Origin of the sequence: Dolichospermum heterosporum TAC447, from assembly GCF_024584745.1 — a bacterium.
GTDB lineage: Bacteria > Cyanobacteriota > Cyanobacteriia > Cyanobacteriales > Nostocaceae > Dolichospermum > Dolichospermum heterosporum.
In genome coordinates this window covers 3,087,742-3,145,412 of the sequence record NZ_CP099464.1, presented here as the reverse complement: position 1 = coordinate 3,145,412, position 57,671 = coordinate 3,087,742, and the positions used below count along the sequence as shown (strand labels likewise).

45 protein-coding genes and 1 pseudogene (2 of these 46 only partly in view) are annotated in these 57,671 nt (G+C 38.4%); 37 read left to right on the top strand and 9 right to left on the bottom strand.

The window, feature by feature from the left end:
- Positions 1-627, top strand: partial view of an alpha/beta fold hydrolase gene (locus NG743_RS14210; protein WP_193962355.1) — the 3' portion only. Its footprint begins 276 nt before the window's first position; 627 of the gene's 903 nt are visible here — the last part of the coding sequence; the start codon falls outside the window, past its left edge; the stop codon is at positions 625-627.
- A 51-nt stretch (positions 628-678) separates the two neighbouring features.
- Here the strand turns inward: NG743_RS14210 and NG743_RS14205 are convergent, their stop codons facing one another.
- A complete protein-coding gene (locus NG743_RS14205) occupies positions 679-1,017 on the bottom strand; it encodes a BON domain-containing protein (RefSeq protein WP_193962356.1) in 339 nt (112 codons plus the stop codon).
- 362 nt (positions 1,018-1,379) lie between these two features.
- On the opposite strand from NG743_RS14205, the gene ilvN reads away from it, so the two are divergent.
- The 28 genes from ilvN (at position 1,380) to NG743_RS14065 (ending at position 43,173) form a co-directional block, all read left to right on the top strand.
- Positions 1,380-1,898, top strand: coding sequence for an acetolactate synthase small subunit (ilvN, locus tag NG743_RS14200; RefSeq protein WP_027403392.1), 519 nt, complete (start codon positions 1,380-1,382; stop codon positions 1,896-1,898).
- Between the two features lie 560 nt (positions 1,899-2,458).
- A complete protein-coding gene (locus NG743_RS14195; RefSeq protein ID WP_257120304.1) occupies positions 2,459-4,504 on the top strand; it encodes a polysaccharide biosynthesis protein in 2,046 nt (681 codons plus the stop codon).
- A gap of 219 nt (positions 4,505-4,723) precedes the next feature.
- Positions 4,724-6,304: an AGE family epimerase/isomerase gene (locus tag NG743_RS14190; RefSeq protein WP_257120303.1), complete on the top strand. Its 1,581-nt coding sequence runs from the start codon at positions 4,724-4,726 to the stop codon at positions 6,302-6,304.
- 206 nt (positions 6,305-6,510) lie between these two features.
- Positions 6,511-7,428 (top strand): glucosamine inositolphosphorylceramide transferase family protein, encoded by a 918-nt coding sequence (locus NG743_RS14185; protein ID WP_257120302.1) that lies wholly within the window; start codon positions 6,511-6,513, stop codon positions 7,426-7,428.
- 42 nt (positions 7,429-7,470) lie between these two features.
- Positions 7,471-8,838: a flippase gene (locus tag NG743_RS14180; RefSeq protein WP_257120301.1), complete on the top strand. Its 1,368-nt coding sequence runs from the start codon at positions 7,471-7,473 to the stop codon at positions 8,836-8,838.
- A 26-nt stretch (positions 8,839-8,864) separates the two neighbouring features.
- Positions 8,865-10,097 carry a glycosyltransferase family 4 protein gene (locus tag NG743_RS14175; protein ID WP_257120300.1) on the top strand — a complete coding sequence of 411 codons (1,233 nt, stop codon included), beginning with the start codon at positions 8,865-8,867 and terminating at the stop codon, positions 10,095-10,097.
- On the top strand, positions 10,094-11,548 hold the full coding sequence (locus tag NG743_RS14170; protein WP_257120299.1) for a hypothetical protein: 1,455 nt from the start codon (positions 10,094-10,096) through the stop codon (positions 11,546-11,548). Before NG743_RS14175 ends, NG743_RS14170 begins: the two co-directional genes overlap by 4 nt.
- Positions 11,549-11,553: 5 nt before the next feature.
- Positions 11,554-12,744, top strand: a complete 1,191-nt coding sequence (locus NG743_RS14165; protein WP_257120298.1) for a glycosyltransferase — start codon at positions 11,554-11,556, stop codon at positions 12,742-12,744.
- 433 nt (positions 12,745-13,177) lie between these two features.
- Positions 13,178-14,377 carry a glycosyltransferase family 4 protein gene (locus NG743_RS14160; RefSeq protein WP_257120297.1) on the top strand — a complete coding sequence of 400 codons (1,200 nt, stop codon included), beginning with the start codon at positions 13,178-13,180 and terminating at the stop codon, positions 14,375-14,377.
- Positions 14,378-14,401: 24 nt separating this feature from the next.
- Positions 14,402-16,351, top strand: a complete 1,950-nt coding sequence (gene asnB, locus NG743_RS14155; protein WP_257120296.1) for an asparagine synthase (glutamine-hydrolyzing) — start codon at positions 14,402-14,404, stop codon at positions 16,349-16,351.
- Positions 16,352-16,422: 71 nt separating this feature from the next.
- Complete coding sequence (locus NG743_RS14150; RefSeq protein WP_257120295.1) at positions 16,423-17,700, top strand: nucleotide sugar dehydrogenase; 1,278 nt, start codon at positions 16,423-16,425, stop codon at positions 17,698-17,700.
- 11 nt (positions 17,701-17,711) lie between these two features.
- Complete coding sequence (locus NG743_RS14145) at positions 17,712-18,722, top strand: NAD-dependent epimerase (protein WP_306459778.1); 1,011 nt, start codon at positions 17,712-17,714, stop codon at positions 18,720-18,722.
- A gap of 53 nt (positions 18,723-18,775) precedes the next feature.
- The gene (locus NG743_RS14140) at positions 18,776-19,933 is read left to right on the top strand and encodes a glycosyltransferase family 4 protein (protein ID WP_257120294.1); all 1,158 of its coding nucleotides are present in this window, start codon (positions 18,776-18,778) and stop codon (positions 19,931-19,933) included.
- Positions 19,934-20,456: 523 nt separating this feature from the next.
- Positions 20,457-21,023, top strand: a complete 567-nt coding sequence (locus NG743_RS14135) for a sugar transferase (protein WP_306459777.1) — start codon at positions 20,457-20,459, stop codon at positions 21,021-21,023.
- A gap of 139 nt (positions 21,024-21,162) precedes the next feature.
- A complete protein-coding gene (locus NG743_RS14130; protein ID WP_257120293.1) occupies positions 21,163-21,819 on the top strand; it encodes an acetyltransferase in 657 nt (218 codons plus the stop codon).
- Positions 21,820-22,018: 199 nt separating this feature from the next.
- Positions 22,019-26,785, top strand: a complete 4,767-nt coding sequence (locus NG743_RS14125) for a MupA/Atu3671 family FMN-dependent luciferase-like monooxygenase (protein ID WP_257120292.1) — start codon at positions 22,019-22,021, stop codon at positions 26,783-26,785.
- An 803-nt stretch (positions 26,786-27,588) separates the two neighbouring features.
- Positions 27,589-27,897: a hypothetical protein gene (locus tag NG743_RS14120; protein ID WP_257120291.1), complete on the top strand. Its 309-nt coding sequence runs from the start codon at positions 27,589-27,591 to the stop codon at positions 27,895-27,897.
- Positions 27,898-27,920: 23 nt separating this feature from the next.
- Complete coding sequence (locus NG743_RS14115; protein WP_052149996.1) at positions 27,921-28,220, top strand: hypothetical protein; 300 nt, start codon at positions 27,921-27,923, stop codon at positions 28,218-28,220.
- Positions 28,217-28,942 carry an SDR family NAD(P)-dependent oxidoreductase gene (locus NG743_RS14110; RefSeq protein ID WP_257120290.1) on the top strand — a complete coding sequence of 242 codons (726 nt, stop codon included), beginning with the start codon at positions 28,217-28,219 and terminating at the stop codon, positions 28,940-28,942. The genes NG743_RS14115 and NG743_RS14110 overlap by 4 nt, the downstream gene beginning before the upstream one ends.
- Positions 28,939-30,300, top strand: coding sequence for a long-chain fatty acid--CoA ligase (locus NG743_RS14105; protein WP_257120289.1), 1,362 nt, complete (start codon positions 28,939-28,941; stop codon positions 30,298-30,300). Before NG743_RS14110 ends, NG743_RS14105 begins: the two co-directional genes overlap by 4 nt.
- A complete protein-coding gene (locus tag NG743_RS14100) occupies positions 30,297-31,349 on the top strand; it encodes a 3-oxoacyl-ACP synthase III family protein (RefSeq protein ID WP_257120288.1) in 1,053 nt (350 codons plus the stop codon). The genes NG743_RS14105 and NG743_RS14100 overlap by 4 nt, the downstream gene beginning before the upstream one ends.
- A 338-nt stretch (positions 31,350-31,687) precedes the next feature.
- On the top strand, positions 31,688-32,350 hold the full coding sequence (locus NG743_RS14095) for an acetyltransferase (protein ID WP_257120287.1): 663 nt from the start codon (positions 31,688-31,690) through the stop codon (positions 32,348-32,350).
- Between the two features lie 154 nt (positions 32,351-32,504).
- The gene (locus tag NG743_RS14090; protein ID WP_306459776.1) at positions 32,505-33,581 is read left to right on the top strand and encodes a GNAT family N-acetyltransferase; all 1,077 of its coding nucleotides are present in this window, start codon (positions 32,505-32,507) and stop codon (positions 33,579-33,581) included.
- 156 nt (positions 33,582-33,737) lie between these two features.
- Positions 33,738-35,276 carry an MBL fold metallo-hydrolase gene (locus NG743_RS14085; protein WP_257120286.1) on the top strand — a complete coding sequence of 513 codons (1,539 nt, stop codon included), beginning with the start codon at positions 33,738-33,740 and terminating at the stop codon, positions 35,274-35,276.
- Positions 35,277-35,285: 9 nt separating this feature from the next.
- Positions 35,286-36,419, top strand: a complete 1,134-nt coding sequence (locus NG743_RS14080) for an aminotransferase class I/II-fold pyridoxal phosphate-dependent enzyme (RefSeq protein WP_257120285.1) — start codon at positions 35,286-35,288, stop codon at positions 36,417-36,419.
- Positions 36,420-36,447: 28 nt separating this feature from the next.
- Positions 36,448-38,634, top strand: coding sequence for a GumC family protein (locus NG743_RS14075; protein ID WP_257120284.1), 2,187 nt, complete (start codon positions 36,448-36,450; stop codon positions 38,632-38,634).
- Between the two features lie 296 nt (positions 38,635-38,930).
- The gene (locus NG743_RS14070) at positions 38,931-40,967 is read left to right on the top strand and encodes a DUF4347 domain-containing protein (protein WP_257120283.1); all 2,037 of its coding nucleotides are present in this window, start codon (positions 38,931-38,933) and stop codon (positions 40,965-40,967) included.
- Complete coding sequence (locus NG743_RS14065; RefSeq protein ID WP_371316540.1) at positions 40,927-43,173, top strand: putative Ig domain-containing protein; 2,247 nt, start codon at positions 40,927-40,929, stop codon at positions 43,171-43,173. Before NG743_RS14070 ends, NG743_RS14065 begins: the two co-directional genes overlap by 41 nt.
- A gap of 33 nt (positions 43,174-43,206) precedes the next feature.
- Here the strand turns inward: NG743_RS14065 and NG743_RS14060 are convergent, their stop codons facing one another.
- Both NG743_RS14060 and NG743_RS14055 read right to left on the bottom strand, forming a co-directional pair.
- Positions 43,207-43,353 carry a hypothetical protein gene (locus tag NG743_RS14060; protein WP_257120281.1) on the bottom strand — a complete coding sequence of 49 codons (147 nt, stop codon included), beginning with the start codon at positions 43,351-43,353 and terminating at the stop codon, positions 43,207-43,209.
- Between the two features lie 5 nt (positions 43,354-43,358).
- Positions 43,359-44,057 (bottom strand): annotated as a pseudogene (locus NG743_RS14055) (IS4 family transposase); the annotation flags it as partial.
- Positions 44,058-44,348: 291 nt separating this feature from the next.
- On the opposite strand from NG743_RS14055, the gene NG743_RS14050 reads away from it, so the two are divergent.
- Positions 44,349-44,546: a hypothetical protein gene (locus tag NG743_RS14050; RefSeq protein WP_257120280.1), complete on the top strand. Its 198-nt coding sequence runs from the start codon at positions 44,349-44,351 to the stop codon at positions 44,544-44,546.
- A gap of 64 nt (positions 44,547-44,610) precedes the next feature.
- Here NG743_RS14050 and NG743_RS14045 read toward each other — a convergent pair whose 3' ends face one another.
- From NG743_RS14045 to aroA, 3 genes are all read right to left on the bottom strand, one after another.
- Positions 44,611-44,901 carry a helix-turn-helix domain-containing transcriptional regulator gene (locus tag NG743_RS14045; protein ID WP_027403371.1) on the bottom strand — a complete coding sequence of 97 codons (291 nt, stop codon included), beginning with the start codon at positions 44,899-44,901 and terminating at the stop codon, positions 44,611-44,613.
- On the bottom strand, positions 44,894-45,232 hold the full coding sequence (locus NG743_RS14040) for a type II toxin-antitoxin system RelE/ParE family toxin (protein WP_257122156.1): 339 nt from the start codon (positions 45,230-45,232) through the stop codon (positions 44,894-44,896). The genes NG743_RS14045 and NG743_RS14040 overlap by 8 nt, the downstream gene beginning before the upstream one ends.
- A 291-nt stretch (positions 45,233-45,523) precedes the next feature.
- On the bottom strand, positions 45,524-46,873 hold the full coding sequence (gene aroA, locus NG743_RS14035) for a 3-phosphoshikimate 1-carboxyvinyltransferase (protein ID WP_257120279.1): 1,350 nt from the start codon (positions 46,871-46,873) through the stop codon (positions 45,524-45,526).
- 343 nt (positions 46,874-47,216) lie between these two features.
- Here aroA and NG743_RS14030 point away from each other — a divergent pair, with 343 nt between their 5' ends.
- Positions 47,217-47,729, top strand: coding sequence for a hypothetical protein (locus tag NG743_RS14030; RefSeq protein ID WP_027403368.1), 513 nt, complete (start codon positions 47,217-47,219; stop codon positions 47,727-47,729).
- Between the two features lie 95 nt (positions 47,730-47,824).
- On the opposite strand, the gene NG743_RS14025 is transcribed toward NG743_RS14030, so the two are convergent.
- A complete protein-coding gene (locus tag NG743_RS14025) occupies positions 47,825-48,400 on the bottom strand; it encodes a thioredoxin family protein (RefSeq protein ID WP_027403367.1) in 576 nt (191 codons plus the stop codon).
- Between the two features lie 232 nt (positions 48,401-48,632).
- Between NG743_RS14025 and NG743_RS14020 the strand changes: the two genes are divergently transcribed.
- The 3 genes from NG743_RS14020 to NG743_RS14010 all read left to right on the top strand — a co-directional run bounded on the left by NG743_RS14020 (position 48,633) and on the right by NG743_RS14010 (position 52,582).
- Positions 48,633-50,264: an ABC transporter substrate-binding protein gene (locus tag NG743_RS14020; protein ID WP_035082574.1), complete on the top strand. Its 1,632-nt coding sequence runs from the start codon at positions 48,633-48,635 to the stop codon at positions 50,262-50,264.
- 243 nt (positions 50,265-50,507) lie between these two features.
- Positions 50,508-51,533: an ABC transporter permease gene (locus NG743_RS14015; protein WP_027403365.1), complete on the top strand. Its 1,026-nt coding sequence runs from the start codon at positions 50,508-50,510 to the stop codon at positions 51,531-51,533.
- Positions 51,534-51,670: 137 nt separating this feature from the next.
- Positions 51,671-52,582: an Rpn family recombination-promoting nuclease/putative transposase gene (locus NG743_RS14010; RefSeq protein ID WP_257120278.1), complete on the top strand. Its 912-nt coding sequence runs from the start codon at positions 51,671-51,673 to the stop codon at positions 52,580-52,582.
- A gap of 228 nt (positions 52,583-52,810) precedes the next feature.
- Here the strand turns inward: NG743_RS14010 and NG743_RS14005 are convergent, their stop codons facing one another.
- The gene (locus tag NG743_RS14005) at positions 52,811-53,926 is read right to left on the bottom strand and encodes an ABC transporter permease (RefSeq protein WP_257120277.1); all 1,116 of its coding nucleotides are present in this window, start codon (positions 53,924-53,926) and stop codon (positions 52,811-52,813) included.
- Positions 53,927-54,011: 85 nt separating this feature from the next.
- On the opposite strand from NG743_RS14005, the gene NG743_RS14000 reads away from it, so the two are divergent.
- From NG743_RS14000 to NG743_RS13990, 3 genes are all read left to right on the top strand, one after another.
- The gene (locus NG743_RS14000) at positions 54,012-55,163 is read left to right on the top strand and encodes an aminotransferase class V-fold PLP-dependent enzyme (RefSeq protein WP_257120276.1); all 1,152 of its coding nucleotides are present in this window, start codon (positions 54,012-54,014) and stop codon (positions 55,161-55,163) included.
- A gap of 226 nt (positions 55,164-55,389) precedes the next feature.
- Positions 55,390-56,487 (top strand): glycosyltransferase family protein, encoded by a 1,098-nt coding sequence (locus NG743_RS13995; RefSeq protein ID WP_257120275.1) that lies wholly within the window; start codon positions 55,390-55,392, stop codon positions 56,485-56,487.
- Positions 56,488-56,614: 127 nt separating this feature from the next.
- Positions 56,615-57,028, top strand: a complete 414-nt coding sequence (locus tag NG743_RS13990; protein ID WP_027403361.1) for a secondary thiamine-phosphate synthase enzyme YjbQ — start codon at positions 56,615-56,617, stop codon at positions 57,026-57,028.
- A 92-nt stretch (positions 57,029-57,120) separates the two neighbouring features.
- On the opposite strand, the gene rppA is transcribed toward NG743_RS13990, so the two are convergent.
- On the bottom strand, positions 57,121-57,671 hold the 3' portion of the coding sequence (rppA, locus tag NG743_RS13985; protein ID WP_257120274.1) for a two-component system response regulator RppA. It continues 196 nt past the right edge of the window; only the last 551 of its 747 coding nucleotides appear in the window; its start codon lies beyond the right edge, outside the window; it ends in the stop codon at positions 57,121-57,123.

Sequence of the window (57,671 nt, the reverse complement as noted above, 5' to 3'; positions counted from 1 at the left end):
CAGGTTTACGATTTTTGGAAAACTTTTATCCGTCAACCAGTGGTTTTGGTGGGTAATTCCATCGGTTCACTGATTTCCCTAGTCGCAGCCGCTAACCATCCTGACATGATCCAGGGGATAGTGATGATCAGTTTACCTGATCCTAATTTGGAACAAGAAATGATTCCGACTGCTTTGCAACCTCTTGTCAGCGGGATTAAAAGTATATTTACTTCCAGATTAATATTAAAACCGATATTTTATTTTGTGCGTCGTCCTAGTGTGCTGCGCCCTTGGGCTAGTTTAGCTTATGCCAATCCCGAAGCGATTACTGATGAACTTATAGATATTTTAGCAGGACCACCCCAGGATAGGGGATCTGCTCGTGCCTTTAGAGCCTTGTTCAAAGCCACAACAGGGATTAATTTTAGTCCTAGTGTCAAGAAAATTTTACCAAACTTAACAATTCCTATGCTGTTAATTTGGGGAACAAAAGACCGATTTGTGCCGCCAAAACTAGCAAATCAATTTGTGGGCTACAATGAGAGACTGCAATTGCTATATCTGGAAGATGTCGGTCATTGTCCCCATGACGAATCACCAGAACAAGTTAACCAGGCGATTTTAGATTGGATTAGTAATGGGTAATGGGTAATTGCCTGTCCTCATCAACAACTTATTTAGCAAACTCTAATTAATCTAATTTAAATTAACTTGTGTAGTATCAACATCTGTAGTGCCATCAACAGTGTAAGCTACGGCAACTAGTTGATTAAGAATATCCTGAGTGGGAACTTGACCTTTTAGTACCACAATGCTACCTGTTTGAGCAACCCAGAGAGTATCAATATCATTAAGGTCAGGATCTTGATCAAATGCTAATGCTACTCGCTTGGCTAAACCACTTTGATCATATTCTCCATTTAGTCCTATACGCTCTGGTTCTATGGTTTGTGTATTAGCATCATAGCTAGAATTTGGATTAACTTGGGTGCTTTCCGATTTTTCTAAGCCAAACATTCTTTGCAACCAACCCATAAATACTTTGTTCCTGTCAATTTTCACTGCTGATGACAATATATGGCGTTAAGTTAAAGGCTGCATCTACCTTTAAAAATAGATATATCTAAATTAGTAATATTCCTGCTAAGAGTTAGATATTTATGATCATGGTGTATTACTCTGTCGCCAACACATCTTACGGATATTTATGGCTGATACCTCCCGTAAGGGATACAAAAATTAAATATTATTCTTATGGATAACTTTTCCACAGGAACGGAATGATTGCAATTATTAAGTATAAAATAAAAATTCAGACCGACAATGCAGCGTAGTAGAAACTCGCTTTGCAGTCATGAGTGCCGGTCTGCGTTCATGTCATGCTCCTTTAGTCGCCGATGAAACATACGCTGTCAGTTATTGTGGAAGATGAAGCGGGGGTTCTATCCCGCATTGCTAGTTTATTTGCTCGTCGGGGTTTTAATATTGAAAGCCTGGCTGTGGGACCTGCGGAACAGAATGGAGTATCCCGAATTACGATGGTTGTCCCTGGCGATGATCGCATTATTGAGCAACTTACTAAACAACTATATAAGTTGGTTAATGTTCTCAAAGTGCAGGATATTACAGAAATTCCTTGTGTAGAAAGAGAATTGATGCTTCTCAAGGTTAATGCTACTAGCATTAATCGTTCGGAGATTATTGAATTGTCTCAGATTTTCCGAGCGCGAATTGTAGATGTGGCTGAAGATTCTTTAACCTTGGAAGTTGTTGGTGATCCTGGTAAAATGGTGGCGATTGTGCAAGTGCTACAGAAATTTGGATTGAGAGAAATTGCTCGCACAGGTAAAATTTCTCTGACTCGTGAATCGGGTGTGAATACTGAATTACTGAAGTCGTTACAAGCAAAAGTCTAGTACCGCAAAACAGAATTAAACATTAGTAATTAAAAATTCACACAGCAAATTCAACAGGCTGTTTATGGATTTTTAATAGTTGGATTAAAAGTCAACAATCGGAGTTTTCGCTCCAATTAAGCAGCAGATATGGTGTAAACACTATACTTGCTGCTATTATTTTTATTTAATAGGGAATTTGTGTCAAACTGGCATGACTTAAGCAGTGGAAATTTGATAAAACCTCTATAAGTTCAAGATAAAAAATAATAACCCATACATTAATGTTTATGTTTAGTTGATATTTATCAACGCTATGGCATTTTCATTTAATTGGTGAAGATTTATTTTTGTAAATCACCACATAATTAATTAAGAGGGTGATTGGAAGGGAGCAGATTGCAGATTAATGAGGTACAGAATCTAAATTTGAAGCCGGACAGTAAGCCAGTTTTACTTCTGAATCCTTACTGCTGCTGCCAGACGGTGATTTGAATATGTCATGTCTTTGAGATTATCAATTAGAATCTCAGGTGTTTATCTAGTGAAAAGATTTCATATATTTTCCTGGAGATGTTGATGTGAATATCCTATTTTTCGTCTCTCATTTTACTGTTCAGAAAACAATTAAAACCTTATCCAATCAATTAAGTAAACTTAGAAATAGACATTGGTTTATTTTTGATATTACTATTTTTGCAATGACACCATTGCTAGCATTATCCTTGCATTTTGATGGTGATCTGAATTTGCAAGAATATATTTCACAGTTAGCAGTTGCTACAATTTTATTTTTAGTAGTTAAACTAATTGTTTTTTGGGGATGTGGTTTTTATAAACGCTATTGGCGATATGCAAGTATTGAGGAAGTAATCTACATAGTCATGTTGATGATGGGTGTGATAGTCATCCAAACAACGCTATTTAATATATTGGATAAAACATTCAATATGCTATTAGGTAATCTTCCGCAATCACTACCAATTTTGGAGGGAATACTTTCTGGTATTTGTGTGATTGCACTACGGTTTAGTGTGCGGGTTGTAGAAAGGGTAAATCATAGACAGAAAATATCTAAGCATAGGGAGAGAGTGCTGATTATTGGTGCGGGTAATGCGGGGGTTTCTCTTGTGGAAGATATGCAAAGAAATCCCCAGTTTGGGGTTTATCCTGTAGGCTTTATTGATGACGATATCAAAAAACAGCATATACATTTACGGGGAATTCCGGTATTGGGCGATCGCTATAAAATTTCCGAGGTAATCAAAACATTAAAAATTCAGAAAATTATTATTGCCATGCCTACAGTTTCTGGACAAATTATTCGAGAAATTGTTGATATTTGTCAAGCCAATGGAGTCCAACCTAGTACTTTACCAGGAATACATGAAATCCTCAATGGTCGTGTCCGAGTAGATAGTATTAGAGATATCAAAATTGAAGACTTACTCAGGCGAGAACCTATTCATATAGACATTAAAAAGGTGTCTAAATTTATTAAAGATAAAACAGTTTTAATTACAGGTTCAGGAGGATCAATTGGGAGCGAACTATGTCGGCAAATTTTCCGTTGTCACCCAGCAAAAATTATCCTGATTGGACATGGAGAAAATTCGGTTTTTAATATCCAACAAGAACTAGAACAACTAATCCAAATTCTCAAAAATAATGGTCAATCAGTCATCAATATACCGCAGATTTATACATTCATTGCTGATATTCGAGTGCGATCGAGATTAGAACACGCTTTTGAGAGATTTAAACCAGATGTAATTTTTCATGCTGCTGCTCATAAACACGTCCCTTTGATGGAATTAAATCCCGCAGAAGCAATTACTAATAATGTCATTGGCACCAGAAATTTACTACAGGTAGCACTGCAATATAATGTCGAACATTTTGTCATGATTTCCACAGACAAAGCAGTTAATCCGACCAATGTAATGGGTGCGAGTAAGAGAGTAGCTGAAATGCTAGTTTTACAAGCAGCAAAACAAAGCGGTAAATCCTATGTAGCTGTAAGGTTTGGGAATGTTTTAGGGAGTCGAGGTAGTGTAGTTCCTACTTTCCAAAAACAGATATTAGCCGGTGGACCAATTACAGTTACTCATCCCGATATTTGTCGTTACTTCATGACTATACCGGAGGCTGTACAACTAGTTTTACAAGCATCTGTTCTGGGTCGTGGTGGTGAAGTTTTAATGTTAAATATGGGTGAACCTGTAAAAATTGTGGATTTGGCGAAGGAATTAATCCATCTTTCGGGATATGAGGTTAACAAAGATATTGACATAGTATTTACGGGTTTAAGACCAGGAGAAAAGTTATTTGAAGAGTTGTTTATTGAGGGAGAAGAGTATGAAAAGACGGAGCATGAAAAACTGTTAGTTGTGAAAAATGCGAGCCAGATTCTTCCTAGTTATTTGGATATTACAGTAGAAAGATTGCTAGGAGTAGCAGCTAAGAATGATGCTGATTCGATTATGGCATTGCTGTCACAATTGGTAGCTGGTTACGAGCCTAAATATTTAGAAAAAAATGGCTTAGGAGATACTGAAATAAATACTGTTTTCATCCCAATTGCCAATAGTAATATCTTGGCAAGTACTGAGCCACAAGGGGTGTAATTAATAATAAATAATTCAGATATAAACACCACAAAGTTCAAGGATATAAGTAGGTGAACACAATAAAACCAAACTATGTAAAGAAGCGTAAAATCGCCCAAACCCTCTTGCCTTTTGCCTCTTGCCTCTTGCCTTTTGCCTTGCCATAACGACAATTTTCAACGCCAACCTACTTAGTCAAAGACCAGAAAGAATTATCCCTATCCAAGGCAATTGAAAATGAAGCAAAGTTCCCAAAAATTTATTGTGACTTTATTGTTAGCTACTGTGATGATTTTGTGGTACTACCCAAAGAGTTTAGAAGGATATGCTCTAGACCTAACTCATATCAAACTTGCAGGCGGCAAAGAAGAGGCTTACTATATCGCCGGGGATAAGTTTCTCATAGCTGGCTTTGACATCATGGATAGATACTGGAGTGAGATTGCTAAAACAGGTAAGCATCTTCTCCGGGGTCACTTAGACAATTACTTGCCGATCGCACTTAAGTCACTAGATTATCAGCCTGCCGAAGCAATGATGGGTTTATTTGCTGAATCTTTCTTTTCTAATCGCAATCATAATACAGGACTAATTCCCTTCTCCTATGACTCGCCAGATCAGTTCACCAAAATGAGTACAGGGAACAAGCAACCTGTGGCGTTAGTAAGTAAAGGAGTTGAAATTTGCCAGTGGTTTCCTAACGACTTAAATCTACTGAAAAAGTGTGTAGCCTTGGCGGAGGCAACTATCAAGTACTTTGACTTTAACCTGGAGTCGGGAAAGAAGGGTGGGATGTGGGGCTGGGTAGAGGTGAAAGATGGTCAGCCAAAGAGTAAGCTGACCCTAACACAGGATTACGGTGCAATAGCTAATGGGTTAGCCTATTTGTCCCAGAAAACCGGTGATCCTAAGTTTATAAAATGGGCAAACCAGAAATTAGAGTTTGTTTGGGATAACCGAATGAACCAGCATCTGGCTTTACTAGAAGAGCAATTCACCCCTACTAAAGCCTTCATTCGTCCAGAGGAAAGGTCTAGCGATACAGACACCCTATACTACGTGCGGCAACTGTTTGATCTCCACGAACTGACGGGTGAAAAGAAATATCTAGATAGGGCAATGGAAGTAACGAATGTATGGTACGACAAGGCATGGGTCGAGCAGTGGGGTCACTTTATCCGCAAGCTTAATCCCGATGGGAAGCCCGCTGTGAATCAGCTTTATGGTGACGGTAAATACAATACTCTCTATATCCTGGTTCAAGCCTATCGTGCCACCAAAGACGCTAAGTACATTCAGCGGTTCAAGCAAGCGTGGGATAATTTGCTGAATATGGGAAAGGATGGATTCGTACCGGAATATATTGAGCAAGGAAAGATGGTCAATAAGTATGACTTAGATCAACAGCAGACTATCTTTCTCGACATCCTTGTGGCAGCCTATGAAGCCAGTGGAGATAAAGAAATCCTAGAGGCAGCAGAAAACTTGGGGAATCGGATCTTGCAACGGGGCGAAAAGGTCATGCGGATGGAAGGGGGTCAAGCAGGACAAGCATTTTTGCGCCTGGCATTAGCACGGCAAAAAATCAGCCGTTTACAGGTGGCAGTAGGTAAAGCTGGTACGCCAATGAAGGTGACGCAGAACGGAAATAGGGTTCTAGAGGTTATTGTTCCCGCCGAGGTGGCAGTAGTTTATCTACCAGAAGGTATGTATAACTTAGAAGTTGGCAAGCATGGATTCAGTCGGAAAAAGAATATTCGGTTGGGTGGTAACAACAATGAGAAATTTTCTATTGTTTCCTGTGATTTATCTAAGTAGGGTTTGCTGATAGCGTGGCGTTAGCCATACTCCTGAATGGGCGCAGGCCCTGCGCCCCTACCTCCTGAAACAGTAGTTATTCACTCCCCCCCTCTAAAATTATCGAAACCCTTGATCTCTCGTTAAAGATAGGGGGGGTGTGAACAGTTACCTGAAACAACTTCTTAGAATTAGAAACTGCATTAAATATTCGGAGATTAATAGATATGAATTTTGCCAAAAAATTTATCAAACAATTTGTAAAAAAGCAAGAAAATTGGTCAATTGGAATTTATGTAGGCACATCTCTTGTAGATTTTGTTGCTCCTGAAAATATCAACAACCCAGTTTTGACTGCTAAAGATGTAAAAGATGTGCTAGCCGAATTCGTCGCAGACCCATTTATGATCAATGAAAATGGGATTTGGTATATGTTTTTTGAAGTCATGAATGCCGATGATCAGAAGGGTGATATCGCCCTAGCAACTAGCACTGATGGTTTTAGTTGGACTTATCAACAAATTGTAATTGATGAATATTTTCACTTATCTTATCCATATGTTTTCAAGTGGAATAATCAGTATTATCTGATTCCAGAAAGCAATGAAGTCAACTCTATTCGCCTCTATAAAGCAGTTGATTTTCCTACGAAATGGACTTTTGTTCAAGATTTAATGTCTGGTGATAAATATTCTGATGCTTCTGTTTTTTACTTTCAGGATTATTGGTGGCTTTTGACTTCAGTAAAAAGTAGCGATGTTTTATATTTGTACTATGCAAATGATCTTTTGGCAACTTGGATTGAACATCCTAAAAGTCCGGTCATCAAGGGCAACAAAAATATTGCTAGACCAGGAGGTAGAGTCATAGTATCGGATGGCAAAATCGTTAGATATACTCAAGATGATGAACATTTATATGGTAATCAAGTTCGAGCATTTGAAATAACCGATCTAACAACTGAAAATTACGAAGAGAAACAAATCAGCAAAGATTCAATTATTAAAGGAAGCGGCAGGGGCTGGAATAAAATAGGAATGCATAATATAGATCCTCATAAAATTGATGAAAATAAATGGATAGCCTGTGTAGATGGTTATCAAACATCTTGGAACTTTCGTAGTCGCAAGCATAATTCTTTGTGAATCACATAATTTATAAAAAATTATCAAAAATGAGTAAAGCAAATGATGAAGATAAAAAAAATATTAGTGTGTAATTACTTGCTCAAATTCAGGAAAATCGTCAAAGATTTTCATCCAGAAAATCGTCAAATTATCGGTAATACAGGTTGGCTTTTCGTGGGAAAAGTTTTTAGATTATTTATAAGTCTTTGCATGGGAACATTAGTAGCACGTTATCTGGGACCGGAAAAGTTTGGTACACTTCAATATGCTTTGGCTTTTTCCAGTTTCTTTCTGCCACTATCCACTTCACAAATGGGCAAAATTGTAACCAGAGATTTAGTCCAAAAACCAGTATCTAAGGATAAGATATTAGGCACAGCTTTTATTGTTCAAATTATTGGTGGAATCCTGGCAGCCACATTGTCAATAATGTTTATTAAGATAATATATCCCCAATCTTCTTATATTCATCTATTAGTTGCAATTGTAGCTATTAAATTTATATTTAATTCTTTCCAGCCAATTGAAAATTGGTTTGAATCTCAAGTTAAATCTAAATTTCAAGTGTTAGCTAGTAATTTAGCTTTTTTAATAATAACGGTTATAAAAATTTTCCTCATTGTATTTAAAGCACCTTTGTTTTTATTCGCTAGTATTATTAGTCTAGAAGCAATAATTTATGCAACTGGATTAATATTTTATTATCAACTAGATCATCAAAATATTAGAACGTGGACAACGGATTTCCAGTCAATTAAATATTTGATCCGAGAGTCATATCCTCAATTTCTATCAACCACAGCTATTTTAATTTATGCCTCACTTGATCAGGTGATGTTAGGAAGTATGGTTGGTCATAGTTCAATTGGAATTTATTCTAGCGCAGTGATTCTCTGCGAATCCTTGTCTTTTTTACCCCTTATAATTAGTTCTTCATTATATCCAAGTATGATTAAGGCTCAAAGCCTTAGCAAATCTACATACAGAAATAAGCTACAGAAAATTTATGATTTCACTAGTCTTCTCGCCTATGCTATTATAATTTTAATCGTTCCCTTGTCAGGCTTTTTAATAAATCTCCTGTATGGAGATAATTATCAACTAGCTAGTCCTATTCTTTCTATTTATATATTTACTTCTCTATTTACATTTCAAGGAGAAGTGATGAGCAATTGGATAGTTACAGAGGGACTGCAACATTTTAATTTATACGCGAAACTAGTAGGATTAGCGGCAAATATTATGCTCAATCTATTACTTATACCTCTTTACCAAGGAATTGGAGCAGCAATTGCAACTCTGGTATCTGCTTCGCTTGCTAACTATTTCTGCTTTCTTTTTTGGAAAAAAACTAGAACAAATGCAATACTTACAACCAAGGCTTTATTATTACCATTTAGATTACTAAAGTTGTTAAAGCGTAGTTAAATAATAAATTAAGAGGTTTCATGAAAATGAAGATATTATTAGTTTCTGGTGTATATCCTCCTAAAATAGGCGGTCCATCAGCACAAACCCAACATATTGCACGTAACTTGATATCTAGAAATATTGATGTACATATTATTACTTATGGTGATCCAAATTCTAGTGGAATAATTGATGGAATACCCATAACCTTTATTGATGAAACTTCACGTCAGGGTTGGCTAGATAAAATAGTGCGTAATACACGAATTTATTATGAGATAAATCATATTATTGGCGAGTTTAAACCGACTGTTTTACATATGCAAACTATGAGTTTCAATTTAACGATAATGGCTGGTATTATTGCTCGGTTTCATCGAATTCCATCAATTGTAAAGTATAGTTCAGACTTAGTTTGGGATATAATTAATCAAGATAAAATGATTAATATTTCTGCTAAGAATCCACCTCAACAGTTATATACTTTTGTACTGGAGTTACTCCAAGGGTTTTTATTCTCAGTTTATGATTGCATTTGGGCGACTACACCACTTTATCAAAACCGCCTTGTGCAGCATTTTTCTATTTCTAATAATAAGATATTACTCCTGCCAAATTTTACTAAATTGCAACCTTTTGAAGCAATTGCCGCAGCCCGTAAATCTGCGGATTATCAACAAGGAGTCATTGAATCATTCCCTCACCTAAAACCAATTGTCTTACTCACAGTTGCTCGTTTAATTCCCTTGAAAGGAATTGAAATTTGCCTTGAGGCAATTTCTCATCTGCTCGATCTTCCAGTTAGTCTTCGCATTATTGGTAGTGGATCTCCTGATTATGAGTTGTTTTTACGAGATATGGCAGAACGGCTTGGTGTTAGTAACCGGGTTGAGTTTGCTGGTGCAGTATCACCCACTCATATTCCTGGAGAATACCAGAGTGCAGATATATTTATCTTAGCCAGTTATTACGAAGCTTTTGCTACTGTTCTGATAGAAGCTATGGCTGCTGGTCTTCCTATCATTGCTTCTAATGTGGGTGGAATCCCAACTATTGTGGAAAATGAAGTTTCTGGTAAACTCGTACCTGCTGGAGATGCACTCAGTCTGGCAATGGCAATACGTTTTCTGGTTGTCAATGAGGAAGAACGCCATGCTATGGCAATTGCAGCTAGGACACGAGCAAAGGCATTTGATTGGGATATGGGTGTAGATAAACTCATTGAAACTTACAAACAGCTTTGTCCTGAGCAGAAAATAAATGAGTTAGAAAAATGAATAATTCCGAACTAGCAAAATTAAAAACTGACAGTCATAGATACAATAATGAATCACCCTTTGTTCCTATGCACTGGCTTCACCGAATTCTACTAATTGCCATCATTGTTATTTATTTACTCTTTGTAGTTATTCAAGTATATTTTAACCCAAAGTCTACAGTTGCCTTACAATGGGTCAATTTAGGATTGGTAGTAAATTTTTTACTTCTACTCATACCTATTATTTTTTATCAACCTTCCTATGGATGGTTTCATCCTTTAATATTCAATATTGTTCTAACTCTGATCCATGAAATACGTAAGACTCCTATTTATATAAATGGACTTGAATCACATATAGCTCTACCGAATTGGAATAGCGAAAGTTTGACTTTCTTATTAGCTGATAGTGTATTTCTTAGTATAGTTGGTCTAGTTAGTTACTATTGTGGTTTCTTCTTCTCTCTGAGATTTGGTAATTTACAATTAACCTTTTTGCCACCTCGTCATCTAAAACTGAAAGTTTTGTGTGTAGTAATTTTCTCTATCGTAGCCTGTGCAGCTTATATGCAAATTCAAGGTGGAATTGCTGCACACATCCTCTCCTGGGGACAAGGACGAAGGGCAACACTGGCGGGTCAATTCTACTGGCAATTTTTGATTCAATTTGGTGCTATTGCCTGCCTAATATGGTTAGCAAAAGATCCTAAAGCCCATTTTCAAGGACTATTCTGGATATGTTCATTAAGTTCACTTGTTATTAATTTTTTAAGTGGAGGCTCTCGTTCAAGTGTTATTTATTTTATCATTTTTGGGTTGCTAGTATCTATGATCCGCGATCGCAAAGTTGCCTTCACTCAAATCCTAACTTTTGCTTTAATCGGATTGTTTCTAATAGGTATATTAGGAGATTTTAGAAACAGTACATGGAGTGGAGAAATCAACTGGGATAAATTAAATCAACCCTCTTCAACAGAATCTATTTTCGGCTTGGCAACAGATGAATTAGGATCACGAAGTGGAGATGGCAGCGGTGAAATTCCCATTTTAGCTTTAGTACCTAATCAGGTTGATTTTCTCTATGGTAGATCTTATTTAGCTGCCCTAACAATTCTGATTCCCCGGGGATTTTGGACAGGGAAGCCTGGATTGGTAGATGGTGTTGTTGGCAATACATTTTTTGATTTAGATATAGGTATTCCCATTGAACCTACTCTTGAAGCCTATTGGAATTTTGGTGTTCCTGGTGTATTTATAGTTTTCTTTGCATTTGGCCTTTTCCATAAATGGCTAGTTTGGACTTTCCGCAATTATGCCACTCAAACTTCAATGATAGTTCCCTATGTAATCACCCTCTATCTAATCGAACCATCGGGTCCGGGAATAATCCGTGGGATGATTTCCGTCACTTCATCTGTAGTACTTCTCCGTGTATTTGGACTGTTGTCATTTCGAGTAAAAAGTCAATAAAAACCATGAACAAACCACAAAGTAAATTTGATCATCGAATACATATACTATTCTTTGTTCCCACCCTTGGTGGTGGTGGTGCAGAGATGCATTTATTACGAATCATCAATCACCTTGATCCTCAAAAGTTTCGTTTTTCTCTAGCTTTATCCCGGTCTGGAGGTTCTTATGAATCTGACTTACCTAAGGATGTTAAATTGCATTTTTTAAATACAGGAAAAACTAATTCCAGTGTTATCCGCAATATTCGCTCAATAGCTCCACTTCGCCAACTTATCCAGGACCAAAAGCCTAATATTCTCTGCTCAATCATGGATCACGCCAATGTCGTCGCAGTTTTAGCTGCTAGTGATCTGCCGACTCGTCCAAAAGTTATTCTCTGTGTTCAGAATCCTCCCACTGTTGAGCATCAACCCTATTGGCATATCACTAACTTGCTGACGTTATCACTAATTCCCAGACTTTATCCACAAGCTGATCAGATAATTGCGCTTTCTCAGGGTGTAGCAGAGGATTTAATGACGCTGTGTCCTCATATTAGCAATCAATTAGATGTAATTTATAACGCTGGCTGGGATAGTAGGGTCTTGAGTGGTGCGGAAGAGTCTATCCATCAGGAAGATTTACCCGCAAATGTACCGCTAATTGTCGCCTGTGGACGACTGACTGATCAAAAAGGTTTTCCCTATTTGATTGATGCTTTAGCACAGGTGCGGCAAGTCATCCCAGTACATTTGTGGATTATTGGGGAAGGGAAACAGCGCGAGATGCTAGAAAAACAGATTCAACAACTAGGATTAAATGATTGTGTCCGGTTACTAGGCTTTCAAAGTAACCCATACAAATATATGGCAGCGGCAGATATTTTTGTGCTGTCATCTCTCTATGAAGGTTTTGGAAATGTGATTGTAGAAGCTATGGCCTGTGGCACTCCTGTGATTGCGACAGATTGTCCCTATGGTCCAGGGGAAATTATTGAAAATGGTGTCAATGGTATTCTTGTACCTCCGGCAAATGTGGAAGCTATAGCAGAAGCTGTTATTAGACTGCTAACAACAGATTCAGAATTAAAGCTGAAATTGTCTGAAAACGGAAAAAGCCGCTCTCAACAGTTTCATGCTCAGGTGATTGCATCTATTTACGAAAAAATGTTTTTACGTAATTCTTGTATTAATTCAATACCTTGTCCAAATTGAAAAAAGTCTTGATTTGTAGGTTGGGTTGTGGAACGTGAACGTATCCCTGCGGGACACTGCGTGAACGCGGAGCAATGGCACGTTCACGTATCCCTGCCGGGAGGCGTTAGCCATAGTGTGGCTATAGCTTGCGTGGCGACGTAGGAGCCATAGCCATAACCCAACAAATGCGTCGGGTTGCGCTGTCGCTTAACCCGACCTACAAAAAATGGACAAGGTATTGTTAATTAAGAATTGGGCGTTGCTGAATCGAGGTATGAAATTTCCAAATTGAACCTTTAAAAATCAAACCTCAGTGCGTCTACTCTTCGAGATCACGAAGCGTGATTGCGCCTTTGCGTGAGACTAAAATTCATACCCTTAATCAGCAACGCCAAGAATTGATACTTCCAGCCCGCTTTGTGCTTGAGTTTTCTACTTACCACATATCCTTATGAAAGTTGTCGTTGCACTTGAACATCGTTTTAATCTGACACCAGATGGGATTGTCTGGACACATACTCAGTTTCCATATTCATTTTGGCAGAGGTATTTAGAGGTTTTTGATCATGTGCGGGTGGTTGCCCGTGTTCAGGATGTCCTCTCAGTCCCGTCTGACTGGAGGGAGTCCAATGGCGATCGCATTTCTTTTGCTGCTATTCCCTATTACATTGGACCTATGCAGTATTTATGGCGATCGATCATGGTTAAACGTGCTGCCCAACAAGCTGTAAATACAGAAGATGCCGTAATTTTGAGGGTAAGTTCGACCATTGCTTCCTGTATTGAACCTAAACTACGGGCTACGAATCATCCCTACGGTCTAGAAGTGGTTGGTGATCCCTATGATGTCTTTGCACCTGGTTCGATTAAACACCCTTTGCGTCCGTTTTTCCGCTGGCGATCCCCTCGAATCTTGCGGCGACAATGTGCTAGAGCTTGTGGTGCAGCCTATGTCACTGAGTGCGCTCTCCAAAAGCGGTATCCACCAGGAAAAGATGCTTTTTCCACACATTACTCAAGTATAGATTTATCTCATGAGGCTTTTGTCTCTGTTCCTCGCTTACCTAAACAGCAAAATCAGGTTTTCACCATTGTCTTTATCGGCACATTAGCACAACTTTATAAAGCACCAGATGTGTTAATTGATGCTGTCGCTAATTGTATACGGGAGGGACTGAAACTTAAACTAGTTCTTGTTGGTGATGGTAAGCATCGAGAAGAATTGGAAATGCGAGCAGTGAAATTAAATTTAGGAGATTATGTAAATTTTCGGGGTCAGTTATCCGCAGGAAAAGCTGTGCGGGATGAATTGGATCAGGCGGATTTGTTTATCTTAGCATCTTATCAAGAAGGTTTACCCAGAGCAATGATCGAGGCAATGGCACGGGCATTACCATGTATTGGTTCTACAGTAGCGGGCATTCCTGAACTACTAGCACCAGAGGATATAGTGCCACCTGGTGATGTTGCTGCTTTGTCTAGCAAAATTCGGGAAGTTGTGACTAACCCAGAACGCATGGCTCGAATGTCAGCCCGTAACTTAGAGAAAGCCAAAGAATACACAAATGAAATACTTCGGGAAAGGCAAATTGCTTTCTACAATTATGTACGAAAAAGTACGCAAGATTGGCTGAATGCACAAAAAAAGTAAAAAGCATTAAATAAAAAAATATTTATGTGTGGAATCACTGGTTTTTGGGATATATCTCGACAAATTAGCACAGATTATCTACCAATAATTGTGCAGCAAATGTCAAAGTCATTAATTCATCGTGGTCCAGATGATGGTGGCAGTTGGGTTGATGGAGAGGTCGGTATTGCTTTAGGACATCGGCGACTATCTATAGTAGACCTTTCACCGCAAGGACATCAACCGATGATATCTAGGGATGGTCGGTATGTAATTGTTTTCAATGGTGAAGTTTATAATTTTCCAGAATTAAGAAAGCAGTTACAAAGTCTTGGATATAGCTTTTGCGGTCATTCTGACACAGAAGTAATGTTATCAGCTATCTGTGAATGGGGAGTTCTAGAAGCAACCAAGCGTTTTAATGGGATGTTTGCTTTTGCTGTATGGGATCGTCAAGAACGGGTTTTACATTTGGGACGCGATCGCATCGGCGAAAAGCCACTATATTATGGTTGGTGCGGTCATACTTTTATATTTGCCTCAGAATTAAAAGCTTTTAAAGTCCATCCTGATTTTCAACCCGAAATCAACCGTGATGCCTTGGCTTTATTCCTCCGGTTTTCTTATATTCCTGCCCCTTATTGCATCTATCAAGGCATCTATAAATTACCACCCGCAACTCTTCTAAGTTTGAATGGGACGGCAATTCATCCCCAGCCAGTACCCTATTGGTCTGCAAAAACTGCCGCAGAATCAGGTGTTGCTTATCCCTTCACAGGGTCAGAAAATGAAGCTATAGTACATTTAGAGGTGCTACTAAAAGATGCCGTAAAAATGCGAATGCTGGCAGATGTCCCTTTAGGTGCTTTTCTATCAGGTGGGATAGACTCTTCGACAATTGTGGCTTTGATGCAGGCTCAAAGTCAGCAACCTGTGAAAACTTTCAGCATTGGTTTTCACGAACAAGACTATAACGAAGCTGAATATGCTAAGTCTGTGGCACAGCACTTGGGTACAGACCATAGGTCACTTTATGTCACCTCAGAGGAAGCTATGGGAGTAATTCCCAAACTACCAAGTTTATATGACGAGCCATTTTCCGATCCTTCCCAAGTTCCCACATTCTTAGTATCTCAACTTGCCAAAAATCATGTCACCGTCAGTCTTTCTGGTGATGGGGGTGATGAATTATTTGCTGGATATAAGCGCTATTTTTTGGCAAGTAGTATCTGGCAGAAGATCGGCTGGATACCGCAAACAGTTCGTCATTCTACAGCCAAAGCTTTAACCAGTGTTTCTGCCCAGACTTGGAATCGAGGTTTTGAACCTATAAATACCATATTGCCAGCAAAATTGAATTTTGGCGATAAATTACATAAGTTAGCAAACATTTTAGCAGTTTCCCACCCCGATACTATGTATGCGGATTTGGTATCCCATTTGCAAGAACCAGAAAAAGTTGTGATTGATAGTTCTCAACTCAGCACAGTTTTTAGTGATGGCAATTTGTGGGCAAATTTACCGAATTTCACAGAACGCATGATGTACTTGGATTTAATCAGCTACTTGCCAGGTGATATCTTAGTGAAAGTAGATCGTGCCACTATGGGTGTGAGTCTTGAAGGTCGCATACCTTTTTTAGATCATCGGGTTGTGGAATTTGCTTGGCAAATCCCCCTATCCATGAAAATACGTGGTAATCAAGGTAAATGGTTGTTACGACAGGTTTTATATAAGTACGTACCCAGGGAATTAATTGAGCGTCCAAAAATGGGTTTTGGTATTCCGATTGGTGCATGGTTGCGTGGACCTTTACGAGCATGGGCAGAAGATTTGCTGGATGAGTCTCGATTGCGAAGAGAAGGGTATTTTCATCCTCAACCAATTCGGCAAAAGTGGGATGAACACCAAAATGGCGATCGCAATTGGCAACATCATCTCTGGGTTATACTCATGTTCCAAGCTTGGTTAGCTGAAAAATCAGCCGGAAATTAGGAATAAATCATCAATCTTTACACCTGTTAAACAAGCAAAAATTTTTCAAATTCCCTTAAGGAAATAGAAACATGAATCAGATCGCAGTCATTGGTCTTGGCTACGTCGGTTTACCTGTGGCTTTAGCAATTGCCAAAAAATTTCCCAATACAATTGGGTTTGATATTAATCAGGAAAAAATTGCTGCATTAAATCAAGGCATAGATTTCACAGGTGAAGTTGCCAGTGATGAACTCAAAAATACATCTCTCAAAATAACTTGTGATCCAATTGATTTAGCTGATTGTAACTTCTTTATTGTCGCCGTCCCTACGCCAATTGATAATAACCGTGTTCCTGATTTGACTCCACTGATTAAAGCCTCAGAAACCATTGGTAAAGTCCTTAAAAAAGGTGATGTCGTAGTTTATGAATCCACCGTTTACCCAGGAGTGACAGAAGAAGTTTGTGGTAGTGTTCTGGCGCGGGTATCTGATTTACAACAGAGCGTTGATTTCAAATTAGGCTATTCTCCCGAACGAATTAACCCAGGTGATAAAACTCATACCTTAGAAAAAATTGTTAAAGTTGTCGCAGGTGAAGACCCAGAAACATTGGCACAAATCGCCAATATATACGGTTCTGTTGTTGAAGCTGGTGTTTACCGCGCTCAATCAATTAAAGTAGCTGAAGCGGCTAAGGTCATTGAAAATACCCAACGGGATCTTAACATTGCCTTGATGAATGAACTAGCAATAATTTGCGATCGCCTGAATATTCGCACCCGTGATGTCTTAGCCGCTGCGGGGACAAAGTGGAATTTTCTACCCTTCACTCCAGGTCTTGTGGGGGGTCACTGCATCGGTGTAGACCCTTACTATCTCACAGCCAAAGCCCAACAAGTTGGTTATTATCCCCAGGTAATTCTCGCCGGTAGAAGGATTAATGACAACATGGGTCAATTCTTGGGGAGTCGGTTGGTGAAACTGCTTGTAGAAGCCAATGTGACAATCAAAAATGCGCGAGTGGGGATTTTGGGACTTACCTTTAAAGAAAATGTCCCAGATTTAAGAAATAGTCGCATTCCCGATATCATTCATGAATTGCAACAATTTGGGATTGACCCCCTAGTACATGACTCTTTAGCGGAAAATAGTCATGCAGTCCATGAATATGGTATTCAATTATCTGATTGGAAAGAACTTACATATCTTGATGCCTTAATTTTAGCAGTTCCCCATCAAGAATATTTAGAAATGCCAGCAGAGAGACTATTTGCTCATATTCGTCCAGGTGGAATCTTCATGGATATCAAATCAATATTTGAACCTGGGGATATACCGACAAATGTTAATTATTGGAGTTTATAAAAGGTGAAATTATGGCAAAAATTTTAGTTACAGGTGCGGCTGGTTTTATTGGTTTTCACCTCAGTCAACGCTTACTAGAAAGAGGTGATCAAGTTGTAGGTTTAGATAACCTCAACGATTACTACGATGTTACCTTAAAAAAAGACAGATTAGAGCAACTTTTAGCAAACCCCAACTTTAGCTTTCATTTATTGGATTTAGCAGACCGAGAAGGCATCCCCAAATTATTCGCTCAATCTAGTTTTGATAAAGTCGTTAATTTAGCTGCACAAGCCGGAGTCCGTTATTCCTTAAAAAATCCCCATGCTTATGTAGATAGTAATTTAGTGGGATTTGTGAATATTCTCGAAGGTTGTCGGCATACAAACGTCCAACATTTAGTATTTGCTTCTTCCAGTTCAGTTTATGGTGCAAATACAAAAATTCCCTTCTCCGTTCATGACAATGTAGATCATCCCGTGAGTTTGTACGCAGCTACCAAAAAAGCCAACGAATTAATGGCACATACCTACAGTAGTTTGTATGACTTGCCGACTTCGGGATTACGATTTTTTACAGTTTATGGACCTTGGGGTCGTCCTGATATGGCATTGTTTCTGTTTACTAAAGCAATTTTAACAGGACAACCAATTGATGTCTTTAATTACGGTAAAATGAAGCGTGATTTTACTTATATTGATGACATTGTGGAAGGTGTAATTCGTGTTCTTGATCAAGTGGCTGTATCAAATCCTCATTGGTCAGAAAATGCACCAGATCCTGCTACAAGTTATGCACCATACAAAAATTACAATATCGGTAATAATCAGCCGATTGAATTAATGCACTTTATCGAAACCTTAGAAAATTGCTTGGGAATCAAAGCAGAGAAAAATTTGCTTCCCATGCAACCTGGTGATGTGCCAGAAACCTATGCCGATGTTGATGCCTTAGTAACAGATGTGGGTTTTAAACCGAATACCTCAATTGAGGTGGGAATCGAGCGATTTGTGAAATGGTATCGTTCATATTACCAAGTTTAAAAAATCCCCTGTTTCTATAAATTTTAATAATAGCAAAGACCACAGACAGAAATATGAAAATCTTACATATTTGTGCAATTGGTGATACGGCGGAGGGACTTTTACTACCTCAGATAAAATACTTTTTATCGCAAAAGTTTGAGGTTGGTATAGCCTGTTCTCCAGGAAAGGCAGTAGAAAAATTACAAAAGAATGGATACACAGTATATGCTGTAAAAATTGACCGCAAGATATCGTTAGTTTCCAACTTAAAAAGTATTTATCACCTTGTAAAAGTTATTCGGCAAAATCAATATGATCTTGTCCATGTCCATACACCAATTGCTGCTGTTTTAGGACGGATTGCAGCTAAAATTGCTGGGGTTAAACGAATTGTTTACACTTCCCATGGGCTGCCATTTCATGATTTATCCACTCCTACCCAGTATTACTTTTACTTTATAGTTGAAAAGCTGACTGCTTTAATCACTGATTTAATTCTCAGCCAAAATTATGAAGATATTAGCACTGCTAAAAAACTCGGTCTTTGTCCACCTGAAAAACTGGCTTATTTAGGCAACGGTATAGATATTGATCGCTTCCACCGTGAGCGACTCAATCCCATTCATCAGAGTGAATTACGGCAATCTTTAGGTATTCCAACAACCGCGAATTTAATTGTTGGTACAATTGGGCGGTTAACTCGAAAAAAAGGTGGTGGATACCTGATAGAAGCTACTGCTAAATTAGTGGATAAATTTCCTAATTTACATATTCTGATAATTGGGGGTCAACTTAGTTCAGATCCTGAACCTTTCCAAACAGAACTAATAGCAAAAATTCGCAATCTGGGAATTGAGAATCACGTTACACTCACAGGCAAACGCCAAGATATACCAGAAGTTTTAGGTCTTTTAGATGTCTTTACTTTACCTACTTTTACTCATGAAGGATTACCCCGATCTATTTTAGAAGCAATGGCGATGGGTTTACCAGTTGTGACTACAGATATTCGGGGATGTCGAGAAGCAGTATTACAGGAAAAAACAGGTTTAATTGTGCCTTCTCAAGATAGTGATAAATTAGCCGAGGCATTGGCAATTATGTTATCTAATCCCGAATTGCGGCAAGCCTATGGTAATGAAGGACGGAGGAGAGTAACAACCGAATATAATGAAGATTTTGTATTTGAAAGACTGACAAAATACTATCAAGAATTAAGCATTAAGTAGGTTGGCGTTGAAAATTGTCGTTATAGCAAGGCAAGAGGCAAGAGGGAAGGGGTAAGGGGCAAGAGTAAAGAGGCAAGAGTAAAGAAGTTTTCAGCGATTTTACGTTTCTTTACACAGGTTGGTTTTATTGTGTTCAACTAATGAACTGATTATTAAACAGGTGAGAAATGGGAATTCTGTTGTTAATAATTCAGTGTTTAAATCAAAATTAATATCAGTTGCTGAAAAGCATTGCCGAAATGACTAGATGATGGCTAAAAATTTGTTTATTATTGCTAACAATTAGCAAGTTAGAACAAACTAATAATGCCAATTAAAATCTCCTTATAATCCAAATAAAACAGATATGCAAAGATCAAGCAACATCTCTGCATTGAGTTTTATCTGGAAAATTCTCCTGGGTTTAATCCAGGTTTTGAGCGGTTTTTAATTACTTTAAATACAAGGTTTATTCATGATGACTGAAAATTTTCGGAGGCATCATCTAATCAGCAGATTGATTAAGTCTGGATTAGATAAACTTATGGCGATTATAGCCTTAATTATTCTTTCTCCTTTAATGCTAGTAATTGTGATCGCTCTTTATTTACATGATGGTCGTCCGGTTATTTTTAACCAACCTCGTCCAGGTAAAGATGCTCGGGTTTTTAATTTCTACAAATTCCGCACTATGACCAATGAAAAAGATGAGGAAGGTAATTTATTACCTGATGAAAAACGCCTGACATCTCTTGGTAAATTTCTGAGAAAAACTAGTTTGGATGAACTTCCTCAACTGTGGAATATTCTCAAAGGTGATATGAGTTTTGTTGGTCCACGTCCTTTACGTGTGGAGTATCTTGAACTTTATACTCCCGAACAAGCACGACGACATGAAGTGTTACCTGGTATCACAGGATTAGCTCAGATCAATGGACGCAATGCTATTAGCTGGGAAACAAAATTTAAGTTAGACGTTTCCTATATTGACGATTGGAGTCTTGGGTTAGATTTCAAAATCCTCTTGTTAACAGTCTGGAAAGTGCTGAAGCGTGAAAATATAAATCAGGAAGGATATGCAACTGCTGGGGATTTTAAAGGTCAGGTTTAGATATAAGTAGGTTAGCATTGAAAATTGTCGTTATGGGAGGGCAAGAGGCAAGAGTGAAGAAGCTTTGGGCGATTTTACTTTTCTTTACACACTTTGGTTTTATTGTGTTCACCTACTTAAAATAAAGAATGAGAATTTTATGGACAAAGTTGTTATTTTTGGAAACAGGCCTTTTGCAGAAACTATTTACTTTTATCTCAAGCACGATTCTGAATATGAGATAGTTGGATTTACTGTTGATGAAGACCATATTCAAGCAGAAAGTTTCCATGATTTACCAGTTGTACCCTATCAAAAACTAGAAAAATATTATTCACCCAAAGAATACAAACTGTTTATTCCTCTTGGTTATGAAAATCTCAATAAGCTGCGGGCAGAAAAATACTATAATGCTAAAAAAAGGGGATATAGTTTTATTTCCTATGTTAGTTCTAAGGCATACTATCATGGCACAACCGTAGGCGAAAACTGCTTAATCTTGGAAAACAACATTATCGAACCTTTCAGCATCATTGGTAACAACTGTATTCTCACAGGTGGAAATTATATTGGGCATCACTCTGTCATTAATGATCACTGTTTCATTGCTTCTCATGTCGTGCTTGGTGGTGGAGTGAACGTAGGAGAATATACTTTTATTGGCTTGAATGCTACTATCAGAAATTACGTCAAAATCGGCAAGGAAAATATTATTGGCGCGGGATCAATAATTCTTTCTAATACGGAAGATGGGGCTGTTTACTCTCCAGGAGAAACTGCAAAATTTGACGTGCCAAGTAATTTAGTGAATATCTAATAATCTTGAAAATTGCTGTTACCAAATATTATATAAAGCCGTCATTTCAATAATTTGTAAAATTCTGGCAAGTGAATTTTTTTTAGAAAGTTTTTGGCTTAATTTGTCCGCAAATAAATTTATCAACGCTAACTTACTTATCTAAATCTCTCATTCATACCCAGAAGATTTGTGTCAGATTTACGAGGATACATAAATTATGTCCAGCTTTTCCTGTTTTGTTGTCGGCGATGGTATTGTGGCTTTGAGTTGCTTGAAAATCTTGTTACAGAAAGGTTGGCAAGTGCTGGGAGTGTATTCAACAGATAATTCATTACAAAAGTGGTCTCAGGAACATAGCATTACCCACGCTGCCTCTCGCTCCATGTTTCACAAAACACTCCTGGGCGTTGAGTACGATTATCTTTTCAGTATCAATAACACCCAATGGATCATTCCTGGGGATGTAATTGGACGGGCAAAAAAAGCAAGCATCAACTACCATGATGCGCCATTGCCAAAATATGCTGGTTTGTATGCGACCTCTTGGGCTTTGCTGAATGGTGAAACCCAACACGCAGTTACCTGGCACGAAATTGTCTCAAAAGTTGATGCAGGTCCCATCTTCAAGCAAAGAATAGTTCCAATTGGGCCAGATGATACGGCTTTGACTTTGAATGTTAACTGCTTTGATGCAGCAGTCAACTCCTTCGAGGAACTGGTACAAGAACTGGCCATAGATATTATCAAGCCGTATCCTCAAGACCTCTCTCAACGGAGTTATTTTAGTCCCGGCGATCGCCCAGATGCTGCCTCTGTGATCTCTTATGATGTTAGTAGCAAAGATATCTGCAATCTTGTCAAAGCTTTAGATTTTGGTTCAACTCGCAATGAACTGGGTCTGACCAAAACCTGGCTACCAGGCGGAGTAATTGTTGTGGGGTCTGCCCGGTTAATGACATCTGAGTACGGTACTCCTGGACAAGTGCTGAAACTAGATTCCCAAGGGATGTGTATTGCTACCATAGATGGGGCTGTTGAGTTGAGTCGTTTAACCACATTAAACGGCAAGGATATTTCCCCAGAACAGTTAGAAGAAGATTATGGTGTCCGCGTTGGTGATATCTTACCGGCAATTGATACCAAGACAAGAAAGGCAATTAGCCAGAGGAATGCGGCAATCTGTCGTCATGAGCAATCTTGGGCAGAACGTTTAATGCAGCTTGCTCCTTTTAGACATCCCTATTTACCATTGACAACATCTGGTCAAACCCTAGATATCTCCATGCACCACTATGCTATTTTGTCGTTAACAGCGCAGGTAGCAGCGAAATCTCTGTTGTCTATGTTTGCTGCTTACTGTGCGCGACTGACAACCGAAATGGAATTTGATCTGGGACTGCAAACCGATGCACAGCGCAGTATTGCCCCCGAAATATTTGCCCAACGAGTTCCTCTTCGCGTGCAAACTCAGGTTAATGAGTCTTTCCATGATTTTCAGCAGCGATTTGAAAAAGCCCTAGATGATGCCGTTCGTCTGGGTAGCTTTAGACATACGCTGTTGAGACGTTATCCACAATTGCATGGTGATGGGAATGGAGGTAGCGATGATAATTTTCTGCCTGTGGCGATCGCTCTTGTTGCGTCTCCTGATCAACTAGATTGGCACTCCCTGGGAGCTTCTATAGCTTTGGTGGCTTATGAAGATGGAACTTTACCGGAATTAGTGCATACTGGGTCACTCAATAACACTGACTCTAAAGCCATTGTTCAGCAACTTCAAACTTTAATCACCGCTTGTATAGAAGATCCTCAACAATCTCTGCATCAATTACCACTGCTTTCTATTGCCCAACAACAGCGAATTTTGGTGGATTGGAACGACACAGCCGAACCCTTCCCCACAGATAAATGTATTCATGATTTATTTGCGGGACAAGTAGAGCGGACTCCTGATGCGATCGCTGTAGCCTTTCAAGACCGAGAATTAACTTACCGAGAATTAAATGAACAAGCCAATCAATTAGCCCACTATCTAGGGCTACAGGGGGTTGGTCCCGATGTAATCGTCGGTCTTCAGATCGAGCGATCGCTAGAAATGATGATCGGCTTATTGGCAATTCACAAAGCTGGTGGGGCATATCTTCCCCTTGATCCCGATTTCCCCGCAGATCGTCTGGCTTTCATGGTAGAAGATTCCCAGGCGATCGTCATCTTAACCCAGGAAAAACTTAATCAAGATCCCCGACTTCTCAAAGAAGTCGGGGATCTGGGGATGACCCGCATTATCCCCATTGATACGCTGTGGGCAGAAATTACTCAACAACCTACCACAAATCCCCATAGTGGAGTTAAGCCCGAAAATCTGAGTTATGTAATTTACACCTCCGGTTCTACAGGGAAACCCAAGGGTGTGATGGTAGAACATCGTAACGTGGTTAACTTCTTCACGGGTATGGATGCTGTCATTGACCATGAACCACCGGGAGTATGGTTAGCAGTTACAAGTTTGTCATTTGATATTTCCGTCTTAGAACTGTTCTGGACATTGGCTAGGGGATTTAAAGTAGTTATCTATAACCCCAAACAAGAACGGCAGCAGTCTAAGTCCCAACAACCCATAGCTGTAAATAAATTACAACATACCGATTTTAGTCTCTTTTACTTTTCTAGCCATGAACAAGGGCAAGATGCAGCGGAAAAGTATCGGCTCTTGTTTGAAGGAGCTACATTTGCTGATGCCAATGGGTTTAAGGCAGTTTGGACTCCAGAACGTCATTTTCATGCCTTTGGTGGCTTATTCCCCAATCCTGTAGTCAGCAGTGCAGCGATCGCCACAACCACCAAAAACATCCAAATTCGTGCAGGTAGCTGTATTTCCCCCCTACATAACACCGTGCGACTCACAGAAGATTGGTCTTTAGTAGATAACTTTTCTCACGGTCGGGTAGGAATATCCTTTGGCACTGGCTGGCAACCCAATGACTTTATCCTCTCTCCCCAAACCTTCGAGAACCGCAAGGAAATTATGTTCCAGCAAATCGAGGAGGTACAGGCACTTTGGCGCGGAGAAACCCTACCCTATCCCAACGGTAAAGGAGAAATCATCGAGGTGCAAACCCTACCTCGTCCCATTCAACCCACCCTTCCCGTTTGGATTACAGCCGCCGGCAACCCCGAAACCTTCCAAATGGCAGGAGCGAGAGGCTTTAATATTTTGACTCACTTACTGGGGCAAAGTTTAGACGAGTTAGCCGCCAAAATTGCCATCTATCGCCAGGCTTATACAGAAAACGGACATTCTGGGGCGGGAATTGTCAGCCTGATGATACATACTTTTGTGGGAGAAAGTGATGATCTTGTCAAAGAAATTGTCCGTCAGCCCATGCGCCAATACTTGGCTAGTTCCCTCGATTTAATCAAGCTTGCAGCTTGGTCTTTCCCCACTTTTAAACAGAAAACCACCAACGACAAAGGACAGTTTACAGTATCTCATCTATCTGACCCAGATATGGCGGAAGTCCTAGATTTCTCCTTTGAACGGTACTTTGAAACTAGTGGTCTATTTGGAACTGTGGACACCTGTTTGCAGATGGTTGATCGGATTAAAGCCGTTGGTATCAATGAAATTGCCTGTCTGATTGACTATGGGGTAGATACGGATACGGTGCTATCTCAACTACCCCTGCTGAATGAATTAAAGACACGGGCTAATTATCAAATAAGGGAACAGGGAACAGGGAACAGGGAACAGGAAATCGGGAACAGGGAATCGGGAACAGGAAGGAACAGGGAATCGGGAATCGGGAATCGGGAACAGGGCAAAATTGAATCTATAGCGGATCTCATCAACCGTCATCAGGTAACACACCTGCAATGTACCCCTTCTATGGCTGGTTTATTGATGGCAGAAACCGCTAACCACGAAGCTATGGGGCAACTTCAGCAAATGATGGTTGGTGGTGAAGCCTTGACTGAAGCCTTAGCAAATCAACTTCAGCAAATTATTCCCGGACAGATTCACAATATGTATGGTCCGACCGAAACCACCATCTGGTCAGCAACCCATACTCTAGCTGAAGTTGATGGTATAGTTCCCCTGGGTCGTCCTATTGCCAACACGGAGTTATACATTCTCGACAAGAATCAGCAAAATGTGCCTGTTGGTGTCCCTGGTGAACTATATATTGGCGGTAAGGGGGTGACACGAGGCTATTTGCACAGACCAGAATTAACCCAGGAAAGGTTTGTACCTAATCCCTTTAGTGATGATGCCACTGCTCGTTTATACCGAACTGGCGACCTAGTTCGCTACCGAAGAGATGGCAATGTAGAATTCTTAGGACGGATGGACTTCCAGGTAAAAGTGCGGGGACACCGGATTGAATTGGGAGAAATTGAGACGATTTTAAGCCGCCATGAAGCAGTTCGGGAAGCCGTGATTATCGTTCGTGAAGATATGCCCGGAGATCAGCGCCTTGTAGCCTATCTACTCCCACATCCAGGGTATCAGCCATCTCATGCAACTATGCGAGAATACTTGCTCTCTCTATTACCTGAGTATATGGTTCCTTCTAACTTTGTTGTTCTGGAGAAATTTCCCCTTACTCCTAATCATAAAGTTGATCGCAAGGCTTTACCGGCTCCCCTATTAGTTGTTCAGGCTGAGGATAGTGTAAATACAACAATACCTAAAAACGATATTGAGCAAACCCTCATGGAAATCTGGCAAAAAGTGCTTCAGATACCTCAAGTGGGAACTCAAGACAATTTCTTTCATCTAGGGGGTAATTCCTTAGTGGCAGTTACATTAATTAGGGAAATTCTCTCAGCATTTAATGTGGATTTACCCTTAATTAGCTTGTTCCGCTCTCCAACTATAACCGATCTCGCCCAGCAGATTTCAGTGCAACCTTTTGCGAACAAATCTAATAATAGCAAAGTTGATCTGGTGGCTATGTCCAGATCAATATCAATATCAATCTAAGTTGCTAATAGTTCGTCAAATTTATTTTGACGGGTAATGATCGGAAAAAACTTCTGTTCTTCCCTCCCCTACCTCCCCTACCTCCCCACCCCCCCTACCTGAAATCTAAAAACCCTGGACTGGTTTAAGTAGTAATATTAATGTAGTTACAAAAATAGAGAACTTTGAGCGTTGCATAATGGCGGTATAAATTATGTTTTACCCTAAATTTAAGGTTTTAAATTTACAATTGATATTCAGTGATTTCTTGATCAAAATCGTGCCAAACTGACAAGATTATTTCAAAGTATTTAGTGTATATTATCTTGTAATTGTGGTTCTACCGCTTCCCTTATAGACAAGAATATTAATTTAATTTTTGTAGGTTGGGTTGAACGAAGTGTTCGCATAGCGTCCCGAAGGCATAACCCAACATTAGAGGGAAGATGATCAGGAGTGTTGGGTTATGGCTACAAGTTAAATTACCCCTCTTAATCCCCCGGGGGAAACCGGAAAAATTAGTTCCCTCCCCTTTGTAAGGTGAGGGTGAGGGTGGGGTAATTTGAGGAATAATGGTGATTCGATAACTTGTGTGTACACCGTAACCTTTGTAAGGGGAGGGTTAGGGAGGAGTAAAATATTTGATCCAGCAATCATGACTTTTCAAACACCCTCTAATTAATAAATGTAGATAAGCATTTATTAATTAGTGAGACAGAATTAATTACACAATGTCATTGCGTTAGCCATATGGAACGAAGTGAAATGAAGCAATTCCAATGGTTGTGATTGCTTCCCTTCCCTCGCAATGACTGTAAATATTTTTGTCCAATTACTTAGCTAAAGGTTTAAAACAAGAGAATTTTCTAGGAGTAAATATGATAAATCGCCAAAAGATGCTGGAAATTTTAGGAAATCATCTGGAAATTAACAGCGCGAATCTTATGGAAGAAACAGTGCTAGAAAACTTAGGAGATGCGTGGGACTCAGTGGCTATATTATCGGTAATATCAATCATTGATAGTTATGCTAACCGACCTATTCCTGTCAATGCTATTGTCGAGAGTAAAACGATTAAAGACCTCATTGATCTTGTCTGTGTGAATGAAAATCAAATAATTAGTTGTAAGTAATTTTCATAAAAAAGGAGAATAATATGTTAGATGTAAACAGGGAAGAAGTTGTTAAAATAATCAAAAAAGCGTTTCAAGAAGTTGGAGATAAGTCAAATATTAATTTACCTGAAAATATAGATGAAAAAATGAGGATTTTAGGAGGAAATTCGCCTTTTGACTCTATGCACGTTGTTAACATTATTGTCATCATAGAAGAATATATCGCAGATACATTTGATCTGAATATTACCCTAGCCAATGAGCATACTATGTCTCAGGGTAAAAGTCCATTTTTATCCATTAGTACATTGACAGATTATATAGTAGGTAATCTGTTATGAAAAATGTTGAGAATAGTCTTTATCAAGACCGCATTGTTTTAATTACTGGAACAACTAAAGGTATTGGACTTCATTTAGCAAAACATTTTTTAGATCAACAAGCTATTGTTTGTGGTTTTGCTCGTTCTGAATCATCTTTGCAGCACAATCAATACTATCATTATCGAGGTGATGTGACTAATATTCATGATGTTCAAGGAGTTCTAAAAGAAATTAGAAAAAAGTTTGGCCGTTTAGATATACTGATTAATAATGCAGGTATAGCGTCAATGAATCCTTCTCTGTTGATGCCAGAAACTGTTGCTAAAGAAATACTTGATATCAATATAGTTGGTGTTTTCAATATGTCGCGGGAAAGTACCAAGCTGATGATGAAGAAAAACTATGGCAGAATTATTAACTTTAGTTCTGTTGCTGTTCCTATGCACATTGAAGGAGAGGCAATTTACGCATCTAGCAAAGCAGCTATTGAACAATTTTCCCAAATTTTTGCGAGAGAAGTCGCCAGATTTGGCATCACAGTTAATGTCATTGGACCTTCACCAATTATGACAGATTTGATTGCTAAAGTATCTCCAGAAAAAATTCAAAGTCTCGTTAATAAAATGCCTTTAAGCCGTTTGGGTGAATTTCCAGATGTTGAAAATGTTATTGATTTTTTTGCTAGTGAAGCCAGTCAATACATTACAGGACAAGTTATTTATCTTGGAGGTGTTTCATGAATAATCTTGAGAGATTTTTATCCTATTTTGCAGATTATGGTGAGCAAAATGCCTTAATCTTGAATCATCGAAACTATAGTTACAACTGGCTATTAGAACGGATAAAATATTGGTATTATATTTTATCAGAGGAAGGCATAGAAAAATCTATTGTTGGTTTTCGAGGAGATTATTCCCCGGAAATTATAGCTTTATTCTTCGCACTCATTTGGCTCAAGAATATCTTAGTCCCTTTAGGTGTAATTAACCAGCAAGAACAAAATAGATATTTTGATATAGCAAATATTCAGTATCTTTTGTCAATTGAAGAGTCAGAAACTTTGGTAATAGAAGATTTGAAAGCCGTTATAAATAATCAGATTCTGACTGATTTTATAAAACAGCAATCTGCGGGAATTATTTTATTCTCTTCTGGTTCTACAGGAACGCCAAAAGGAATGCTTCACGATTGTGAAAAATTATTATCCAAATATACTAAAGGTGGAAAAAGTTTCAATACATTGGCATTTTTATCCCTGGATCATATTGGAGGAATCAATACTTTATTATACCAATTATCTAATGGAGGAACAACGCTATTAGCTAATGATAGAAGACCGGAAAATATTTGCCAATTAATCGAAAATTGTCAGATAGAGTTGTTACCAGTTTCTCCAACTTTTCTAAATTTACTTTTGATGTCTGAGTCTTATAAAAATTATGATGTAAGTTCTTTGAAAATCATCAGTTATGGCACAGAAGTAATGCCAGAAAATACATTAACTGCCCTAGCTAATGCTTTCCCTGGTGTCAGATTAAAGCAAACCTATGGACTATCAGAATTAGGAATATTACCCACTAAAAGTGAAAGTTCTGATAGTAAATGGGTTAAATTAGGTGGGGAAGACTACGAGGTGAAAATAGTAGATAATATTCTCTGGATCAAAACTAATTCAGCTATGATTAGTTATTTAAATGCTCCCTATCCGTTTGATGATCAAGGCTGGTTGAATACAGGTGATGTAGTTGAAATGAAAGGGGATTACTTCAAAATACTTGGTCGTCAATCAGAAATGATTATTGTAGGTGGTTTGAAAGTATTTCCACAAGAAATAGAGAATATTTTAATCCAAATGCCGGAAATTGATGAAGTAACAGTCTTTGGTGAACCAAATGCAATTACGGGAAATATAGTTGTTGCTGTAGTTAAACCAATAGATATATCAATTGATGAACGGAAAATGAGAAAGCTCATTCAATCCTATTGTCAACCAAAGTTACAAAGTTACAAAATTCCAGTTAAAGTTTACTTAAATTCTCATGAACATCACAATCATCGCTATAAAAAAATTCGTTCTCAAGTTAAGGAGATGCTATGAATAAAACAAGTATTCCTAATATCAGTATGCGAGGTATTGCGATCGCTTTACCTCAAGAAACTGAATTTAATCATGAATTATCTGATGTGTTAGGTTATGAAGAAATAGAAAGAGTTAGTCAAACAATTGGTATTTACAGCAGAAGAGTGGCAGGTGAGGGAGTAACAGCTTTTAATCTGATGTCCCAAGCTGTAGAAAACCTTTTAAAAACTACAAATATTAGGAAAGAAAATATAGACTGTCTTGTATGTATTACCCAAACTCCAGATTATTTAATTCCTGGAAATTCATTTCTGTTATCTCACCAATTAGGATTAGAGACAAAGGTATTGACACTAGATATAAATGCTGGCTGTGCTGGATTTACCCATGGTCTAATTGTACTAGGAAAATTAATTAATAATGGTGATATTAAATGTGGACTTTTGGTGGTAGGAGATACACTGACAAGGTTAGTAAATCCCCAAGATAAAACAGAGAGGTTGTTATTTGGTGATGGAGCAGCCGCGTGTCTTTTAGAATTTGATAAACAAGGGAAAGGACTAACAGCTTGCTGGCGAACTATTGCTGATGATTATAATAAATTAATAGTTCCTGCTGGTGGTATAAAAAAACCAACTACAGAACATACAAAAATTGTAAAAATCCAAGAAGACGGCAGCCACAGAAGTGAAAATGATTTAATTATGGATGGTGCTGCTGTTTTCTCATTTTCAATTAAGGAAGTTCCTGAAATTGTCAACTTAGCTTTAAAAAATTGTAATTTAATCAATGAAGATATTGATTTATTTATATTTCACCAAGCTAATAAATTTATGGTTGATTATATCCGTAAAAAATTAAAGCTTAGTGAAGAAAAAGTTCCCATTTTGGTAGAAGGAATAGGTAATACCAGTAGTGCATCTATCCCAATTGCTATTAATCGCTATGCCTTAAATCAAGGAATTAATAAAATTAGTGGTCGGCTGTGTCTGACTGGGTTTGGAGTAGGCTTGTCTCTGAGTAGCATCATTATTGAAGTAGAAGATTTAATTGTAACGCCTATGTAATTAAGTAGGTTGGCGTTGAAAATTGTTGTTATAGCAAGGTAAGAGGATTTTTTAAAAGTGGTATTCCGTAATTTTCATCACATTGCTACCCCCTTTCCCCTCTTTACAAGGGGAAACAATAAAAATCCAGTTCCCTCCCCTTGTAAAGGGGAGGGTTAGGGAGGGGTAAAAATATTTGATACATCAACGATAATTTTTCAAACACCCTCTAAGAGTAAAGAAGTTTTCGGGGATTTTACGTTTCTTTACACAGTTTGGTTTTATTGTGTTCACCTACTTATTTTGATTAGGACTGATTGAGAAATATGTACAAATTTCATTTATATAGGTAAGTAAAAATGGATAAGGTAATTTTGTTTGGTAATGGACAAATAGCAAGTGTAGTTTACTATTATCTAACTTATGATTCACCCTATGAAGTTGTAGGATTTACTGTTGATCGCTCTCACATACAAGAAGAAAGTTTATTTGGTCTACCTATAGTGCCTTTTGAAGATGTCCAATCCATATTTCCACCAGACGAATACAAAATGTTTGTCTCAATTAGCTATCGACAAGTTAATAAACTGAGAGCTGCTAAATATTATCAAGCAAAAGAGAAGGGATACAGATTAATTAGTTATATCAGTTCTAAAGCCAGCATCTGGACTGGATTAGTTATAGGTGATAACTGCCTCATTATGGAGAACAACGTAATTCAACCATTTGTGGAAGTTGGAAACAACGTCATTATTTGGAGTGGTAATCATATTGGACATCATACAGTTATTAAAGATCACTGTTTTCTTGCCTCTCATGTTCTCATCTCCGGTTATGTTACTGTCGAACCATACTGTTTTTTCGGTGGTAATTCAACAGTTAGAGACGGAATTGTAATTGCAAAAGAGTCTGTAATTGGTGCAGGATCGTTGGTTTTAAAGAGTACGAAAGAGATGGGTGTCTATATTGGTAGTCCAGCCCAGTTGTTTCCGCAAAGCAGTAATAATTTAAAGCGAATTTAAATCAGTAAGTAGGTTAGCATTGGAAATTGTCGTTATCGGAAGGCAAGAGGCAAGAGTGAGTAAGCTTTGGGCAATTTTACTTTTCTTTACACACTTTGGTTTTATTGTATTCACCTACTTAGTTTACTATCCATTTTAAATAAACCACACTCCTATGATGAAAATTAAAATCATTGATGTAGCTAATCCATTGTGGCTGGAAACACTCAGAAAATTACGGCATGATATTTACCATTTACCTGAATATTTATTATTAGAAGCAAAGCGGATTCAAGCTGTACCTGAAGCTATAATTATTAGCCATCATGATCAAATATTTTTCATTCCATATCTCCTGCGATCTTGTGATATTGATATTAATAGAGAATTAACCATAGGAGAGATTTTTGATATTATTTCACCCTATGGCTATTCTGGAATTTTACTGAGTGAGACAGCCATGCAATCAGTAGATTTCCTCAATCTAGCGATGCAGCAACTCAAAGAAGTTCTGAAATCCAGAAAAATTTGTTCTGCTTTTTTCCGTCTTCATCCAATTCTTAATCAAGAATTGAATGAGATTTTTACATCTGAAATTTTTCAAATCAATAGTAACACAGTTTCAATTAATTTGAAGCTTTCTGAAGCAGAAATTTGGCAGCAAACAAAGCCTGAACATCGAAATAAAATTAATAGATGTAAACGACGTGGTTTTCAGGCTAAAATAGTTAATTTCGAGCATAATATTGACAATTTTATAGCTATTTATGAGGAAACAATGGATAGAGTAGGAGCAAGCAAATACTATTATTTTGATGATAATTACTTTCGCCAGCTTTCTCTATTAGAAAAATTAATTCATTTATGTATTGTTGAACAGGATAACCAAATTGCTTGCGTTGGTTTATTTACAGAATGTAGTGGTATTGTTCAATATCATTTAGGAGGAACAAAGTCCGATTTCCTCAAGGAAGCTCCTAGTAAGTTGATGTTTGATCATGTTCGCTTTTGGGCAAAAGAGCATGGTAACGAGGTACTTCATTTGGGAGGAGGAGTTGGCAGTGTTCAAGACAATCTTTATCGCTTTAAAGCCGGGTTTTCTCAACAAAGACATCCTTTTTTAACTATGCGCTTAATCACAGATGAAGATAATTACTATCATCTAGTCAATTTGCAAGCTAAATACTTAAATATCCATCCCGAACAGCTATTAAAATCAGATTTCTTTCCGGCTTATCGTGCTTCTCATTAATACGGAAACTAATTTGTAAAGACTAATACACTCCACAATGGCATAAATTGAGGATAAAAAATTGCAAAGTACAATTAACGCAAGAGGCAAAAGAGGATCAGCGTAACTACGGAGAATTAACCCTACACATTCCCTATTCCCTATTCCCTATTCCGTATGAAAATTATTTCTCTCGGTCATGCAGGCTTACAAGTAGAAACTCGAAATGCTAGAGTGCTGATTGATCCTTGGTTTTCACCAGAAGGGGCGTTTCTGGGTTCATGGTTTCAGTACCCAGCTAACCAACATTTGATCACCCCCTCACTGCTGCAACCAACGGCTATCGCTATTTCTCATGAGCATTTAGATCACCTTGACCCTTGGTTTTTGTCCCAAATACCAGCAAATACACTTATTATTATTCCTCACTATCCCTCACCAGTCTTAAAGAGAAAAATTGCTGCTGCCGGTTTAAAGGAAATTATCGAATTACCTCAGTGGCAACCAATAGAAATAGCTGGAAGTATTAGTATTTTCTTTGTATCAGAACAGTCACCAATGAACCATGACTCAGCGGTGGTCATTGTTGCTGATGGGCAGACTCTACTTAATCTCAATGATGCTCGCTTGTCAGGATCTCAACTTAGCAGCATCCGTAACAAAGTAGGTGGAGTAATTAATGTGTTAGCACTGCAAGGAGCAGGGGCTTCTTGGTATCCCATTTGTTATGAGTACCCCGAAGAACGTAAAAGAGAACTTTCCCAGAATAAGCGCCTAGCTAAATTTAAGTACATGGAACGGGCGATCGCTATTGTTGAACCAGTAACAGTTATCCCCTGTGCCGGTCCTCCCTGTTTTCTTGATTCAGAACTGACTTGGGTAAATGCACAGATCGAAGCCGGAATTTTCCCAGATCAACAGCAGGTAGTAGACTGGCTAGGGCAGGAGGGAGTTAAGAATACTATGATTTTGCTACCAGGTGATGCTTTTGATATTACTACAAATCAAAAAGCAGCCGATCCTATCTGGGATGATTTTCGCTTTAGCGATCGCTCCTCCTACCTAAAAAACTATGCTGAAACCAGAACTGGCAATCTTCTAGCATTAAAGGCTCGTTATCCTCAACCTACCGAATCTCTTTACTTACCATTCCGCGACTATTTCCAGCGTCTTTTGGCCATGAGTCCTTACTTCAACAGTAAAATCAGGATGCGAGTTGGCTTTGATATCACAGGACCTGGTGGGGGAAAATGGGCAGTTGATTTTCGACCAGGTTTAGAAGGGGTATATGACGAGATGAGTGAATGCAGCTATGGATACCGTTTTGCATCAAGATGGCTGCCTTCTTTGTTAGATGGGTCCTTGCCTTGGGAAGACTTCTTTTTGTCTTTGCGATTTCAGGTATGGCGAAATCCAGACATCTACAACGACCATCTTTTAGGACTCTTAAAATTTGCTTGTCCCCAGTCCCTACAATCTGTAGAGGATTACGAAAACTCCATGGATTCCCAAGAGCAAATGACAATTCATGCCGAGGGAAATAATTACTTAGTACAGCGCCATTGCCCCCATGCAGGTTTTGACTTGCAGGAGGTGGGAGAGGTTTTACCCGGAGGAATTCTCCGCTGTCTAGGTCATCACTACGAGTTTGATTTAAACACTGGAAAATGCCTCAATGGAAAATGCAAGTTACTCAGCAGCAAGCACATTATTTAGGTCATACAGATGAATAAACCAATTCTCCTTTCAACCCCCCACATAGGAAATTACGAATTAGCATTTGTCAAAGAAGCATTTGACACTAATTGGATTGCCCCTATAGGTCCCCATGTTGATGCTTTTGAACAGGAATTTTGTCAAGTTACTGGTGCTAGTTATGCGGCTGCTGTGAGTTCGGGAACTGCGGCTTTACATTTAGCTTTGCAATTAGTTGGAGTCACATCAGGAGATGAAGTTTTTTGTTCCACCTTAACCTTTGCAGCTACTGCTAATCCAATTGTTTATTTAGGGGCGAAACCAGTTTTTATTGATAGCGATCGCATATCCTGGAATATGAACCCAGAGTTGTTGCAGGAAGCTTTACAAAACCGCGCCTATTTTGGTAAATTACCCAAAGCAGTTATAGTTGTACATTTATATGGTCAAAGTGCGGACATTGAACCAATTCTCAAACTTTGCGATCAATATAATATTCCGTTAATTGAAGATGCCGCCGAAGCTTTAGGAGCTACCTATAAAGGACTTTCTCCCGGTACATTTGGACGGTTTGGTATTTACTCCTTCAATGGTAATAAAATTATCACTACATCCGGTGGAGGAATGCTAGTTTCTGATGATGATCAACTAATTACCAAAGCCAAATTTTTAGCAACTCAAGCCCGCGATCCTGCCCCCCATTATCAACATTCAGAAATAGGATATAACTATCGTCTTAGTAACGTTCTAGCAGGTATTGGTCGAGGTCAATTACAAGTTTTAAATGAAAGGGTAGCCGCTAGACGGCGGAACTTTGAAATTTACCAATCTACTTTGGGAAATATACCAGGAATAGAATTTATGCCCGAAGCTGATTTTGGCTATTCTACTCGCTGGTTAACGGCTTTAACAATCACCCCAGAAGCTTTTGGTGCAGATCGAGAATACATTCGCATCCAACTTACTAAACAACAAATTGAAGCTCGTCCTGTATGGAAACCATTACACCTGCAACCCGTGTTTTCTGAATATGAATGTATTGGTGGTAAAGTCGCCGAAAATTTATTTTTACATGGTCTTTGTTTGCCTTCTGGTTCTAATTTAACGGACGAAGATTTAGCAAGAGTAATTAATGCCATTAAAACCATTCACTCTACAACTTGAAAAACATACATAAAAGAGTTAATTTATTATGGAACTACAACAATCTTCTATATCACCACAAAAATACTGGACAATTCTCAAGCGTCGTTGGCTTGCCACTTTATTAATTACTATTTCCGTTTTCATCATAGCACAGTTGGCTGCATCTTTGAAAAAACCTATTTATCTTGCAGAAGGTAAATTACGGTTTCAAAGAAGCAATACAGCCTCATCTATCACAGGATTAGGTGCAGAAATAGGCAAATTAGATCCTTTAATGGAACAAAATAACCCCCTCAGCACAGAAGTAGAAGTAATAACTTCTTACCCTATTATAGAAACAACTATTAAACGACTAAATCTCAAAAATAGTCAAGGTTCTACCCTAAAACCTAAGCTATTTCTCAAAAATCTTGTTGTCAAAGAAGTTAAAGGCACTAATGTTATCCAAATTAGCTACAACGATACTAATCCCAAAATTGCCGCCCAAGTTGTAAATGAACTAATTAAAGTTTATTTAGATCAGAATCTGTCTTCACGGCGAGCCGAAGCAAGCGCAGGACGTAAATTCATAGAAAAACAATTACCCAAAGCCGAATTAGTAGTCCGTCAAGCCGAATCTGAATTAGCAGATTTTAAAGAAAAAAACAAAATTATTTCCTTACAAGAAGAAGCTACTGAAGCAGTACGAGTTATTGGTAATTTACAATTAAGGATCAACGATACTCAATCTCAATTAGCTAATGTCAAGTCACAGTATCAAGTAGTTGTTCAGCAATTGGGAATGAGTCCAAAACAAGCCTTAACAATGACTTCTATTAGCCAAATCTCTGGAATTCAAGATATTCTTAGAGAAATCCAACAACTACAATCACAACTAGCAAATAGACAAACAATTTTACAGGCAAATCATCCACAAATCATAGATTTACAAGATAAAGTTGCTTCTCTAAACAATGTTATTGACAAAAGGATAAATCAGTCCATAGGTAAAAATAAACTACAAGCAGAAGACAATTTACAATTGAGTGCTTTACAACAACAACTCTCTAGTAAACTCGTAGAATTAGAATCCAACCGTCTAGGTTTAGCCAATCAAGCTAATTCTTTATTAAAATTACAATCTACCTATAAACAAAGATTGAATACGTTACCTAAATTAGAAGAACAACAGCGTCAATTAGAACGTAAACTTCAAGTAGGACAATCTACCTATTCCTTATTACTTCAGAAACTCCAAGAAAGTAGGATAGCTGAAAATCAAAACTTAGGTAATGCAACTAGAATATCCGAAGCTCAAGTTCCTGATGAACCTATTTCTTCTGTCATAATTTCCTATCTCAGTTCAGCATTACTGAGTATACTGGCAGCTTTTATGACTATATACATCTTAGAAATGAAAGATAAATCTATTAAGACTATTGATGAAGCCAAAAAATTACTAGAATTAACCTTGTTAGGAGTTATCCCTACCGCTACTAAATGGAAAATAACCTCTAAAAATAATGAAGTAGATGAATCCTATAGTCAAAGAATTATAATTCGAGATTTTCCTCGTTCTTCTATTAGTGAAGCTTACCGGATGTTGAGGGCAAATCTTAATTTTATCAGTGCCGATAAAGAGCTAAAAGTTATTATTGTTACCAGCTCTGTACCCAAGGAAGGTAAATCAACAGTAGCAGCTAATTTAGCTACAGCAATGGCACAAATGGATAAACAAGTTTTATTAATAGATGGAGATTTGCACCGTCCAGTTCAGCATAAAATTTGGGACGTAATAAATAATCAAGGTTTAAGTAATTTAATTTTCAAACAGGAAGAAATTACTGCGATAATTAAAAAAGTCATGCCTAATTTAGATATTTTGACTTCTGGTATAGTTCCTCCCAGTCCAGCATCTCTTCTCGACTCACAACGCATGGCAACTTTAATGGCTAACTTCTCTGATAAGTATGATTTTGTCATTGTTGATACACCAGCTTTAAATGTGGCTGCTGATGCTGTTACTTTAGGACAAATGGCTGATGGTGTTTTATTGGTAGTGCGTCCTGGTGTAGTTGATTCTGTGAATGCGACTTTTGCTAAAGAACTATTAGCAAAATCTGGTCAAAATGTCTTAGGACAGGTAGTTAATGGTCTAATTGTGAAAAATGAACCCCATAGCTATTACTACTTCCAAAAAGAAGACTATTTACAAACAATCAATGTAGAGTCTCAGGAATCTGTAAAAATTTAACTAATTAGAGTTTGCTGAAAAAGTTGTCTGTGAGGGCTAGTACCGCAAGGCGGAAGTCAAACGTTATGGCAAGGCAAAAGGCAAGAGTGAAGAGGGTTTGGGCGATTTTACGTTTCTTTACACAGATTGGTTTTATTGTGTTCACCTACTTAGATGTTTAATGGGTAATGGGGATTAGGTACTACAGTGAACAATTATTAATTTGTTCAAAGTAACACTTGCTTGTATTTACGCTTTAGTGTATTGTCAATTATAAGTAATCTGACAATATCTACACCAAGCACCCAGTTAAACCGATGATCCTAATCAAATCCTCTGAAACACTGAACTTGAATGGGCTAACCCATAATGATCTATTAGGTGTTGTGCAAATAGCAATTCGAGATACTGAGGAACGGCCTCAGCAGTTTGCTCAAAGACCGGATTTTCGTGAAAAGATGATACTGGCCTTTGGTACATCACCAAAAGGTTTACAGGGTGCTTGGGCGAATGGGGTGAGGAATGTGGGATTTAAGGCAAAAGAAAATTCAGGAATAGTTGTCTTTATTGATCCATCTGTTTCCGATTATCAAACTCTACAGGCGGGAGTTGCAGAGGGGGTAGAAGCGATCGCTCTTAACCCAAATCAAGACGGTATCAAACAAATCACCGCAGTTTTACGACAGCATCCCGAAATTACCACCATTCATATCGTTTCTCACGGTGCGCCGGGATGTTTGTATTTAGGAAATAGTCAACTTAATTTAGATAGTATCAGTAAATATGCTGATTTATTACAGCATTGGCAAAGCAATAGCATTTTACTTTATGGGTGTAATGTGGCTGCTGGAGATGCTGGAGAAGAATTTATTCGCAAGTTACATCAGATTACAAAAGCAAGTATTAAGGCATCGGCAACAAAAACAGGCAATGCAGCTTTAGGCGGAAATTGGCAGTTGGAGGTGAGTTTTCCCGTTACAGATGACAGAAAATCCGTAGTTTTAGTTTTTTGCCCGGATGTATTAGCAGCATACAGTGGTACTTTAGCACTTAATGAGCCGTACCTGGTTTCAGATATCAATGCAACCACCTACAGTTCTAATCCCAGCAGTTTTATCAACGTTGGAGGGATTCTCTACTTCACTGCTAACAATGATGCCAATGGGATTGAGCTATATAAAGCTGAACCCAGTACAGGAGTTGTTAGTCTCATTGATATTAATGCGGGTAGCGGTAGTTCTTCCCCAACTAATTTAACCAATGTCAATGGCACTCTCTACTTCCAAGCTTATGACCCCACTAATGGTTACGAACTCTGGAAAATTGGCACGAATGGTACACCCACACGCATTGATTTAGGTACTGGTGGTTCTTCTCCAACCAATTTAACGAATGTCAATGGTACGCTCTACTTCATAGCATATACTCCAACTAATGGCTATAAATTGTGGAAGATTGACCCTACCACAGGAACTCCCAGCATTGTTGATATCGTTTCTGGTAGTGGTAGTTCCTCTCCAGGTAATTTAACTAATATTAATGGCGTTCTCTATTTTACGGCTTCTACATCAGCTAATGGTAATGAACTATGGAAAATAGACTCAACTACAGGTAAACCTGTTTTCCTCAAAGACATTCAAGTTGGTACTGGTAGTTCTAACCCCGGAAACCTGACTTACAGCAATGGCAAAATCTATTTTACGGCTGATAACTTCACTCAAGGGGTAGAACTTTGGCAAACAGATGGTACTCCAGAAGGTACGGTTCTCACTCAAGATATCAATGCAACTACCTATAGTTCTAATCCCAGCAGTTTTATCAATTTTGAGGGGATTCTCTACTTCACTGCTAACAATGATATCAATGGAACTGAGCTATATAAGGCTGATCCCAGTACAGGAGTTGTCAGCCTCATTGATATCAATGCAGGTAGTGGTAGTTCTTCGCCAACTTATTTAACTAACGTCAATGGTACGCTTTATTTCCAAGCCTATGACCCCACTAATGGTTATGAACTCTGGAAAATTGGCACGAATGGTACACCCACACGCATTGATCTAGATACTGGTGGTTCTTCTCCAACCAATTTAACGAATGTTAATGGCACGCTCTACTTCACGGCATCTGGATATAATGGTGTCAATTATCTGGGTCAGGAGTTGTGGAAAATTGACCCCACTACCGGAACTCCCAGTGCTATTGATATCGTTTCTGGTAGTGGTAGTTCTTCTCCAAGTAATTTAACTAATATCAATGGTATTCTCTATTTCACCGCTTCCACATCAGCTACAGGTTCTGAACTATGGAAACTAGATCGCTTCCCAAAATATCATTATCAGCGCCGCCGCAGGTAACAGCTTCTACCAGTATGGCAGTAAACCTGGATTAGCTTACCCGGCCATAGATCCCAATGTCATCGCCGTTGGTGCGGTTTGGGCGCATAATTCTGGCACTCAGAAAAACTTTGTTGGTGGTGCGATTGATTACACGACAACTGCCGATCAAATTGCTAGTTTCTCCCAACGTGATCCCAACTTGTTAGATGTATTTGCTCCTGGTATCTTAATTACAGGTGCTAATGCCAGTGGTGGTACTACCTCAATGGGAGGAACTAGCCAAGCAACGGCATATATGACAGGGGTGGCAACTCTCACACAGCAGATAGCAGAGGAAAAACTTGGTCGGAAACTCACAGTTAATGAGTTCCGTAATCTCCTGGATACAAACAGTGTCATTATTAACGACGGTGACAACGAGAATGACAACGTTACCAATACTGGCAAAAATTATCCTCGTGTAGACTTATTAAAACTCGCAGAAGGTATTCTCAATCTCAGTGGTTCAACTTCTAACCCCAATCCTGTTAATCCAGGTAACAACAATAACAATGGCGTAACTACCATATTCGACAACACCATTAACCTTGTTCATACCGTCAACCTGACAGCAGGTGAAGTCCGTACAGGAATTGATTTCGGCAACCAACAAATCATAGTTAATCATCCGCCTACGGTTACTAACCTGATCGCCAATCAAATGGCAACTGAAGATACAGCATTTAGTTTCACTATCCCAGAAAACACCTTCACAGATATTGATGCTGGTGATGTTCTTACCTATTCAGCAACCTTAGAAAATGGTAATACTTTACCAAATTGGTTAACCTTTAATCCCACAACTCAGACTTTTAGCGGTACTCCTAGTAATGACAATGTGGGTAGTTTGAATATTAAGGCGATCGCTACAGATAAAGCCGGGGCAAATGTTAGTGATATCTTTGTAATTGCCGTTGAAAACATCAACGATGCGCCGGTTTTGAGTAATGCGATCGCCGATCAAAACGCTAAACAAGATAACCTCTTTAACTTCCAAATTCCCACCAACACTTTCAGCGATATTGATGCTGGTGATTTTCTGACTTATTCCGCAACATTAGAAAATGGCAATGCTTTACCAAGTTGGTTGACTTTCGATTCTACAACTCGCACCATTAGCGGTACTCCCACTAATGACAATGTTGGGAACTTGAATGTTAAAGTCACAGCTACAGATAAAGCTGGAACATCTGCTAATGATATTTTTGCGATCGCAGTTGAAAATGTCAACGATGCACCGATTTTGAGTAATGCGATCGCAGATCAAAATGCTAAACAAGGAACTGCTTTCAACTTCCAAATTCCTACCAACACTTTCAGCGATATTGATGCTGGTGATGTTCTAACTTATTCAGCAACATTAGAAAATGGTAATGCTTTACCAAGTTGGTTAACCTTCAATCCCACAACTCGCACCTTTAGCGGTACTCCCAGTAATGATAATGTTGGTAGTCTGAATGTTAAAGTCACAGCTACAGATAAAGCCGGAACATCTGCTAATGATATTTTTGCGATCGCAGTCGAAAAAATCATTGATAACCAATCTACAACTGTAGGAACTCCAGGAGATGATAAATTAATTGCCACTCCTGGTAGTCAATTCGATGGTCAAAACAATATTGTATTTACAGGTGCAGGTAAAGATGAGGTAGACCTGTCCACTGTATCTGTTTTTCCCAACTCAGGTAACAATATCGTTGATCTGGGTAGCGGTGAAGATACAATTTTTGTGAATAAAGGCGATCGCGTTTTCGGTAGTGATGGTAATGACACCTTTGATGCTAGAGATGGACAAGGTGGCAACCGCATATCTGGTGGTGTCGGTGATGATACCTTCTACTTAGGTAGCAATGACCGCGCTTTGGGTGGTGATGGTAATGATATCTTCAGAGTTAGTCTTGGTGGTGGTAACTTAATTTCCGGTGGTGCTGGCGCTGACCAATTCTGGATTGTCAATGCTGAACTACCCTCTTCGGCTAATACCGTGCTTGACTTCCAACTGGGTACTGATGTCATTGGTATTCAAGGTGCTGTCAGTTTAGGTATTACCACATCCACACTCAAGTTAAATCAAGTTGGTGCTGATACTGCGATTGTCTTCAATAATCAAACTCTAGCTACTCTGACTGGGATTCAAGCCAGTAGTTTGAATTTGACAGATTCTAAACAGTTTGTCTTTGCTTAGAATCTAATTCTCCCGTAGATACTGTCTTGAAAGTCAAGTGGTGGGAGAAAGAAAATTAGGGTCAAAAGCGGTCTGAGACTTGAGAACACCAAAAACTTGGCGTAAAAGCTTGTGCATGACTGCACCAATGACAGACTTTTTAGATTTACCTTTAGCCAAAAGACGCTTAACGGGTGACAAGGCGGCTAAAGAGCTTGTTTCATAAGGGATAGAGCCTGAAAGCCCCGTTGAAAAAAGAGGCGTTTATGAGGCTTGAGATTGATTAAATTCAGAGCTAAATCAGCCCATAATTCCATACCATAAATCCATAGTTGTCCGCAGAGAGCAAAGCTAAAATCACTTTGACGTGGGTACTTGTCCTGATGTTGTTGAATACGTCCGGCATAAGTCTCTATACCTAATTTTTTCATCCGTTGACCGTGCATAGTGGCTAAACTATAAGCAATGACAATCAATAATACTAAAGCTAAAAAACGAGTTTCATTTACTTTAGTATCCTCTAGATTATAACCACCAGTTTTACAATCCTTAAAGAATTGCTCAATTCCCCATCGACATCTATAGAGGCATAAAGTTTGTTGGAGAGTTGGTAGATTCGTCAAGATATACCCAGGTTCTTTTGGTCCAGAGTTCCGATATTTTCTCTTCCAATAAACAGCGATATTAAATAAGCCTAATTCATCCCCTTTACTACATTTAACTTTTTCATAAAATCTCGACATTCCTGGCTTAAATCCTTGATTTTTAAGAACTTGATATTCTTGTTCAGGTTTTTCTTGAAAATAAAGGTTTTTCTTCTGGCGTAGAGCAAAGTAAACTCCTTGCTCATCAAGCCATTTAGCCAGTTTTGGACTATGAAATTCTCTGTCTGCTAACACCACAATTCGACATTTTTTGTAACCGTTCACGGGGGGTACAAAAAACACTCTATATGAGATTCCACAAAAAAAGCATGGAAAACGTTATAGATTTGATTTTTTGGGTCATTTGAAATTTGCAAAATCTCTATATCGGTTTGCTAATCGTTTTCTAGCCAATTTAAGAACCATTCGTTAATATGTCAAGTTGCCTGAAAAACCCAACAGACAAAGCTTTCAGGTCTTTTAATAAATTCTCACCCCCTGTGAACGGTTACTTGTATAATTACAATAATATTATTATACCAATAAACAAATATGCAACAAATAATCATTCAAATTGCTAATAAAGAAAAAGCACAAATCCTATTAAAACTTATTTCTGCTTTAGATTTTGTTAACTCTGTAGAAGTAATAGAAGATAACACTAATATATCTGATGATAAGCAAGATTTTTTTTCCTTGGCAGGAATCTGGGAAAATAGAAATATTACTACTGATTCCATTCGTCAATAAGCATGGAGACAAGAAACGAAATGATTTTATGTGATACAAATATTCTCATAAAATTTTATAAAATTCATATCACCATTAAACCTACTTTTAATCCTAAAGACTCTAGCAATATTCGTAAAAGATTAAATTCAATTTCACCTGTTTCTTGAAGTTTTTCTGCAAATTTTATGAGAGTTTTTTGAACATCTTTAGACAATAAATTCACCCCGCCTCTTGCTTCAATTACATTAAAAAAGGCTTTTTTAATCATCATTGGATCACCTTCTTCTAGCACAACTTCAAGATAAACTGCTGCTTCAGAAGGATCTTTTAAAGATTCAATTAATTCAGTATGATAACTAATACTTTTAGGCATTGTCTTGACTCCTGTAATCTTGCCAATAATCTTGATCTTGACGAATATCTTTATTTTGTCTGCTTTTATCGCCACCCCATAGCAATAAAATGATCACATCACTTTCTTGTCCAAAATAAATTCGATAACCAGGACCATAATCAATACGCAGTTCATATACTCCTTCACCAACAAACTTACAATCTCCTAAATTTCCCTCTTCTACTCGGTCTAATCTTGCTCTAATTTTAGCTCTAGCTCTAGCATCTTTCAAGGAATCTCGCCATTCTAAGAAAGGAGTAGTTCCTTCTAAAGTTGTGTAAATCCTAATTTCTTTAGGGGTTGCCTCCATCATATCTAAATAGTGAGACAGAATTAATTACACAATGTCATTGCGTAAGCGTTGCGTGGCGTTAGCCATGTGGAACGAAGTGAAATGAAGCAATCGCCAGGGTTGCGATTGCTTCCCTTCGCTCGCAATGACTGTAAATATTTTTGTCCAATTACTTATATGCAAAAAAGATTTTAGAGAACGAAACCCAACAATTGTATCAAATTTTAATGAAACGATGATTAACGTACTTACCTGAGCAAAATTTAATCAAAATCCCTGTACCTTTTCCCTATACCCTGTCCCTGAAAACTATTGACAAATTTCCCGTAGTGTGTTTATGAAGTTGGGATAAGAAATAGCAGCAGCTTCAGCGCGGTGAATGGTAGTTGTACCAATGGCGTTGAGGGCGGCGATCGCTAAACTCATGGCAATACGATGATCTGTATGGCTATCTACTGCCGCACCGACTAAGGGAGTACCGCCGGTGATTTCCATTCCGTCGGGTAATTCGCTGATTTTTGCCCCCATTTTATTGAGTTGTTGTGCCATGACGGTAATGCGATCGCTCTCTTTGACTCTTAACTCCTCCGCATCCCGGATAATTGTTGTCCCCTCAGCAAAAGCCGCCGCCACTGCCAAAATAGGAATTTCATCAATTAATCTGGGAATGATATCACCGGCAATCGTACAGCTTTTTAAACCACCGGAACGGACGCGGATATCAGCTACAGGTTCTCCTGCTACTTCCCGCTGGTTCTCTAGTTGAATATCTGCCCCCATTAATTCCAAAGCTTCTAAAATCCCCGTGCGGGTAGGATTGACACCGACATTTTCCACTACCAAATCTGAACCAGGAACGATCGCCCCCGCAACTAACCAAAAAGCCGCTGAACTGATATCACCAGGGACAATTACGGTTTGTCCGTAGAGTTTCGCCCCACCTGTGATCGTGACGCTGTTTGTGTCTGGATCTATACTTAATTCTGCGCCATAAGCCCTTAACATTCGTTCACTGTGATCCCGTGATAAAGCAGGTTCGGTGACGGTGGTTTGTCCTTCGGTGTTTAAACCCGCCAGGAGGATACAGGATTTAACTTGCGCCGAAGCAATGGGAGAATGATAATGAATGGGTTGGAGGGCTTGTCCTTGAATGGCTAAAGGTGCTAAAGTATTACCCTTACGTCCCCAAATTTGCGCCCCCATTTGTTGCAAAGGCTTGACAACACGGGACATGGGGCGCGATCGCAAAGAACTATCACCTGTCACCGTGAAAAATCGCCCTGGATGGGATGCTAATAAGCCCAACATCAACCTCATCGTTGTCCCAGAATTACCAGCGTCTAAGACATCTAGAGGCTCTTGAAAATTGCCTAAACCGATGCCTTTAACTTTCACCAATTCCGGATTTAATTCCGAAATTTCCGCCCCTAGCGCCCGAAAACAGGCAGCAGTGCTACGGGGGTCTTCACCTAACAGCAGTCCTTGAATTTGAGTTTCCCCTTCAGCGATTGCCCCCAACATCAAAGCGCGATGGGAAATAGACTTATCACCAGGAACTCGGATACGTCCCTGCAAAGACAATCCAGCCGCAGGGCGCTGAATAATTAAGTGATCCGAAGAGTTTGCTTGAGTTTCTAAAGTAATAACAATAGCCGACATTAGGATACAATGACTTTTGAATAGAATAAAAGCTAAACAGCGACTTGTTTATCACTATTCACTTCCAATTTAGTATCCTACCGCTTTTTGACAACTATAATCTTTCTTCTGGTAGATAACAGGTGACAGGTAATACCATATTGAATTGTCTAGATTAACAAATCAAAATATTTGCTGACGATGAACCAGGTTTTACTATTTATTAGACATCTTGCTTGAATGTCTTGTTTTTTGTTGCTTCCAACCACCAAAAGCTTCAGCCGTAACGTTAAATAGTAGGTAGAATCAGCAATTTAGAAAATCGCTCAACTTTTATTCTTTATTTGTAACCTCTCACACTCTCATGCTAACTCACCACCGCAAACCCGTATGTTTATCAATGATTTCCACGGACTTACCGATTTGGTCTGTGGTTGACACTGCTGGAACTTTAATCCAAAAGGATACAGATAAATTTCATTTACTATTAACTGCACCACCTCTTATTAGTTGTGAAGTAGGCAGTTATTTAAATCCAGAAGATACAATTTACCCAACTAAAAACAATTTTTCTCCTCCCAGCAGTCCCAGAATTTTATGGCTGGAAATTTCATCTCGGCGGTTAATTATGACAATGCAAGGTAATGCACAAGTCAGTTACCGTCACTTTTGGGAGTTAGGTATATATGGTATTAGTCGTTTTTGGTTGCCAAATGAATCATTACAACCCCATCAACCTATCCGTTTGCGTAATTTTACCAAAAGTTTCACTCTCACTGGGCATCCCTTTCCAGAACATCTTCGTTTAGAGTACGAATTCTGGACAGGAAAAGTCCAATTGGGTCATTACATTCTCAATTTGGAAATTCAGCATTGAAGGGAATAGGGGGTGGGGGAGGTAGGGGAGGTGGGGGAGGTAGGGGAGGTAAGAGTTTTACCAATTACCAATTACCAATGACTAATGACTAATGACTAATAATTAGGTTCATTACCTACTTTCCATTTGATATTGCAACCAATACTCGGTTTTTGTTCACTTATCACAGGTTGATTATTTAAAACTGCGGTAATAGCTGATCTTAAGTCTTTGCCTGTTACGGGTTGATTATTACTAGGACGACTATCATCTAATTGTCCACGATAGACGAGTTTTCTGTCGCCACCAAATAAAAAGAAATCTGGTGTACAAGATGCCGTATAAGCTTTTGCTGTTGCTTGAGTTTCGTCGTAACAGAAGGTAAAATCAAAACCCAATTCTATACACATTTCTTTTAATGATTCTGGGGCATCATTAGGATAATTTTGAGCATCATTCGCACTAATGGCAATAATCCCTAAATCACTGTTGCTATAATCTTGATCTAATCTGGCTAATTCTTGTTGAATATGCTTAACAAATGGACAGTGCCGACAAATAAACATAATTAATAATGCCTTCTTATCGGCAAAATTATTAAGAGAAATTGTTTTTCCAGATACTACTTCTGGTAGATGAAAATCTGGTGCTTTCGTGCCTAGAGGCAGCATCGTGGAAGCTGTTAGAACCATAATGTTTTAAATGTTTTAAATGTTTTGATCAGGGTTTTTTCTAATAATAGAATAATCCATCTTGATTTAGGAAAATTACCAAATTCAAATACATAACTTATTAAAAAATTTAAGTATATTATGAATTATTTAGTTAAGTTATGGGAAAAGATCAATATTCCCTGTTCCCTGCTATAATAACTGACCGTTGATTGAAAAAATTTTAATAATGATCACTTGGTGTTCCTTGCTAATGAAACAATGGGGTAGGATGACAAAATTCCTATCTTTGTTCTGTCTTTGTTTATTATTGGTCGTTAGTTGTACTCCTAAACAGCAAACAAATACACCACAGTCTAGCACTGTAAATACTACTACGGGTGATGGTCGGATTACTGTAGGGACAACGGAAAAGCCAAGAACTCTTGATCCTGCTGATGCGTATGAATTGGGATCTTTGAGTTTAGTATTTAATATGAGCGATCGCCTGTACACTTATGAACCAGGTAGTACAGAAATTAAACCACAATTGGCAACAGCATTACCAAAAGTGAGTGCAGATGGTTTAACTTATACTATTCCTATTCGCCAAGGAGTCCTATTTCATGATGATACTCCCTTCAATGCCAAAGCAATGGAGTTTAGCCTGCAACGCTTTATCGAAAATAAAGGTAAACCATCCTTCCTGCTGTCTGATACCGTAGCCTCAGTTAAAGCCACAGGAGAGTATGAATTAACAATTAAACTGAAAAAACCCTTTGCCGCTTTTCCTTCATTGTTAGCATTTTCTGGAGTCTGTGCAGTTTCGCCAAAATCCTATGAAATTGGGGCGGTAAAATTTAAACCGAATATTTTTGTGGGAACTGGCGCTTACAAATTAGCCAAATATGGAACTGATTCCTTAAAGTTTGATGTATTTGATAAATATTGGGGAACAAAACCCGAAAACAAAGGTGTCAATGTCCAAATTCAAACCAGTCCAGTTAACTTATTTAATGCCTTTAAAACTGGGGCGATAGATGTCGCCTATCTATCCTTACAACCGGATCAAATTCAGAGTTTAGAAGCCAGTGCGAAAAAGGGAGATTGGCAAGCTATATCTGCTCAAGGTAGTGTAGTTACTTATATGACTTTAAATCGCAATCAAAAACCTTTAGATAAAGTAGAGGTGAGACAAGCGATCGCATCATTAATTGATCGTAAATTATTAAATGATCGGGTATTATTATCACAGGCTGATCCTCTTTATAGCATGATTCCCACCACCTTCAACGTTTCCCAGCCATTGTTTCAAGATAAATATGGTGATGGTAAATTTGAAGAAGCCAAAAAATCCTTAGTCGCTGCTGGTTTCTCCAAAGAAAATCCAGCAAAAGTGCAAATTTGGTATCCTGCAAGTTCAATGACGCGCAGTTTAGTTGCACAAACCTTAAAATCCCTAGCTGATACTAAAATGGATGGTATTTTGCAATTTGAAGTTAAAACCGTCGAAGGTGCAACTTTCTATAAAGAAATTTCCAAAGGTTTATATCCCAGTACCTTAACTAATTGGTATCCAGACTTTTTAGATCCAGATAACTACGTACAGCCATTTTTAGCCTGTGAAAAAGGTTCAGTTGCTAAAGGTTGCGAAACTGGAGGTAGTCAAACTCAGGGGTCATTTTATTATAGTGAAGCTATGAATAAACTCATAGATCAACAACGCAAAGAACAAAATCCTGAAACTCGGAAGAAAATATTTGCCGACATTCAAACCCAAGTATTAACTGATGTTCCCTACATCCCTTTATGGCAAAGCAAAGATTTTGTATTTGCTCAAAAAGGCGTAGCCAATGTCAATCTTGATCCTACCCAAAACCTGATTTACAAAACAATTAAAAAGTAGGGAATAGGTGACAGGTGACAGTTAAGAGGAGATAGGGAGAAGTTTTCTTCTTTCATTCTTCTCTCATTCCCAGACTCCGGCTGGGAATGCCATTTAGAGGCTCTGCCTCTTGTTAATTAGATGAGGCAGAGCCTCAAGACTGCATTCCTTGTCAGAGACAAGGAACGAGGTTAATCCTTCATTCTTCATTCTTCATTCTTCATTCTTCATTCTTCATTCTAACTCCTGACTCCTATAAAAAATATGTCCCGTTCTAAAGCATTACAGTATTACATAGTTTCCCGGTTACTATTTGCGCCACTGCAACTATTAACTATTATCACCATTGTCTTTATTTTACTTAGAGCCACCCCAGGAGATCCAGCAGATGCAATTCTGGGAGGAAGAGCGCCAGAAAGTGCAAAAGAAGAATTAAGAAAACAACTTGGTTTAGACTTACCAATTTGGTTACAATATCTCAATTATTTAGGTAACTTACTACGCTTTGACTTAGGAACTTCCTTAACCAGTCGCGGGCAAAATATAGGTGAAATAATTGGTCAATATTTTCCAGCCACAGTAGAATTAGCATTTGCGAGTATGGCTGTGGCGCTGATTGTCGGCGTTTTAGTGGGAACTATTTCCGCTTCTCGTCCGGGAACTGGTTTTGATATTGGTGGGCGTTTATTTGGGATTATTACCTACGCATTACCGATGTTTTGGGCAGGTATGTTATTACAATTAGTTTTCTCAGTTCAACTGGGTTGGTTTCCTAATTCCAATCGGTTTCCCCCTAATCTTCCCGCACCTACAAATATTACTGGTTTATATACAATTGATAGTTTATTAGCTGGGAATTTAAGTCAATTTTTCACATCTTTACATCATTTAGCTTTACCAAGTTTAACTTTAGGAATTTTGCTCAGTGGCATTTTTGAACGCATTGTCAGAGTTAACTTAAAACAAACCTTAAAAGCTGATTATGTAGAAGCGGCTAGAGCGAGAGGAATTTCTGAAAGTAAGATATTAGTTTCCCATGCTTTGAAGAATGCCTTAATCCCGGTAATTACGGTCTTAGGATTAACATTTGCTTCCTTGTTAGGTGGAGCAATTTTAACAGAAGTGACATTTTCCTGGCCAGGGTTAGCAAATCGTTTATATCAAGCTATTTCCGACCGAGATTATCCTACCGTCCAGGGTGTGTTAGTATTTTTTGGGGCAATTGTGGTGAGTGCCAGTATTCTGATTGATATTCTCAATGCTTATGTAGATCCGAGAATTAGATATTAAAAAAGGAGTATGATTTTAGCATGGCTAACGCCATACACCATATAGTGCTAATAGAAAGTGATTAGCTGGACTGATAACTTTGTCAAAAAAATTTTAGATCGCTACTTTTTAAACTCATGTAAAAGAACATCATTCTTGTGAAAACAGATACTATATTCTATCAACTATTTCAGACATTACTTAGTATCCTTTTTGAACTGATTGGCAAGCCAGCCACAGAAGCGGAAGCATATCAATTCACATCTGTAGAAATTAAGGAATTAGCATTTCGCTTTGATGGTTTATTTATACCTGATTCAGAAATACCTGAACAACCGATTTACTTTGTAGAAGTTCAATTTCAACCGAAAGCGGATTTTTACTGGCGGTTATTTACCGAAATCTTTGTTTATCTGAATCAATATCAACCCAAGAATGATTTTCACGCAGTAGCCATTTTTGCTAAACGTAGTTTAGATCCTGGTGTACCAATGCAGTATCGGGGTTTGCTAATGAGTCAGCAAATCACGTTTATTTATTTGGATGAGTTGGAGGTAACAACCGATAATTCAATAGGACTGGGAATGGTACAGCTAGTAGTGGAAAAAGAGGAAACTGCTATTGATCATACAAGGCAGTTAATCCAAAAATCTCGACAACAATTAGCAGATGCCAGTAAAAGACAAAAAGTCTTAGAATTGTTAGAGACGATCTTGGTTTACAAATTAAGTAATTTAACTCGTCAGGAGATTGAAGCAATGTTTACTCTAGATGAATTAAAGCAAACAAGGTATTTTCGAGAAGTTGCGGAGGAAGCGAAAGTACAAGGTAAGTTAGAAGGTAAGTTAGAAGGTAAGTTAGAAGGTAAGTTGGAAGGTAAGTTGGAAGGTAAGTTGGAAACAGTACCTTTGTTATTACAGTTAGGTTTGACTGTGGAACAAATAGCCGCAAATTTGGCTGTAGATATTGAAGCGGTAAGAAAGGTTGCGGAAACATCTGTTAATGAAACTCCTTCAGATTCAGAGGGAACAGGGAACGGGCAACAGGGAACAGGAAAAACTCATGTTTAAAAACATGAGATTGAAATAATGACACTGTTTTTTTCGTGCTACGCATCTTTTAAAAACATCCTTCTTTTGTAATAGAAGAAATGGAAAGTGATTAGTTCAACTGATCACTTTTTTAATATTTTGCAATTAATTGTCTAATTTTTACTCCTTGGTCTTTTAAGGCTTGTTTCAAGTCAAACTTTAACTTTTATTCCTACCTGCTAAATTGTTGTACTATCAGACACATTATTACCTTTGCAAACTACGAGGATCAAGGGCATCACGTAAGCCATCACCTAATACATTAAATGACAAAACGGTAATAATAATCAGAATTGCTGGTGGTAAAATTAGCCAAGGTTGTAATACTAAAATAGAAGCATTACTGGCTAAAGAAAGCATATTTCCCCAAGAAGGATCTGGTTGTTGAATACCTAAACCAATTAGACTTAATACTGCTTCTGCTCCAATAAAACTAGGAATTGTTAAAGTAGCAGAAATAATAATGTAAGTTGCAGTTTGTGGTAAAACATGACGAACAATAATATAAATGGGATTACCACCCATTACCTTTGCTGCTTGCACAAATTCAAGTTCTTTGATTGATAATACCTGTCCGCGAATTATCCTCGCTAAACCTGCCCAACTAATTACAGAAGTGATGAGAATGATTAATAAAAATCGCTGAGTGCTGGTTAATTTTGGACTCAAAATTCCTGATAGTGCTACTAATAAATAAATACTCGGAAAGGTCATCAATACTTCTGCTAAACGCATGATAATACTATCAATTATTCCGCCAAAATAGCCGGAAATACCACCAATAAGCAACGCCAATGGATAGGTAATGATAATTCCAAAAATACCAATAAACATACTAATTCGACCACCATGCAACAGCCGACTAAATTGGTCGCGTCCTTGTTCATCTGTTCCCAAAATATTCAATTTTGCGTCACCAATAACCCCAAATAAATGCCAATTTAAGGAAATACCAGGGATAATTGTGACTTCCTGCCATTTGGGTGGGAGGGAAATACTCAAATTGAATAATTGATATTTAGGTCCAGCAACAAATAATCTTAATGGTGAAGGTTTTGTCTGGTCTATAATTATTTTTCTTTCCCCAGTTTCTAAGTTAGTATCGCCTTGTGTTGTAGGATATACGTGGGGTCCAATAAACTGCCCTGATTGAGATACCCAATGAATCTGAGTCGGTGGCAGTAGTGAACCATTGGTTTGTGAATCATAAGGGTTATAAGGAGCGATGAAATCAGCACCAATTACTGCTAAATAGAAACAGAAGAGGACAATTGCCCCAGTTCGTGCTAAAGGGTTTTTGTTGAGTCGTTGCCACCAATTCATAGTTTTTGACGTAAAAGTTAATGTTGATTAATTGTTGATAAAAGTATATATCAATAGATTAGATAAAAAATCGCAAACCTATTTTATGAATAACCTGCATCACCATCGGTCACAATTTCCCGCTTTAAGTAATAAGCTTTATTTTAACTACGGAGGACAGGGTCCAATGCCGCAAAGGGCTATGGATGTTATCACTCAATCTCAAGCCCATATTCAAAGTATAGGTCCTTTTGGGAGTGAGGCATACAGTTGGATCGCACCGCAAATACAAGCCAGTCGGGAGGCGATCGCCTCTATATTAAATGTACCATCTGATACAATAACTCTCACTGGTAATGTCACAGTCGGTTGTAACATTGCCTTATGGGGAATTGATTGGCAACCGGGTGATCATCTTCTCCTTTCTGACTGCGAACACCCTGGTGTCATTGCTACTGCCCAGGAAATTGCTCGTAGATTTGCAGTAGAGGTTACTACCTGTCCGTTAATGGCTACTTTAAATGAGGGGAATCCCATCAGTATTATTGCTGAAAACCTCCGTCCCAAAACCCGCTTAGTAGTTTTAAGTCATGTCCTATGGAATACAGGTCAAGTTTTACCCATTGATAAAATTGTAGAAATATGCAAAAGCAATAATTCTCTGTTATTGATAGATGCGGCTCAATCAGTGGGCGTTCTTCCTTTGGATTTAACTGCTTTGGGTGTAGATTTTTATGCCTTTACTGGTCACAAATGGTTATGCGGTCCTGCTGGTGTGGGTGGTTTATATGTGCATCCTCAAGCCAGGGAAAATCTGCATCCCACTTTCATTGGCTTAAATGGAGTAGTTACTAATAATCAAGCCCAACCGACGGGTTGGCAACCAGATGGACGCAGATATGAAGTATCTACTTTACCAACTTCATTATATGTGGGTTTAAAAGAAGCAATTACAATTCATGAACAATGGGGGACAGCACAGGAAAGATATGAGCAAATTTGCAAAAATAGTAATTATCTCTGGCAAAAATTAAACTCTTTACCCAATGTCAAATGTTTAAAAAATTCACCCCCAGAAAGTGGATTGGTTTCTTTTCAATTAACTAATCAGCCTAGTTCTAAATTAGTGCAATCTCTAGAGTCAGAAAATATTTTAACTCGAACAATTGCCAGTCCTAATTGCATTCGTGTGAGTGTTCATTATTTAACATTAGAATCAGAAATTGACCAATTAATAGCAGCTATAAAAGGCGACTAGTACCGCAAGGCGGAAGTCAAAAGTCAAAAGTCAAAATGAAGACAGTATAGGCTTTTGGAGGATTTAGAATGGTTGGTTTATTTACGCCGTTTTGTACTAGAAGTCACTGCTAAACAGACAAAACCCACCTTTGTGGGTTAAATCATATTAGTCCGCGACGGCGGACTTTGCTTGTGTAGTAGTGATTTCCAATCGCCTAATACCCTTTTTAACCTTGTTTTAAATCATGAAAAGACCAACTATATATATAGCCATCACAAATCACGGTTTTGGTCATGCTACCCGCACAGCTTCCATTGCTAACACTATCCAAAAACTATGTCCTGAAGCATTATTAATTCTAGTCACCACTGCACCTCGCTGGTTACTGGAATCTTATATAGAGGGTGATTTTATTTTACGTCAACGGGCGTTTGATTTAGGTGTGATTCAAGCTGATAGTTTGACAATGGATAAACCAGCAACTTTAGCAAAACTGCGAGAAATTCAAAAAAATCATAAATCTTTAATTGCTTCAGAAGTTAATTTTATTCGTCAAAATCGCGTTGATTTAATTCTAGCAGATATTCCTTTTCTAGCTGCTGGATTTGCTGAAGCTACGAATATTCCTTGCTGGATGATTAGTAACTTCGGTTGGGATTTTATCTATCGAGATTGGGGGGAAGAATTTACGGAAATGGCTGATTGGATTAGTGATTGGTATAGAAAATGCGATCGCCTATTTCGTCTTCCTTTCCATGAACCCATGTCAGCATTTACCAACATTACAGATATCGGTTTAACTGGTGGTTCTCCCCATTTTAATATTGATGAATTACGCACTAATTGGCAAATAAGTACACCGCCAGAAAAAACCATTTTACTGACATTTGGTGGTTTAGGTTTGCAAGAAATTCCTTACACTAATATCAGCAGATTTCCCGATTGGCAATTTATTACTTTTGATGCCTCAGCCCCAGATTTACCTAACTTAATTAAAATTACAAATCATCAATATCGTCCTGTGGATTTTATGCCGATTTGTGGGAGAATTATTTCTAAACCTGGATATGGGACATTTTCAGAAGCTACCCGTCTAGAAATACCAGTTGTAACCATACCCCGTCATGATTTTGCCGAAGCAGCTTTCATGTTAGCAGGAATTGCTAATTACAATCATCATCAAATTCTCACAACACCAGAATTTTTTCAAGGAGATTGGGATTTTCTTGATCAATCACCCCAAGCACCAAAGCAACCCAACATCATAGCCAAAGATGGGAATGAAACAATAGCCAAAGCTGTGATAGATTATTTAGAGACAAATATAGCGGTATGCACTTGAATAAAATACATCATAAGCCCCCTCCTTGCACCCCCTGAATCCCCCCGCAGCAGGGGGGAGAAAAAGATAAACTTCTTGTATTTCACTCAGCCAAAAACCGCTATATATAAACTACTATAAACTAGCCATGACCCACTACCAAAAACTATTAAGAGTTTCCACCAATGGAAAATCATTTCACAATATTACCGCCAAAATTGAAGCTATTGTTGCTGAATCTGGTATAGAAACTGGGCTTTGTAGTTTATTTTTACGTCACACCTCAGCTAGTTTAGTAATTCAAGAAAATGCTGATCCTGATGTATTACTTGATTTAGCTAATTTCATGACAAAAATAGTCCCAGAGGGAAACCATTACATTCATGATGCTGAAGGGCCAGACGATATGCCAGGACATATCCGCACAGTTTTAACCCATACCTCCGAACAAATTCCCATTAATCGTGGTCATTTGGTATTAGGAACATGGCAAGGAATCTATGTTTGGGAACATCGTCAACAGAATAATGTGAGAGAGTTAGTAGTTCATATTTCTGGATAGGATTGAAAAAGTTATCTGTGATGTTCTTCCCCCCCTACCTCTCTTCTCCCCCTCCCCCCCCTACCTCTCTTCCCCCCTACCTCTCTTCCCCCCTACCTCTCTTCCTCTCTTCCCCCCCTCTCCCCCTCCCCCCTCTCCCCTCCCCCCCTCTCCCCCTCAGCAGACCCAAAACGATAACCTCTACCATAAACAGTATGAATCATTGGTGTTTCATCCACTCCTTCTACCTTGCGACGCAACAGACGAATTAAAGCCGCAATCACATTACTATTAGGTTGCTCCTCATTTTGCCATAAATGCTGCAAAATTTGACCATGAGTCAGTAATTGTCCCGAATTTTCCATGAAGTATTGTAACAACTGACTTTCTTTTTGAGACAGTTCTATCATTCTTCCGTGACGATAAGCTATTTGATTTTCTATATCAAGTTCTAAATCTGCTACAACTAACTTTCCTTTTGTACTACTATAAGATTCTGTACCAGTACGACGTAACAAAGCCCGGACTCTTGCCAGTAATTCCCGTAATTCAAAAGGTTTGACTAAATAATCATCAGCACCTGCATCCAAACCTTGAACTCTGTCATCTAAAGTATCTTTTGCCGTTAGAAATAGCACAGGAGTTATTTTCCCTTGCCGACGTA

Excerpts from the sequence above, each read along its gene's own strand:
- NG743_RS14025 (WP_027403367.1), bottom strand. The coding sequence starts at position 48,400 with ATGGTTCTAACAGCTTCCACGATGCTGCCTCTAGGCACGAAAGCACCA.
- NG743_RS14030 (WP_027403368.1), top strand. The coding sequence starts at position 47,217 with ATGCTAACTCACCACCGCAAACCCGTATGTTTATCAATGATTTCCACG.
- NG743_RS13995 (WP_257120275.1), top strand. The coding sequence starts at position 55,390 with ATGAAAAGACCAACTATATATATAGCCATCACAAATCACGGTTTTGGT.
- NG743_RS14100 (WP_257120288.1), top strand. The coding sequence starts at position 30,297 with ATGAATAAAACAAGTATTCCTAATATCAGTATGCGAGGTATTGCGATC.
- NG743_RS14075 (WP_257120284.1), top strand. The coding sequence starts at position 36,448 with ATGGAACTACAACAATCTTCTATATCACCACAAAAATACTGGACAATT.
- NG743_RS14205 (WP_193962356.1), bottom strand. The coding sequence starts at position 1,017 with ATGGGTTGGTTGCAAAGAATGTTTGGCTTAGAAAAATCGGAAAGCACC.
- NG743_RS14105 (WP_257120289.1), top strand. The coding sequence starts at position 28,939 with ATGAATAATCTTGAGAGATTTTTATCCTATTTTGCAGATTATGGTGAG.
- NG743_RS14080 (WP_257120285.1), top strand. The coding sequence starts at position 35,286 with ATGAATAAACCAATTCTCCTTTCAACCCCCCACATAGGAAATTACGAA.
- asnB (WP_257120296.1), top strand. The coding sequence starts at position 14,402 with ATGTGTGGAATCACTGGTTTTTGGGATATATCTCGACAAATTAGCACA.
- NG743_RS14115 (WP_052149996.1), top strand. The coding sequence starts at position 27,921 with ATGTTAGATGTAAACAGGGAAGAAGTTGTTAAAATAATCAAAAAAGCG.
- NG743_RS14015 (WP_027403365.1), top strand. The coding sequence starts at position 50,508 with ATGTCCCGTTCTAAAGCATTACAGTATTACATAGTTTCCCGGTTACTA.
- NG743_RS14135 (WP_306459777.1), top strand. The coding sequence starts at position 20,457 with ATGGCGATTATAGCCTTAATTATTCTTTCTCCTTTAATGCTAGTAATT.
- NG743_RS14045 (WP_027403371.1), bottom strand. The coding sequence starts at position 44,901 with ATGCCTAAAAGTATTAGTTATCATACTGAATTAATTGAATCTTTAAAA.
- NG743_RS14165 (WP_257120298.1), top strand. The coding sequence starts at position 11,554 with ATGAACAAACCACAAAGTAAATTTGATCATCGAATACATATACTATTC.
- NG743_RS14130 (WP_257120293.1), top strand. The coding sequence starts at position 21,163 with ATGGACAAAGTTGTTATTTTTGGAAACAGGCCTTTTGCAGAAACTATT.
- NG743_RS13990 (WP_027403361.1), top strand. The coding sequence starts at position 56,615 with ATGACCCACTACCAAAAACTATTAAGAGTTTCCACCAATGGAAAATCA.
- NG743_RS14190 (WP_257120303.1), top strand. The coding sequence starts at position 4,724 with ATGAAGCAAAGTTCCCAAAAATTTATTGTGACTTTATTGTTAGCTACT.
- NG743_RS14005 (WP_257120277.1), bottom strand. The coding sequence starts at position 53,926 with ATGAATTGGTGGCAACGACTCAACAAAAACCCTTTAGCACGAACTGGG.
- NG743_RS14040 (WP_257122156.1), bottom strand. The coding sequence starts at position 45,232 with ATGGAGGCAACCCCTAAAGAAATTAGGATTTACACAACTTTAGAAGGA.
- NG743_RS14090 (WP_306459776.1), top strand. The coding sequence starts at position 32,505 with ATGATGAAAATTAAAATCATTGATGTAGCTAATCCATTGTGGCTGGAA.
- NG743_RS14085 (WP_257120286.1), top strand. The coding sequence starts at position 33,738 with ATGAAAATTATTTCTCTCGGTCATGCAGGCTTACAAGTAGAAACTCGA.
- NG743_RS14140 (WP_257120294.1), top strand. The coding sequence starts at position 18,776 with ATGAAAATCTTACATATTTGTGCAATTGGTGATACGGCGGAGGGACTT.
- NG743_RS14070 (WP_257120283.1), top strand. The coding sequence starts at position 38,931 with ATGATCCTAATCAAATCCTCTGAAACACTGAACTTGAATGGGCTAACC.
- NG743_RS14150 (WP_257120295.1), top strand. The coding sequence starts at position 16,423 with ATGAATCAGATCGCAGTCATTGGTCTTGGCTACGTCGGTTTACCTGTG.
- NG743_RS14125 (WP_257120292.1), top strand. The coding sequence starts at position 22,019 with ATGTCCAGCTTTTCCTGTTTTGTTGTCGGCGATGGTATTGTGGCTTTG.
- NG743_RS14180 (WP_257120301.1), top strand. The coding sequence starts at position 7,471 with ATGATGAAGATAAAAAAAATATTAGTGTGTAATTACTTGCTCAAATTC.
- aroA (WP_257120279.1), bottom strand. The coding sequence starts at position 46,873 with ATGTCGGCTATTGTTATTACTTTAGAAACTCAAGCAAACTCTTCGGAT.
- NG743_RS14050 (WP_257120280.1), top strand. The coding sequence starts at position 44,349 with ATGCAACAAATAATCATTCAAATTGCTAATAAAGAAAAAGCACAAATC.
- NG743_RS14110 (WP_257120290.1), top strand. The coding sequence starts at position 28,217 with ATGAAAAATGTTGAGAATAGTCTTTATCAAGACCGCATTGTTTTAATT.
- NG743_RS14020 (WP_035082574.1), top strand. The coding sequence starts at position 48,633 with ATGAAACAATGGGGTAGGATGACAAAATTCCTATCTTTGTTCTGTCTT.
- NG743_RS14145 (WP_306459778.1), top strand. The coding sequence starts at position 17,712 with ATGGCAAAAATTTTAGTTACAGGTGCGGCTGGTTTTATTGGTTTTCAC.
- NG743_RS14170 (WP_257120299.1), top strand. The coding sequence starts at position 10,094 with ATGAATAATTCCGAACTAGCAAAATTAAAAACTGACAGTCATAGATAC.
- NG743_RS14175 (WP_257120300.1), top strand. The coding sequence starts at position 8,865 with ATGAAGATATTATTAGTTTCTGGTGTATATCCTCCTAAAATAGGCGGT.
- NG743_RS14160 (WP_257120297.1), top strand. The coding sequence starts at position 13,178 with ATGAAAGTTGTCGTTGCACTTGAACATCGTTTTAATCTGACACCAGAT.
- ilvN (WP_027403392.1), top strand. The coding sequence starts at position 1,380 with ATGAAACATACGCTGTCAGTTATTGTGGAAGATGAAGCGGGGGTTCTA.
- NG743_RS14000 (WP_257120276.1), top strand. The coding sequence starts at position 54,012 with ATGAATAACCTGCATCACCATCGGTCACAATTTCCCGCTTTAAGTAAT.
- NG743_RS14185 (WP_257120302.1), top strand. The coding sequence starts at position 6,511 with ATGAATTTTGCCAAAAAATTTATCAAACAATTTGTAAAAAAGCAAGAA.
- NG743_RS14095 (WP_257120287.1), top strand. The coding sequence starts at position 31,688 with ATGGATAAGGTAATTTTGTTTGGTAATGGACAAATAGCAAGTGTAGTT.